Source organism: Vibrio bathopelagicus (genome assembly GCF_014879975.1).
GTDB lineage: Bacteria > Pseudomonadota > Gammaproteobacteria > Enterobacterales > Vibrionaceae > Vibrio > Vibrio bathopelagicus.
The window spans coordinates 346,029-403,699 of record NZ_CP062501.1 but is presented as its reverse complement, the minus strand read 5'-3'; the positions used below and the strand labels follow the sequence as shown (position 1 = coordinate 403,699).

38 protein-coding genes and 2 pseudogenes (2 of these 40 cut by a window edge) are annotated in these 57,671 nt (G+C 44.1%); 16 read left to right on the top strand and 24 right to left on the bottom strand.

All coding sequences use genetic code 11. The features are described from left to right. Positions 1–339, bottom strand: partial view of an L-threonate dehydrogenase gene (ltnD, locus tag IHV80_RS18160; RefSeq protein WP_086714827.1) — the 5' portion only. 576 nt of this gene lie to the left of the window's left edge; 339 of the gene's 915 nt are visible here — the first part of the coding sequence; the start codon lies at positions 337–339; its stop codon lies off the left edge, out of view. A 280-nt stretch (positions 340–619) separates the two neighbouring features. On the opposite strand from ltnD, the gene IHV80_RS18155 reads away from it, so the two are divergent. Both IHV80_RS18155 and IHV80_RS18150 read left to right on the top strand, forming a co-directional pair. Beyond that, positions 620–1,378: a DeoR/GlpR family DNA-binding transcription regulator gene (locus IHV80_RS18155; RefSeq protein WP_192891740.1), complete on the top strand. Its 759-nt coding sequence runs from the start codon at positions 620–622 to the stop codon at positions 1,376–1,378. Between the two features lie 180 nt (positions 1,379–1,558). Beyond that, positions 1,559–2,020, top strand: coding sequence for a hypothetical protein (locus tag IHV80_RS18150; protein WP_192891739.1), 462 nt, complete (start codon positions 1,559–1,561; stop codon positions 2,018–2,020). Between the two features lie 61 nt (positions 2,021–2,081). Here IHV80_RS18150 and IHV80_RS18145 read toward each other — a convergent pair whose 3' ends face one another. Next, positions 2,082–4,313 carry a hypothetical protein gene (locus tag IHV80_RS18145; RefSeq protein ID WP_192891738.1) on the bottom strand — a complete coding sequence of 744 codons (2,232 nt, stop codon included), beginning with the start codon at positions 4,311–4,313 and terminating at the stop codon, positions 2,082–2,084. 502 nt (positions 4,314–4,815) lie between these two features. Here IHV80_RS18145 and IHV80_RS18140 point away from each other — a divergent pair. Next, positions 4,816–5,715, top strand: a complete 900-nt coding sequence (locus IHV80_RS18140) for an AraC family transcriptional regulator (RefSeq protein WP_192891737.1) — start codon at positions 4,816–4,818, stop codon at positions 5,713–5,715. An 86-nt stretch (positions 5,716–5,801) separates the two neighbouring features. Here IHV80_RS18140 and IHV80_RS18135 read toward each other — a convergent pair whose 3' ends face one another. The 3 genes from IHV80_RS18135 to IHV80_RS18125 form a co-directional block, all read right to left on the bottom strand. Then, entirely contained in the window at positions 5,802–6,140 is a 339-nt protein-coding gene (locus IHV80_RS18135) for a Fis family transcriptional regulator (RefSeq protein WP_192891736.1), read from the bottom strand. Between the two features lie 198 nt (positions 6,141–6,338). After that, entirely contained in the window at positions 6,339–7,313 is a 975-nt protein-coding gene (locus IHV80_RS18130; RefSeq protein WP_086714821.1) for a Gfo/Idh/MocA family protein, read from the bottom strand. Between the two features lie 3 nt (positions 7,314–7,316). Continuing rightward, complete coding sequence (locus IHV80_RS18125; RefSeq protein WP_192891735.1) at positions 7,317–7,640, bottom strand: putative quinol monooxygenase; 324 nt, start codon at positions 7,638–7,640, stop codon at positions 7,317–7,319. A 107-nt stretch (positions 7,641–7,747) separates the two neighbouring features. Between IHV80_RS18125 and IHV80_RS18120 the strand changes: the two genes are divergently transcribed. Further along, complete coding sequence (locus IHV80_RS18120; RefSeq protein WP_192891734.1) at positions 7,748–8,686, top strand: LysR family transcriptional regulator; 939 nt, start codon at positions 7,748–7,750, stop codon at positions 8,684–8,686. A gap of 63 nt (positions 8,687–8,749) precedes the next feature. Here the strand turns inward: IHV80_RS18120 and IHV80_RS18115 are convergent, their stop codons facing one another. The 4 genes from IHV80_RS18115 to IHV80_RS18100 all read right to left on the bottom strand — a co-directional run bounded on the left by IHV80_RS18115 (position 8,750) and on the right by IHV80_RS18100 (position 12,311). Continuing rightward, positions 8,750–9,958: a winged helix-turn-helix domain-containing protein gene (locus tag IHV80_RS18115; protein ID WP_192891733.1), complete on the bottom strand. Its 1,209-nt coding sequence runs from the start codon at positions 9,956–9,958 to the stop codon at positions 8,750–8,752. A gap of 34 nt (positions 9,959–9,992) precedes the next feature. Beyond that, a complete protein-coding gene (locus IHV80_RS18110; RefSeq protein WP_192891732.1) occupies positions 9,993–10,640 on the bottom strand; it encodes a DsbA family oxidoreductase in 648 nt (215 codons plus the stop codon). A 198-nt stretch (positions 10,641–10,838) separates the two neighbouring features. Beyond that, a complete protein-coding gene (locus IHV80_RS18105) occupies positions 10,839–11,636 on the bottom strand; it encodes a Cof-type HAD-IIB family hydrolase (protein WP_192891731.1) in 798 nt (265 codons plus the stop codon). Between the two features lie 78 nt (positions 11,637–11,714). Next, on the bottom strand, positions 11,715–12,311 hold the full coding sequence (locus tag IHV80_RS18100; RefSeq protein WP_192891730.1) for a TetR/AcrR family transcriptional regulator: 597 nt from the start codon (positions 12,309–12,311) through the stop codon (positions 11,715–11,717). Between the two features lie 139 nt (positions 12,312–12,450). Between IHV80_RS18100 and IHV80_RS18095 the strand changes: the two genes are divergently transcribed. The 3 genes from IHV80_RS18095 to arsB all read left to right on the top strand — a co-directional run bounded on the left by IHV80_RS18095 (position 12,451) and on the right by arsB (position 14,609). After that, entirely contained in the window at positions 12,451–12,975 is a 525-nt protein-coding gene (locus IHV80_RS18095) for an HPP family protein (RefSeq protein WP_192891729.1), read from the top strand. 134 nt (positions 12,976–13,109) lie between these two features. Beyond that, positions 13,110–13,451, top strand: a complete 342-nt coding sequence (locus IHV80_RS18090) for an ArsR/SmtB family transcription factor (RefSeq protein WP_192891728.1) — start codon at positions 13,110–13,112, stop codon at positions 13,449–13,451. A gap of 102 nt (positions 13,452–13,553) precedes the next feature. After that, positions 13,554–14,609, top strand: a complete 1,056-nt coding sequence (arsB, locus tag IHV80_RS18085) for an ACR3 family arsenite efflux transporter (RefSeq protein WP_192891727.1) — start codon at positions 13,554–13,556, stop codon at positions 14,607–14,609. Positions 14,610–14,675: 66 nt separating this feature from the next. Here the strand turns inward: arsB and IHV80_RS18080 are convergent, their stop codons facing one another. Continuing rightward, positions 14,676–15,563 (bottom strand): LysR family transcriptional regulator, encoded by an 888-nt coding sequence (locus tag IHV80_RS18080; RefSeq protein WP_192891726.1) that lies wholly within the window; start codon positions 15,561–15,563, stop codon positions 14,676–14,678. 128 nt (positions 15,564–15,691) lie between these two features. Between IHV80_RS18080 and IHV80_RS18075 the strand changes: the two genes are divergently transcribed. Further along, positions 15,692–16,123 (top strand): PACE efflux transporter, encoded by a 432-nt coding sequence (locus tag IHV80_RS18075; protein WP_192891725.1) that lies wholly within the window; start codon positions 15,692–15,694, stop codon positions 16,121–16,123. A 58-nt stretch (positions 16,124–16,181) separates the two neighbouring features. Here the strand turns inward: IHV80_RS18075 and rtxA are convergent, their stop codons facing one another. Genes rtxA through rtxH form a run of 3 tightly spaced genes read right to left on the bottom strand, consistent with a single transcriptional unit; the run spans position 16,182 to position 32,320 of the window. Further along, on the bottom strand, positions 16,182–31,466 hold the full coding sequence (rtxA, locus tag IHV80_RS18070; RefSeq protein ID WP_192891724.1) for an MARTX multifunctional-autoprocessing repeats-in-toxin holotoxin RtxA: 15,285 nt from the start codon (positions 31,464–31,466) through the stop codon (positions 16,182–16,184). A gap of 21 nt (positions 31,467–31,487) precedes the next feature. Continuing rightward, entirely contained in the window at positions 31,488–31,949 is a 462-nt protein-coding gene (rtxC, locus tag IHV80_RS18065) for an RTX toxin-activating lysine-acyltransferase RtxC (protein WP_192891723.1), read from the bottom strand. A 26-nt stretch (positions 31,950–31,975) separates the two neighbouring features. After that, on the bottom strand, positions 31,976–32,320 hold the full coding sequence (rtxH, locus tag IHV80_RS18060; RefSeq protein ID WP_192891722.1) for a protein RtxH: 345 nt from the start codon (positions 32,318–32,320) through the stop codon (positions 31,976–31,978). Between the two features lie 352 nt (positions 32,321–32,672). Between rtxH and IHV80_RS18055 the strand changes: the two are divergent. From IHV80_RS18055 to glpD, 7 genes and pseudogenes are all read left to right on the top strand, one after another. Next, positions 32,673–34,776 (top strand): annotated as a pseudogene (locus IHV80_RS18055) (peptidase domain-containing ABC transporter). Continuing rightward, on the top strand, positions 34,773–36,134 hold the full coding sequence (locus IHV80_RS18050; protein ID WP_192891721.1) for an HlyD family type I secretion periplasmic adaptor subunit: 1,362 nt from the start codon (positions 34,773–34,775) through the stop codon (positions 36,132–36,134). The pseudogene IHV80_RS18055 and the gene IHV80_RS18050 overlap by 4 nt, the downstream one beginning before the upstream one ends. Before the next feature lie 104 nt (positions 36,135–36,238). After that, positions 36,239–38,329, top strand: a pseudogene (locus tag IHV80_RS18045) (type I secretion system permease/ATPase); the annotation flags it as partial. A 590-nt stretch (positions 38,330–38,919) separates the two neighbouring features. Next, positions 38,920–39,774: an MIP/aquaporin family protein gene (locus IHV80_RS18040; RefSeq protein WP_192891719.1), complete on the top strand. Its 855-nt coding sequence runs from the start codon at positions 38,920–38,922 to the stop codon at positions 39,772–39,774. Positions 39,775–39,833: 59 nt separating this feature from the next. Next, entirely contained in the window at positions 39,834–41,354 is a 1,521-nt protein-coding gene (glpK, locus tag IHV80_RS18035; protein WP_017108454.1) for a glycerol kinase GlpK, read from the top strand. 275 nt (positions 41,355–41,629) lie between these two features. Next, a complete protein-coding gene (locus tag IHV80_RS18030; RefSeq protein ID WP_192891718.1) occupies positions 41,630–42,421 on the top strand; it encodes a DeoR/GlpR family transcriptional regulator in 792 nt (263 codons plus the stop codon). A gap of 331 nt (positions 42,422–42,752) precedes the next feature. Beyond that, complete coding sequence (gene glpD / locus IHV80_RS18025) at positions 42,753–44,312, top strand: glycerol-3-phosphate dehydrogenase (protein WP_192891717.1); 1,560 nt, start codon at positions 42,753–42,755, stop codon at positions 44,310–44,312. Positions 44,313–44,517: 205 nt separating this feature from the next. Here the strand turns inward: glpD and IHV80_RS18020 are convergent, their stop codons facing one another. From IHV80_RS18020 to IHV80_RS17970, 11 genes are all read right to left on the bottom strand, one after another. After that, positions 44,518–44,754, bottom strand: a complete 237-nt coding sequence (locus IHV80_RS18020) for a YdcH family protein (protein ID WP_192891716.1) — start codon at positions 44,752–44,754, stop codon at positions 44,518–44,520. 596 nt (positions 44,755–45,350) lie between these two features. Beyond that, a complete protein-coding gene (locus tag IHV80_RS18015) occupies positions 45,351–46,769 on the bottom strand; it encodes an alginate export family protein (protein WP_086714801.1) in 1,419 nt (472 codons plus the stop codon). 124 nt (positions 46,770–46,893) lie between these two features. Then, the gene (locus IHV80_RS18010; protein WP_192891715.1) at positions 46,894–48,477 is read right to left on the bottom strand and encodes a PTS transporter subunit EIIC; all 1,584 of its coding nucleotides are present in this window, start codon (positions 48,475–48,477) and stop codon (positions 46,894–46,896) included. Between the two features lie 9 nt (positions 48,478–48,486). Beyond that, positions 48,487–49,917 (bottom strand): Sapep family Mn(2+)-dependent dipeptidase, encoded by a 1,431-nt coding sequence (locus IHV80_RS18005; RefSeq protein ID WP_192891714.1) that lies wholly within the window; start codon positions 49,915–49,917, stop codon positions 48,487–48,489. A 58-nt stretch (positions 49,918–49,975) separates the two neighbouring features. Beyond that, positions 49,976–50,680, bottom strand: coding sequence for a ribose-5-phosphate isomerase RpiA (rpiA, locus tag IHV80_RS18000; protein ID WP_086714798.1), 705 nt, complete (start codon positions 50,678–50,680; stop codon positions 49,976–49,978). 1 nt (position 50,681) lies between these two features. Continuing rightward, positions 50,682–52,676, bottom strand: a complete 1,995-nt coding sequence (tkt, locus tag IHV80_RS17995) for a transketolase (protein ID WP_192892165.1) — start codon at positions 52,674–52,676, stop codon at positions 50,682–50,684. A 10-nt stretch (positions 52,677–52,686) separates the two neighbouring features. Next, the gene (gene tal, locus IHV80_RS17990; RefSeq protein WP_192891713.1) at positions 52,687–53,640 is read right to left on the bottom strand and encodes a transaldolase; all 954 of its coding nucleotides are present in this window, start codon (positions 53,638–53,640) and stop codon (positions 52,687–52,689) included. Continuing rightward, positions 53,633–54,379: an HAD family hydrolase gene (locus tag IHV80_RS17985; RefSeq protein WP_192891712.1), complete on the bottom strand. Its 747-nt coding sequence runs from the start codon at positions 54,377–54,379 to the stop codon at positions 53,633–53,635. The genes tal and IHV80_RS17985 overlap by 8 nt, the downstream gene beginning before the upstream one ends. 48 nt (positions 54,380–54,427) lie before the next feature. Next, the gene (locus tag IHV80_RS17980) at positions 54,428–55,585 is read right to left on the bottom strand and encodes an iron-containing alcohol dehydrogenase (protein WP_192891711.1); all 1,158 of its coding nucleotides are present in this window, start codon (positions 55,583–55,585) and stop codon (positions 54,428–54,430) included. Between the two features lie 127 nt (positions 55,586–55,712). Further along, positions 55,713–56,444 carry a ribulose-phosphate 3-epimerase gene (locus IHV80_RS17975; RefSeq protein ID WP_192891710.1) on the bottom strand — a complete coding sequence of 244 codons (732 nt, stop codon included), beginning with the start codon at positions 56,442–56,444 and terminating at the stop codon, positions 55,713–55,715. Positions 56,445–56,453: 9 nt separating this feature from the next. Next, positions 56,454–57,296 carry a Cof-type HAD-IIB family hydrolase gene (locus tag IHV80_RS17970; RefSeq protein ID WP_192891709.1) on the bottom strand — a complete coding sequence of 281 codons (843 nt, stop codon included), beginning with the start codon at positions 57,294–57,296 and terminating at the stop codon, positions 56,454–56,456. A gap of 211 nt (positions 57,297–57,507) precedes the next feature. Here IHV80_RS17970 and ulaR point away from each other — a divergent pair, with 211 nt between their 5' ends. Continuing rightward, a protein-coding gene (ulaR, locus tag IHV80_RS17965) for an HTH-type transcriptional regulator UlaR (protein ID WP_192891708.1) crosses the window boundary here: on the top strand, positions 57,508–57,671 show its start. Its footprint extends 613 nt past the window's final position; the window shows 164 of its 777 coding nt (coding positions 1–164); the start codon lies at positions 57,508–57,510; its stop codon lies off the right edge, out of view.

The following is a 57,671-nucleotide window of genomic DNA, read 5'->3' as shown; positions in this document are numbered from 1 at the left end:
AGCTAGCTGAGTTTCGATTTGTTTAGCGTCTTCTGCTGAGATCGTTGCCGAGACCATAACTGGCGTGTTCGGTCTTAGTGCCGCCGCAAGGCCAGTTTTAAACAGTACCGTGTTAACTTGAGCTGCATTCACAACCAATACCAAAACAGAATCCAGTTTGTCCGCAAACTCAACGGCATTCGTCGATACCGCTTTAGCACCATATTCACCCAGAGTTTCAAGCGCTTGCGGATTCAAATCGAAACCATACACATCAAGCCCTGCACGCACGCATGACTTAGCTGCGCCCATACCCATAGAACCTAAACCGATAACACCAACAGATTGAACTTCATTCATAGCAAGATGCCTTTCACGTAATTATTGAATTCTAGATTTGTTAATTCTTGTTTATGTTTGTGATTATATGTGAATCAACCGAGTGCGACTTAGTGATAAGTCACACTTTTAACAAAAGTTAACACCTGCAGGTAATTTAACCCTTTCGAGGCATTAGATAATGGTAATTTCGGCAACAATCACAGTTCCTATTGCCGTGTCACAACAGATATTCACAGATATTCACAAAACAACGAAATATTGATAGGATGATGAAAAATAAGAACATAGAAGAAGAATCATGATTCCAGCAGAACGTCAGAGAACTATTTTGTCACTATTATCACACCAAGAAGTGATCAGTATTTCTGAGCTTGTTGAGCACCTAGAGGTGTCTCATATGACTATTCGTCGAGATATCGTAAAGCTAGAGACATCAGGGAAAGTGATTTCAGTTTCGGGTGGTGTTCAGCTAACTAAAGCACTTCACAGCGAGTTGTCACACGACATAAAGGTAGAGCAACAAGCAAGCGAAAAGGCTCAAATAGGTCAACTAGCTGCTCCGTTGGTTCCTGAGTATTCAACTATCTACTTAGATGCTGGAACAACCTCTTTGGAGATCGCCCACCAACTTGCAGGGCGAGATGATCTGCTTATCATCACCAATGACTTCGCAATTGCCGCGTACCTAATGAACAACACACAATCTGAGATTTACCATACTGGTGGCAAGATTGACCGTGAAAATCAATCGAGTATTGGGGGCAAAGTGGCTGAGTTCTTGGCAGGGATGAATATTGATATTGCGTTTATCTCTTCTTCATCTTGGAATCTAAAAGGGCTCTCAACACCTTGTGAAAATAAGGTATTGGTCAAACAAGCCATTGTTCAAGCAGCCCATACTAACTATCTGATTTCAGACTCAACCAAATATGGGCGCATCGCTACCTTCCACGCCTTAGATTTAGGTGTGCTTGATGGCGTGATCACCGATATTGATCTTTCTGGCAGTGTGATTGATGAGCTTCAAGATAAAGGCATTAAGGTCATTAATTCGTAACTGCTCACCCCATCAAGCTTCAGGCTCACCAACCAAACATTCAGAGCCTGAATACCCCCAGTCAAAAGCATCTATTTATCCACTCGATAAAAATAATTCTTACAATTAAGTGTTTATATTCATTAATAATATTGTCATCAGGCGGCATAATGGTCACAAATCCCTTCAACGAGTCTGGTTATGTTCTACAAACACCTTTTGCCATTGGCTTTACCACTTACTTTTGTGCTTCCTGCACAGGCCGAAACATTTGATGAGCGAATGGAACGTATCGGACAAGAAAATGCGCTAGCGAAAACCATGACTGACACGCAGGTTAAATTGATACAAAAAGTAGTGCAAACCAACCACTGCGCTAAGGTTGCATTAACTCATCACCAACGCATTTTGGGTCAATACCAAGTTGAGACATCCTCTTCCGAGTTGTTCGTCAAGTGGCGTAAACTTGGTAAACAGCTAGACAAAAAATATGAGACCGATTACCCCGGTTATCCAAAGCATGTTTTTCAGGAGTATCCAGCGGCTTCAAGTAAAGTCGATGGTTATTTGTTTGCATTGATCGACAACGGTTTAAATGAACAATCTTGGATCGTCAAAGAATTCAAACAGTGTAAAAGCAACAAGCTGATTTCAAGGACTTAAGCTCGAATTAGCGTGGGTTCGAAATAACGCTAATTCGTATTCACTCTAGCTCAAGTACACTCTAATAAAGTAAGAACAGCCCTTCATAGCCACCAATTTGAATTTCAGTCACATACTCACCGATGTTGCCATTTTCATCGATGGGCTTCATAGGCACATCCAGTGTAATTGTCAGCTCTGGCGTTTCATAAAAGCTCGCGTTCTTACCGTGGAAATCGGTGCGATATAGCACTCGTCCATTGTTAAACTCTCTTGCCAAGACCATATCTTCTGGGCCACCAGCCACGACTGAGCGTTCAGACTGATGCAAGAAATAGGTATACGTGGGCAATACATGTGTTATTCCATCGGGTAAGTCTACATGTACCATTTCATTCATCGATGAGTCACCAACAATGGTGTAATCTGCAGGCACAGGCGTAATTGTTGAAAGCATCAAGGGAATTGCTTCGAAGCCTTCAGGAATAAGATTGCTCGGCTCGCCCAAATCGACCGCCAATAGCGCACTTGGTTGATAGGCAACGTTTTTGGGCACCCCACTCTTCCAGAAATTGTCTTGAGTGGTGTTGTCACTCCCATAGACATAGCCATTGTTCCATTGATTAAAATAGCTGTGTTGCGCGTGATGATTAAGGTAGTAAATAGCCAACGCTGAATATTGGTCCAGTTTCCAGTTATGTTCACTGCTCCCAAAGAACTGAACTCTGCCGAAACGAGTCGTGGCTTGGAAAATCACACTTTGATCGGCATACGCTAATGCGGAGTTATCCCAAAACTTCGAGATACCTGAATAGCCACTAAAACCAGTCGACGGGAACAAATAATGCTCTCTAAAATACAAAGAGCCTGCCTCAACTAGGTGAGATTGACCATTACGACTAAACAAATTGGCCGTTCCAATATTCAAAGCAATTAGAGCATCACTATTGAGTGAAGAGAGGCTTTTTAGGAAGTGAGCAAATTGTGTTTTATAGATCTGATCCGCTTCTGGCGAACCAGCTACCAATCCAAGCTCTTGCACCGTGCCGCCCGAGTGAACATAGAACTGATTTTCACCAAGCAGCTTGTTGGTGTCATCATTGTAAGCACCATTTAACCCCTGCTTTGCCCAGCCTTGCTGATAGTAAGCGTGAACCGCCGATAAGTAGTCAGGATTGGCGACATTAGCTAGCGCCCATGAGGAACTCTGGCTCCACATTCGCCCAAATGGCACCACGCGCGACTCCCAACGAAATCGAGCGGTGGCATTTTTATTGGTGCGATTTTTGTATTCGCTTTGTGACAAGTAATTGTCTTTATTAAGATCGGCTGAAACATCAAAACCACGGATCTTACGCCACTGGCTGATAGTATTCCCGTCCGGCGTTGTGGTTGGAGCATCGGTCAATTTAACGGTTGGAAAACTGTTTTTGAGTTTCACTTCTTTTAAGCGCGGCCTGTCATCTGCGTTATCACCTTGCCAACGGATTCTCATCACATACAGACGCCCGCCGTCGCGTACAAAAGTCGAGCCAAAATACTGGCCGCCGCCATAACTCGCACCACTACCATCATGGGTTGTCGCCCTTATCCAGTCGGATGGTAGGTTCCACAACACAGATTGGTTCTTGGTCATATTGAGGGTTTTGTCTTTCTTTAAATCCAACACAGACCATTGTGATACCTTCCCATGGGCATCAACTTCGGTTGGGTATTCAAGCCAAAACTGACCACCCGAGGCAAACTGAGAGAACTTCAGCGTCAATCTATCGAACTGCTCGGCGTGATACACATACAACGCCCCGCCAAACTCAAAGTTTTCAAAGGCATCGACGTCCCACGGTGGCTGCTGATAGAGCCAGAACCCTGCGTGGTCTTCACTTGCGGTATAACCGACGATCATAGGTTTTCGATTAAGAAGGGTGTTTTCACCGTGGCTTTTATCGACTTCAGCAATCACAGTGTCTTCAGAGAAATGCAGAAAGAAATCTTCATAATTAGCACCGTTTAGCGCTGCGTTATTGCGAAGATCGTTTTCTAACCAGCCAGAGTTCATCTCCAACTTTTGGTTGTACATGTAACCAATCGCAGTAATTCGTTCATTGTCGGATTTGTCTGCATAAGAGCCAAACACGATGTCGTTATTGGTAATTTCCCAATCAATAACGTCACGTTCAGACATTGGAGAGTTGTCTAAATCTACAGCCTGCTGATGTAATCCAGGTAAAACAATCGCAGTGCCTGCAGCAAAATAGTCACTAGCGGTTAGGTATGAAGGAATGAGAGCTAGTAACCATAAAATGTAGGTTTTCATTATTAAATTATCCTAATCGATACAGCCGTTACTCGAAATACGAGACGAAAAGTCAGCCAACTTACGTGTCAATTTAGGAATCAAAATACGCAAAAAGTATCGGTTAGAAATGTGCATTGTTCAAGCGTCAAGGTGCCTTGTTAACTCGCTATCCCAAAGCGACTTGGAATACCCGAATTAAGTCAGCACGTTAGAAAGAAAGCTAAAAACTTATAATCTTAATTTTGCTGACAAGCCAAGTATTCGAGTGTCACAATTCTCTGCTTCACTTTTTCTCATTATGAGAATTAAGTCGAACAAGCAGTGAACGCACGATAACCAAAAAGGCAACTCAGTTTGGGAGAAGTTAACCTTGTTGAACGAAGGGAAACGGAACGTAGGGATTGGATTTGCTGCATCTAATCTCAGTTTCAATGCCACTCTATTGAAACTCAATTGGGATAGGTTAGTCTCGGAGTCTATATAAGAACAATGGTAATAGAGGGGGGGGGTAAATAAAGCAATGTACGTTGACTATCATAAGCGGCTGATTCCCGTTATACGCTATCTAGAGAAACACTTTAACGAGCCACTCAACCTAATCGAAGTCGCGGCGTTAGCCAACTTTTCACCCTACCACTTTCATCGCACTTTTAAGGCCGTTCAAGGCGAAACGCTTGCTGATTTCATTCGCCGATTGAGGCTCGAAGCAGCAGCTAATGATCTCTTCAAATCCAAGCAGCCCATTATTAATATCGCATTGGACTATGGGTTCTCATCGTCTCAAAGTTTTGCAAAGGCATTCAAACAGCACTTTGGTGTAACACCGAGTGCATTCCGTGATTGTGAAGATTACCAAGCGTTCAGCGAGTTAACTCGAAATAGCAAGATTGGACACACGTTGCGCAAGAATGGAAACGATACTGGTACTGGCAATTCATATACTGACTCCGAACGAACAACATGGAGTATGACAATGAAAACGCAACAATTCGAACCATCAAAACTAGCGTATGTACGAGTGACTGGCCCTTACGGACAAGGTTATGAAGAGCCAAGCGGTCGTCTTTATCAATGGGCCGAAATGAAAGGGTTAGCAGGGAACAGCTGCATCTTTATCTATCATGACAATCCGGAAATAACACCTAACGATAAATGCCGTACTGACATCTGCTTGATGGTTTCAGACGACACTGAAGTACCAAGTGGGATCGAATTGAAAGATTTTCCCGGTGGACAATATGCAGTGATGCGCCAAACAATCACCGAGCCAAGTCAATACGCTAAAGCGTGGGACGATCTCATGCGTAAGGTAATAGAATCCGGCCTAGAAACCGAAGACCGACCTTGCTTTGAGCTTTACCACAGCTACGATCCGCAAACTCAACATTCAGACGTTAGCTTCTGTACTGCAATTAAATAATAAGAGTAAATACCGTTACAAAGCCTACCTCGTGTAGGCTTTCGTCTCTTCAGTCCGCTTTCCAACCAGCGCTGCGATAAAGCACCTTAAAGCCTCTGGTTCCACTTCCCTTGATGGTCACGGTCGCAATTTTCTTGTGTATCGAAGCTTAGGTGCTTATCTATGTTCTTGAGTTTAATTCCGACCTGATTGAATGCGCTTTGAATAACTGAAGCCACCTGTTGTTGACCGCCAACCTCTAAGAAATTCGTTCTATCCCGATTGGTATCGAATACACAGACGATTTTCAAACTTTGCGGAAAGGAAGAGAAGTTGACCGAGTGAGTCACCCACAAAAAACCATCGTAGCCTTTCAATGTATCTTCACACACGTCGGTTAGCACGTCTCTGATCTGATTTTCGATCTTCTTATCTGATTTACGCATGAAGTAAGCATCCTATTTAACACCTTAAAAAATAAGGTTTTTCAGTCAATATTGTCTCAACCGATATTGGACACTGTGACTGTTTCAAATGCAAAGTATTTGTTGGGAATTATTGGCTAGAGGGTTTAGAGAAACGCCCCATACTTGATAACGTACGAGGCATTAAACATGAGGCAGATACAGGGTTTGGTTAAGGCACTAGCCCGCCGCTTGTTCCCAGTCAGTCAGTAACTTCATGATTACGCGAGAGTCTTGATGAGTTGCCATTGGTGCTGTGAGTTGTGTGTCACCTTGCTCAACCGCTTGGCGGATATTGCGCACTTGATAATGGAAGCCGTCACCTTGCGCTTCGACTTTCACTTCGCGTTTCGACGTTTCATAAATCTCAACCGTGAATGTGTTTTCTTCGGTCGGTAACCATGGGTTAGTGTCGAGAATGATACAGCCTTTACTGCCTAAAATCGTAAAACCATGCTTTAAGCCGTGGTCTTCTGCAGTATGGATTTGCGCAGTGAATTGGCCATTGAATCGCATCATTGCTGACGACTCGCAGATATTGCCATCTTGACCACGTCGACCAATTGCTGAGATCTGCACATCATCAAACACACTCTCACCAAATTGCTGCTGCGCGACAGAGTGGATCAGCGACATTGGGTAACAACCTAGGTTATACAACGCGCCTTTGCTCGCAGGATTCACGAACTGGTCAATCGCAGCAACATAAGACCCTTGAATTGAGCGCACCTCACCAATTTCTCCGGTTGCCAGCTCTTGATGAAGCTTGGCGATCAGTGGATGGTTTAGATACATCAAACCTTCTGCGAAAAACACACCCGCTTCTTTTACCGATTGCAGAGCTTGTTCGGTTTTTTCCATATCAACCGATAACGATTTTTCACACAGAATCGCTTTGCCTTTTTGAGCGGCTTTAATCACGTATTCATGGTGAACGTGGTTTGGTAGAGCAATGTAGATGATGTCGACTGACTCATCTTCAATCAAAGCTTCATAGCTGTTGAAGGTTCGTGTTGGTTGGTACTGCGCAGCAAACTCATTAAGCGTTTTTTCTGTGCGCCCAGCGACGGCATACAACTCACTTTGAGCATCACCTTTGATCGCATCCGCCATGACACCCGAGATAAAGCTGGTTCCTAGGATTCCCCACTTCATTGCTTATTTCTCCTGCTCTTGTGTTTTGATAGGTCCACATTGAGTTTCAAATACTTGTACTAATTCTGTTATATCACGCTCGATAAACGCTTGCGTATGAGGCATACCAAAGTGCTGATTAATTGCTTCACGGTTTGCGTATTGCTCAAGCAGGATCACGCGATCGCTTTGGTTTTGGTCATAGGTTGCTATTGCTTGTAGGCAACTCGGTTCACTCTGCATGTCTCGACAAAACTGTTCGATGGCTTCAATTGCAACCTCACGATCAATGTTGGTTTTAATCTTAAGTTCAGCAGTAACAAAGATGGTTTCGTTTGTTTGAGGCATTTCACGCTCTTAATTTTAGTTAATTATCGGTTTGCCATTAATATAATTAACCCCTAATAATTGATAAACTCGCCTTTTGTTTATTATTTATCAACCAAGAGTGTTTAATGGATAAGTTAACCAGCATGAAAGTCTTCGTTTACGTAGTGGAGCAAGGCAGCTTTCGTAGCGCCGCCAACCACTTCAATCTTTCGGCGACCATGATCAGTAAACATATCCATCATCTTGAATCGAGCCTCAACTCTCAGCTGATTCATCGCACTACGCGTAAGCAGTCTTTAACCGATTCAGGGCAGCTCTACTATCGAGAATGTAAACGAATTCTGGAAGACATCAGTAATGCTGAAAATCTAATTCAAACCTTAGAAAACCAGCCTCAAGGCACGGTCAAAATAAACTGCCCAGTGACCTATGGGAACAAGGTGCTTGCCCCGATAGTCGCGAAGTTCCTTGCCAATAATCCGACGATTAATGTCGAGCTCGTACTAAACAACGATCTTGTTGATCCCTACTCTTCCGATATTGATTTGATTGTGCGAATTGGTGACCTGTCTGACTCCAGTTTAGTCGCAAGATACTTAGGCGATTACGAGATGTGTTACTGCGCAGCGCCTGAATACCTCAATCAACATGCAGAGATTCGTGTATTAGAAGATCTCGCACAGCACCCATCGCTTGGGTTCAGTTACAGCAGCCGTCGTGATGTGAATGGTCGTGAACCCCAACTACGCAATACCCAAAACAGTGAGCCACAACTCCTAGCCCCTAAGAACCACCAAGCAACGCATAACACGGGGAATAAAGGGCAGGTGCGTTTGATGTCGAACAATGGGGATGTGTTGCGATATGCCGCCCTACAAGGCGTAGGTGTGTTGTTACAGCCAACTATCTTAGTCGCAGAAGAGATTGAACGTGGTGCTCTGTTAGAAATATTACCTGGTATGGCACCTTTGCCCAAGCCGATTCATCTACTCTATAAAACCAAGCAACTGTCTCTGAAAAACAGAACCTTTGTCGAGTTCTTGTTAGCCGAGCTTTCTAAATAACTAGAGTGATCAAAGCAACTAAGGTGGGCTGCGTTACTAATCGCTTTGAAGCAACGATGAAGGTTAAAGCGTTTGCCAATGTCTCATCAAGTAACTGCCAAGGCCAGAAGGCGTTGTATTGTGAACGACCATCTCATCACATTGGTTGAACACCATGAAGTGTTTAAGCTCATCAGATAACGCATGAATCAACGACTCATGGTTTTTTATTCTATCTTCCACAACCAAGTTACGAATATTGAGTAAACGACTCTTTCTGTCGACCTTGCAATCCATTCGCGCCACCAGCTCTCCTTGCCATAGAATCGGCAAACTGAAATAACCAAACTGGCGCTTGGCTTCAGGAACATAGCACTCAAGAAGGTAGACAAAGTTGAACAGTGATTGCATTCGCTTACGTTGAATCAACAGATTATCGAACGGAGAAAGTATCTTTAACTTGGTTCGTGATAGTGGCTGATTCAGTAGTTCAAACGCGTCAGGCAACACGTAGTAATCAGCACCTTGAACATCCACTTTCACTATTCGCTTGTCTTCAAGCATTTGTTGGAGTGTCTTCTGTATCAGTGGTTTGGTGTTCTTGAGTAGATAGCTTATTTCCGATGCGATTCCCACACCGTTCGCTTCCAAATAACGAGTAATCAGATGCCCAATGTACTCCTGCTCCGTCGGTTCAGAGGTATCAATGCCACTCGGCACAACTCGCTCGGTTAGATCGTACACCTTATGAAAGTTCACTCGGCTTGGCACCATTAGGTCGCCTTGCATAAACAAAGTCTCTAGCGCCTGTTTGGCAGGTTTACCGCCCCATCCGCCGGGGTTTGGCCTATCGCCTTCAAAATCTTTCGCCATTAATGGCCCTTCGTTCTCAATACGTTTGAGAACATGTGCCATGAGTGCGTCGTCTTTTTTATACCAATGCTTAAGCTTACCGCTCGCAAACCCATTCTTTCGATGCAAGCTGAAACGGTAATCACGCATGGGTAAATACGCGGCGGCGTGCGACCAATACTCAAACACTTCACGACGCTCTAACAACTTATCAAGGTGATTCAGTTGGTAGTCTTGATTACGATTCCACAACGTATGGTGGTGGGCTCGCTGAATCACGGAAATGGTATCAATTTGCACATAGCCAAGGTTTTCAATCGCAGACAGCGTGTTCGCCAAAGCGCCCCCATTACGTTGCTTTTTAGGTGGCAGCTTCTTAGGCGGCAGCTTTTGCGAAAGCAGTACAATTTTTTGTGCTTGAGCGAGTGAAAGTGATTCCATGAAATTCAGACTCTAATTGATACCAATGATCGGCTTATGATTCAGCAATAAGCTCTTGAAGGATCTGCTTGTACGTTTCGACCGTCTGCGCACCAGTCACTGCACTCTTACGGTTAAATACCACAGTAGGAACCGCAGAGATGCCCATGCGTTGCCACTCAAACTCTTGTGCTTCAATTTGCTTTAAGTTGTCGGTGTTATTTAAGCGTTTCAGTGCCTTTGTTGCGTCTAAGCCAACCGCTTCAAGCTCTTGCGCAATAACATCCAGATCAGACAGATCTTTCTGCTCTGAAAAATGCGCAGTGAAGAAGCGTAGCTTTAACTCAGTCTGTTTTCCGTGCGTTAGAGCGAAATCGAGCAGCACATGCAAATGACGTGAATTCACCATTCTCATGCTGTCATAGAAGTTGAAATCGAACCCAACCGCTTTGCCACGAGCCGCCAGTTGCTCACGTGATCGCTGACTCTCTTCTGCACTAGAACCGTATTTTCTCATGATGTGATCACGCAGGTTTTCACCCTCTTGCGGCATATCTGGATTCAACTCAAACGGCTGCCATTCAAGTTCAATCTGTTGTTCTAAGCCAAGTTCTGAAACGGCTTGCTCTAGATTTTTGTAACCGACTACACACCATGGGCACATTACGTCAGAAATAATATCGAGTTGAAGTTTCTTGCTCATCGTCATTCCAAATATCGTTGATAAGGTGTATCCAATACAAAGTGAATACCCGTCTTTGTCACTAAAACTACTGATTAAGTACAAGTTACACCAATCTGAACAATCGTTCAAACTAGCTAAATACACCTGCAGCCAACAAAAAAGCCAACTCATATTCATGAGTTGGCTTTGATAAAAATCTGATTGAGCTTAACCGCGTTACGCTAGCAGCTTCTCAAGCACTTGGAACACACCTGCATCGACGTTACTTGGCGCGCTAAAACGAGCAATCTCTTTCAGCTTTGGATGGGCGTTTTCCATCGCGTAAGAATGGTAGCTCTCTTTAAGCATTTCCAAGTCATTAAGGTAGTCACCAAAACTCATGGTCTGCTCGTAAGTGAAACCTAATGTGTTTTGTAGATGCTTAATCGCCGAACCTTTTGACGCTTCAGCGTTCATCACATCTAACCAAATTTTTGCGCTTACAACCACTTGGTAGTTCTCACCGAATTTGGCATCAATAGTTGGGTTCACTTTCTCTTGTGAGCCATCGAAGTGACAGATAGCCACCTTGATGAAATCGTCTTCTACCGTCAATAAGTCTTCTACTTGCTCGCGGCGATGGTAGTACTTAGAGATCTCCGCTAAAGCACGCTCGTCTTTAGTTTCGATGTATGCTGATTTCTTACCACATAACACCACATGCGCACCTTCAATAGCGCGGGCTTCTTTGATGATATCTTTGATGGCATCAGTATCAAGCAAGCAGCTGTAGAGCTCTTGGCCTTTGTGCATCACTAATGTGCCGTTTTCAGCAACGAACATCATGCGATCTTTTAGCGGAGAAAATGTCTCCATCAGGCTGTAATACTGACGACCCGATGCCGCAGCAAAAATGATGTCTTGAGCCTCTAGTCGCTCGTAAAGATTGAAAAATTCAGGGTCTAACTTTCCGTGTTCATTAAGCAGAGTGCCGTCCATATCAGCAGCGATAAATTTGATGTTCTGTTGTGGCATTTCAGAGCTTACCTATAAATAAAAATTAAATAGAAAATTATGATTTCTCGTTATCTTGTGTAACGGTTCTGCGTTTGATTATATCGCTAGAGTAGCCAGTGAATGCAATGCTTTTCGATAGGCTTTTTTCTTTGAGTCAGGGCTTAAATCTGGTGTTGAATCTAAGCTCGCGTCTACCTTGCCAAACTCACTTCTCACGATAAGGCCTTCGATGAAGGTCATGACTGATTCACTGCGTAATTCTAATGTCGCAGCGTCAACCTCTTCGCCACTACTCACCACGTCATGAATAGTGTTCTTAAGCCAAACCTTGTGCTGTCGCGAGAGCATCGCAATGTCATCTTCCGACTCTTTAAATTCGGCTAGCGCGTGCATGAACATGCAGCCTTTGAAGTCAGCTTGTTCAAACCACGCAAGGTGCCAATCTAACAGCGCATCGAGTTGGTTTTGTAACCCAGAAGTTGATGATAGCGCCGCTTCTAAGCTCGATTCGAAACGCTGATGACGCCTTTCTAACACGGCTTCAATTAACTTGGTTTTGGATCCAAAATGGCGGTACATGGATGTCTTGGAAACCGCCGCTTCGTCTCGGATCATATCCACCCCAACTGCGGTATAACCAAACTGATTAAACAACGACTCTGCTACATCCAGAATCAAATCTTTTTTACTCATCGTTCATCAACCTCAAATCGCTCTGAAATCGTAGAGCTCAATTTCTCGTTGCAAGAAGTGTACAGATCTGTATCATTCAAATCAAACGGTACAGATCTGTACACTTTCAATAAAAAGAGATAACGAAGAGGAAACGATTATGATCAGCAGACTATCTGGTGGTGGAAACCTTCCTCCGAAAGCAAGCATTAGCCAGCTTGTTAAAGGTTTTATTGGCGGTACGCTGGGCATCTTAATCTTGTGCTTATTAGCAGAAAGCTCTGGGTTTCCATGGCTAATGGCTCCATTTGGTGCGACGTGCGTACTACTGTTTGCGGTACCTACATCGCCGTTAGCTCAACCTAGAAACGTCATTGTGGGTCACTTTATTTCGGCTGCCGTGGGCTTAATCGCGTTGTATGGCTTTGGGGATTCCTACTTGACCATGGCAATCGCTGTCGGCTCATCCATCATGCTAATGCAATACTGTCGCGCGATTCACCCACCTGCTGGTGCTAATCCGATTGTGATAACTTTGGCAGGTATTGCGCATGTGGATTGGACATTCTTATTCACTCCCGTATTAATCGGAAGCATCGCTTTGGTTGGTATTGGTACGCTATTGAATAACAGCGATTCACAACAAAAATGGCCGTTATACTGGTTTGGTTCATCCAAGTCTTAGTCCGTTGAACTTCAATGGTAAGTATGGATTTTGACATCCAATTTAAAAGCAAATTGAAAGATCACATTGACCCTTGCATAAAATGGGCTTACTATTAATCGTCTTTTAACGATTATAAAAAGCGAAACATCAATATGAACGAAATTTGCTCTACAACTGGTGGCTGTGCTCTACCAATCGGACATGGTGATGCCGAAGCTGAAAAGCAAATGGCAGCTCTAGCGAAAGCGCTCGCTCACCCGGCAAGAGTACGTATATTGAGTATCCTTTCAACGTTAGAGAAATCGGGCGGTTGTTTGAACAGTGACTTGGTGAGTGAATTGGGTTTGGCTCAATCAACGGTATCTGAGCACTTACGAATCTTGAAGAACTCAGGCTTCATCACTGCTGAGGCGATACCACCGAAGATGTGCTATCGCATTAACCGAGATAATATTCAGCAATTTGAATCGCTTATCGACACCATTTTAAAATAGATTAACCACGCTTAGTTTGTCGAACACAATGAACTAAGTGTATTTTTTGCCTTTAAACATCGTTTTTCGACGATTAACGATACTAACCAAAGAGATAATATCATGAAACCAAAATTAGGTTTTCTCGATCGCTACTTAACGCTGTGGATCTTCATCGCCATGGGCATTGGTGTACTGCTTGGCACCTTGTTCCCACAAATCGAACAGTGGAACGAATCAATGTCTGTTGGCACAACCAACATTCCACTTGCGATTGGCCTTATCTTAATGATGTATCCACCTTTGGCTAAGGTTAACTACAACCTATTAGGTACTGTGGTCAAAGATAAGAAAGCCATCAAACTGTCTCTGATCATGAACTGGATTGTCGGCCCTATTCTAATGTTCGTGTTGGCACTGACTTTCTTGGGTGATCACCCTGGTTACATGGTGGGTGTAATTCTGATTGGTCTTGCTCGTTGTGTGGCGATGGTTCTGGTTTGGAACGATATCGGCGGCGGTAACAAGGAGTACGGCGCAGCATTGGTTGCATTGAATAGCGCATTCCAAGTCGTGACTTACAGCTTTATGGCGTGGTTATTCATCAGCGTTCTGCCGCCTGTATTTGGTTACGAAGGCATGATGGTTGATATCTCAATGATCGATATTGCACACAGTGTACTTATCTATCTAGGTATTCCATTCCTAGCAGGCTTCCTAAGCCGTAAAATCCTTGTGTCGATGAAAGGCGAACAGTGGTACAACGATGTGTTCATCCCTCGCATCTCGCCAATCACACTGATTGCTCTACTGGCAACGATCGTTCTAATGTTCAGCCTAAAAGGCGAGATGATTGTTGAGCTGCCAATGGATGTTCTATTGATTGCGGTTCCGCTGACTATCTACTTCATCGCAATGTTCTTCATCAGCTTCTTCATTGGTAAGAAGATGGGCATTGAGTACGACAAGAATGCATCAATTGCCTTCACAGCAACGGGTAACAACTTTGAGTTGGCTATTGCCGTAGCAATCTCTGTATTCGGTATCAACTCAGACCAAGCGTTTGCAGGCGTTATTGGGCCGCTGATTGAAGTACCTGTGCTGATTTACCTAGTGAACGTTGCACTTAAGATGAAAGACAAGTACTACAACGGTCAGACGGTTAAATCTAACATCTAGAAAAAAGCGGTATTACTAAAACAGAAAGGCTCACGCGTTAAGCGGTGAGCCTTTTTTTATTAAATCTCAAATTTCGTCCAATAAACCTTTTAGCGCTTGTTCAAGCCAAAGCAAAGCAGGCCCTTTCGAGCGTGTTTTAGACAAAACAAGATCAACGGGCGGCGACCATGTTTTGTGATCGAATGAGACATTAATCTCCACTAAACGTTGCTTATCCAACTCATCTTCGACAAGGTGTTTGGGTAAATATGCCCAACCAATGTCACTGCCGAGCACCACCTCTTTGATGACAATAAAGCTGTTTGACCACCATACCTTGCCGGCAATCAGCGGAAACTGATCCATCACCTTACCTTTGTCTCCCCTCAACATTAACTGACGATGCGGGAGTAAATCAGAAAGTTTCGCAACACCTGTTTTTGCGAGCGTATGACTTGGATGACACACAGCAATAAACGGCAAGTGGCCGATAAAACAAGGCTCAGAGCCGACGTCAAAAGCCAAGTTGGTAAACATTAATCCGATGTCGGCTTTTTCTTCGATAATGAACGGATTGACCTCTGTTGTGGTACACGCAACCAGTTCAACTTCAGTAGCAAGGAATTGTTTACTGAATTCACTAAGGATCTTAGATAGGTTCGGGACCAACAATGAATCATCTAATGCAATTTTGATGAGCCCCTCTTCCCCGCTCCCCATCGCATTAACCGTCACATTCAGATCTTCAACCTGGAGTACGATCGCTTTCACCTGTTTAAATAACTGCTCACCCGCTTTAGTTAGTGAAGGTTTTCGAGTCGAACGATCAAAAAGCTCAACATTAAAATCTATTTCAAGATTATTGATGCCTTGACTTACCGCTGACTGCACCTTGCCCAGTTGACGAGCACTGGCAGAAAATGACCCTAATTCAACGGCATACACAAACATTTTTAGCTGTTCAATATTGTACATTCGGTATCTCCCAAAACTTATCATCACCAAATGTGATACTAACTATCTTTATATTATCACTTAGATAGATATTATCTAGCCAAGTCATTAGCCCATAGAGGCTAGAAAAACATAAAGAGAGTAAAGAGATGTCACATAAAGAACGCATGTTACACATGGTGCTATTTGAAATAGTTGCTTTGGTTTTGATGGCCGTAGCGGCAACTTACATTGTTGGTGGCGGAGCAGTAAAAATGGCAGGCTTAGCGCTGTCTTTGTCGCTGATTGCAATGACATGGAACTACGTCTACAACTACGGTTACGACAAGATTTACGGTGCTGACCGCAGCAAACGAACCAAGAAAACACGTATTCTGCACGGCTTAGGTTTCGAGCTGGGTTTGATGTTAGTGTCGTTCCCACTACTGATGTGGGTACTTAAACTCGATTTCTGGACTGTATTGGTAATGGATATCGGGATTGTTATCTTCTTCGTGCTTTACGCGATTGCGTTCAACTGGGCGTATGACTCAATCCGAGCTCAGTTGGTTGCGAAAGGAAAAGTAAGTGTGCTGAATTAATAAAGCCGTCTTCAAAAGAAGACGGCTCATATTATTTACCTAAAGTAGAGATTATTTACTACGAGATAGCACTGTTCCCTTTAGATACATCGGACCATGCTGTTGTAATCGCAACGCGAGATTTACTATCAAGGTTATCGATAAAGCCATTGTCACCAGCCTGAGGCTCAAAAGCACTCATAGCTTGAACCAATGCATCAACCGCATTATTGGACAACACAGTATGATCTTGGGATGTGCCTTGATCTCCCATCGCCACAACAACTTGCGCACGGTTACCATTGAAGTAATCATTGAAAGTGACAGAACCAATGTGTTCAAACTTGGCTTGGTCAGTATCACTTTCAGGATCGCGCAGTATCGACAATTTAAGATCATAGCCACTGCGTTCTAACCACAATTTCTGCCAGTCAATCCCATTGAAAACAATGTTGTCTTCGCTGCGAATGTCTTCAACAAGGTTGTCAATGACGTCACCACTTACAACAAAGCTATCTACGCCAGTGCCGCCCTTGAAGGTATTTTGGAATCCACCAAGTACCATCACATCACTTCCTTCGCCACCATTGAACTGGCTGAACTTAGAAAGCGCAGCAGCAATTAGGTGATCATCACCTTCGCCACCGTTGAGCACCGCGTTATAACCCATTAACTTAACAACATCATTACCGCCACTAGCATTGATACGGTTGTAATTGCCAAAGACATTGGCGAAGTCATTACCAGCCCCCAACTCAACTTGGTTATTATTACCAATCGTAACTGAGTAGTCTTGGTCGCTGCCTGTATCAACACGGTTATAGTTACCAGATGTGACGACATAATCACGGCCAGTTCCAGTGTCAATTTCGCCACCTTCACCAAAGACAAACGACTCATCATCACCCGCGCCCAAGAACACGTGATTGATTCGTCCAGCAACGACGGCAGTATCATTGCCTTCGCCACCGAACATCATATTTTCACGTCCCATTAGCACGCCCATATCATTGCCTTCACCGCCGGTAAAGATATTAGATGTTCCTGTCGCATAGTAGACATCATCACCTCGACCACCCCAGAAGTTATTGTTATCTCCTAGGTACGCGCCGAGATCTTTACCATCACCACCCCAGTTGAAGTTGTAATTGCCTAAAGAAACGTTGATGTCTCCATCACCTTGCAAGTGACCGCTATTACGAAGGAAATCAAATGTTTTCTCCTTCATATTCAGTAGATCAGCCGTCAGGTTTTCTTTTAAGTTTTCCACCAGAGACTTCATTTCTGTTTGCTTATTTTCACTGAAAATGGTCGCAAACAAATTAGGTAGATTTAGCGAATTAAAACCAAATGCACGATCTTCTTTAGCGGAGCTATCTGCCGTTATTGCATCGCCGTTATCCTGAGTTCCAGTGACATTAGTGCCATTAACAGAAACGGATGAATTATCTTCTTCCTCTTGCGGTGCTTGTTCTTTCAAGCCGTGTGTTTCTGCGAACGTCTTAATGCCGTCAGCACCCATATTGACGCCCGACTCTAGGCTGTCTAGCAACTTAGCTGGGTCAACAAAGGCTTGTAATTGATCGCCACTAAACTCACCAACAACTTCCAGCATTTCTTTTAGGATTGCGACACCATCTACTGATTCGCCAGTACGAGACACAATATGTCCTGCTGCTGTGTAATCCACACCGAAGATATCACCTAACGTCGTCTCTGCACCTACACCGGCAAGTTGGCCTAGAAGCTTATTTTTTAACTGACGAGGAAGATCTTCGGGGCTGTAAGTAAACGTTGTTTTAGCTTGCCCCGTTGTGGAAAATTGTTGAGTCATAAGACCAAACAACGAACCCAAATTGGTATCAAGAATCGATTGGATATTATCACCGAACATAAAGTTCCAGTTACCCGTCGTCACTTGAATATCAGCACCTTGGCCACCAACAGCAAAGTTAAACGCTAGCTTCTCATTCGCTTGACGGAACTTATCTGCACGACTCATTTTACTTGAGTCAGAGTTATCACTTCCGCCTAACCACTGGTTGTATTGCTTGTTTAACGTCGCTTCAGCGTCATTTTTCAAGCCGCGGCTACTGCGTTCATTTTGAGAATCCAAGTCAACCAAGCTTGTGTAATCAACACTGCTACTCTGATCTAAGCCAGACATATCTTTAACGAACTTTTTAGCCCCAGATAATGTCCACTGCTGCTCTTGAGCAGCTAACCAATCTTGACCTTCACCAGAACTCGCTATGCTTTTTAACACACCAGAAATTCGAGAGGCGCCGTCAAACGGATTAACCAGAGGAGGCGTAGGAATTGATTTATCCATCATCACAATAAGATCGTTGCTTTGCCCCAAATTGAAGCTCACATTGCGATTACCGATGAACATCTGTGCGCCTTCTAGAGCTTGATATCCGCCAATATCAAAGCTGTGTTTACTTTCCCCGTCACCAACATGAACCATCACATTGTTGTCACCAAAAGCTAGAGATTTAAATCCACCTTTACCTACTTTAATACCTACGTTCGAAGTGCCCCAGTTAACTGCAGTAAACTCACCATCACCGACATTAACTTGGATATTGCCAGAATAACTGAGCTTGCTCTTACTGCTACCAGATGATGAGGATTCTGTATCATTCTTGCGTTTTTCTGGTGCATTGAACACATCACTGTTTTCAGCAATTGCGCCGCGAGCTAGATCATCAACGTCGCTAGTGCCCACTCGAGAAAGATCGATGTCTCCTTCTGCGATACCATTTCTGATACGCTCATGTTTTTCTGTCACTTTGCCTTGTTCATCCCGACTAAGTGTCACTTTGTTGCTTTTCTCTTTTTGTACCCAATTACCATTTTCGTCACGGGTATGTTTACGACCATTCGAGTCAACAGCAACTTCTGAGCTACGGACAGAAACATCGCTGCGGATATCGTTGTCACCCATAGATTGAATAAGAAGTCTTCCGAAGCCATTTTGTTTGTCATCACTGATTAACGAACAACCGACTACACTAATATGATCAGGGGTAGCCTTCACATTTTCAGCTTCACTAAACGCTTGGTTGAACGCTGCTAGTTTCACGGCTAACTCATCTGCGCTGTAACCGCTTAGATGAGTATTATTGTTTTCAGATTCATCACGACCATGACCAACTAGTTGCCAACGTAATTGTCCAGTTGACTTGTCTTTAGGTAACTTAGACGGATCACCGTAAACCACACGATAATTACCGTCTGAGTCTAGTTGAACAACCACGGTACTATCTGGATGTTTACCTGCTAAATTTTCAGCTGCTTTGGAAACCGAAGAATCATTCTCCATTTGAATAATGATTTGACCGTCAAAGCGCGTTTCACCACCGTCAGATTGAGGGGATACTATGAGGCGCTCCCAACTGTTAACGTCTTTGTTTTTAACCGTGTCATCCGAGCTATTTAAGCTTGCTCGGAAATCAATCTTAGGTTTGTTCGCCACATCATCGTAGACAGTGCGTAAAGTCTTATCATCTTGTTCGATGACAAACTGATCCGAGGCACTCACTTTGAGTGCAGGCAACCCTAAACGATGGGTAATACCTGGAACAAAGCTCTCGATGCCTTTATGTGACTGCAAGTGCGCTTTCCCGTAGATAGCGACAAACTTTTCACCATCAGGAAGAGCTTGCAATGCATCGACGGCAACGTTGTTCGCAGCACCAGCACGGTACATCAAGCCATGCTCTGTACCTTGAACTGTAGGTCGCGCTGTACTATTTGCATCTAGAGCAAGAATACGCATCCCGTTAGCACGGGCGTTTTCAAACAACGTAATATCTAAATGCTTAGTTTTGATCATTGCACTCAGCTCACTAGACATAATGCCTGTGGACAAATAGTTGTCGATCAGTGGTTGGGCAAGGTCGGAACGGAGATGCTCTAAGCCGATGACAGTCACACCTTGCTTTTTGAGCGCGTCCATTTGTTCATTAACAAAGCGCAAACCATTCACATCGCTTCCATGAACTTCCCCAATTAGAAGGCCTTTGCGATCGTTGAGAAGTACTGACAATTGTTCTTCAACACCGCCTTTCGCATCCGCAAGCTTGTCGCTTAACTCATCATAACCAGCACCAGAATAACGGCGATCCCAATTGTCGACGTCGGTCTCATGACTGCTGCGATATATACCCTCAATGTGATCCATACGATCTGTCTCAAGCTGAGATATATAGCCTTGATCAGCGAATTTTTTCAGCAATATCATTTCAGCGGAATCACTGGTCGTTAAGTCAGACTTTTTAGCGGCTTCTTTCAAGAAGTAGAAAGCCATTTGTACCGACTCAACCCCCGTCAAATCCTGAAGCTCCTGATAGCTATAGCCAAGGTGAACGGTTTTTGTTGCCTCATCCAAAACAGCTTTGCTAAGCAAGTCAGCCGACTGTGATTTTTCTAACCATAGTTTAAAGTCAGAATACTGTTCACCAAGCTCGATGTGGTACTTCGCATCAAAGCCCAAGTCACTCGGAGTTTCTCCTGCATAACCTTGTTTTGGCGATAAGTATGGGTCTTCATTAGCCCAGCGCACCATCATGTCCGTTAGGCCAACATGCTCGCCATTTGCTTCTTCCATAGCAACAACATAAATACGAGCGGCCAAATCAGTTCGCGTCTGTGCAATAGCATCAATGCTCTCTTGGGTTACTTTCATCTTGCCACTGAACAGCGCCGTGTTTACTTGCTCTTTCAATGTCGTCAACGCAAGGTTACGTCCAGAGGTTGGATGTTCTGCCAAATAATGATTTATCTGCTTGTTCAGTTCAAAACTCGCCCCCACCTGATCTCGACCAATAGAACTATGCACTAATTCAACTTGATCCAAGATGGCTTGATAAGAAGCACCAATCGGTTTAGCAAAGACTTTACCGCCATCTTTCAACTCTTGCTTCGTCATGATGGTAGACAAATCAGCGACTAATTTTGTCTTGTTTCCTAACGATTCAAGGTCTGTTATTTTTACTTCTGTTGACTTCTTAATTGGTGTTGCGTCAAAGACAGGTAAATCAAGAATTCCCTGCAATGTCGTCTTGTCACCTAATGTAGGCTTGTAAGTAGCTAACGTATTGCCATCCATCACCACCACGCGGTTGAAGATCGCTTCACCTACGTCGTTTTTACCCAGCTTGTAGCTTTGAGCCATGTTCAGATCGGACTTGCCGAAGAAACGCGTTAGGTAAGCACCAAATTTCTCTGCTGACGAGAACTCAACAATGCCAGCATTTGGATCATAGAAGCCGTAAACACGGTCGTCGCCTGAACCTTTTGCCCAAGCCGCCATCGCGTGACCCGGCGCATCAAGCTCCAACAACACAGGTTTACCGTTAGCCGATACATCGGTGATCTTTTCAACCACACCGTTTACGGTAAGCGCTTGCTTCCCTTCCAGCTTTTCCTGCCATACTTTCATCGACGTATCATGCATTGGGTTCTTCGCATGAATCGCCGCCAAGCTGCTGAGCAACTTGCTTGCATTGGCTTTTTCACTGTCTGAGTACAGCGTTGGATTGCTCAGCACCGCTGCCGCAGAGTACATCTTCTCTAGCAGTTGCCTTGCAATACCAGTTTGACCATCGCTTTCTAACTGTTTCGCGACAAGAACAAGTTTAGAAAGTGGATCACAGCGTCCACCAAAACCGTCGTTCGATAGGTTCAACAGCATTAACTGCGGTGCGAGTTGCTCGGTGGCTTTCGCATCCACCACTCCAGCAGAGGCAATCTCACGGAACAGTCGGTTATACTTCTCAGACTTGTTCTGGAAAGTCACTTTCAGCGCACGACTTTCGATTTCCCAAGCAAGCGCACCTTTTTGCTCTGCACTCCAGTTGCCCTTAACAAACAGATCGACCAGTTTCTTGATGCTCATATCTGAATGGAAGCCGTCAACGATGTCTTTCGCATGGTCGTTTTTGTAACCATTTAGGAAATCTTTGGTGGTACGAATATCTTTCGATTTTCCTGGTACGCTAGTATCCGGTTTCAGCGCGTCGCCATAGCGTTTAAAGTCTTTCTCTAGTCCTTTAAGCACTTCGCCCGCTTCTACCGCCGCTTGCTCAGCATTGAACAGACCCGAGACAATTTGATCAGCGTACTGCCCCATCAAGCGGTTGCTCGCTTCGTGGCCATAGAAGGTTTGTTCACCCGTGACGTTGTAGCCAGCAATCGCGAGTTTGGCACGCAGCTTCTCGCCTTCTTCACCTAGACCTTCGTTGTCTGTTAGCAGCAGAACTGGCGTATCTTTTGGCAAGCCTTTAAGGTTCTTCTCTACTGAGAATTGACCGTTCACGGCTTTCGCAATAGCCCCTACAATGCCCGCAGGGTTCGCCACTTCATGAGCTGTAATAGCTTTAGTCATACTTGGCATAGGACGGTCAAGCAATAAGCCCGAAACCGCTTGGCCATTTTGAGCAGCGAAACGCGCGAGATCAGCCGCAATCGGACCACCCATTGAGTAGCCGTGAATTATGATGTTGCTTGGGTCAATACCCTTGTCATTCACTAGGTAATTGAACATGGTGCGAGCGTCTTGATACAAGCCTTTTTCGCTTGGTCCGCCGTCGCTTTCACCATAGCCTCGCAGGTTGACTGCGAGCATGTCGATGCCTTGTTTCTGGTAATGACTGCGAATCGCACTCGCTTGTTCTTCAGCAGAAGAACCAGAACCGTGTAGGAACAGCACTACTTTACCGTTCCCTACACTCTCTTCGCCTTCAGATGCTTTAGCCCCCTTATGGAAGTATCCTGACAAACGACCAGCTTCACCTTTCAGAGTCACTTTTTGAGACTCGCCTTTTTCGACAGCAAACCCTAGCAATGTTTGGGTGATATCACCAACCTTACGACGAGCATCTTTAGTTCCGAACAACTCATTGTTTAGGAATCGAGTTAACGGGCTAACAGACTCTTTGTCGCGCGGTGGCGTACCATCATTTTCAATCGCTACGTTTTCTTTGTGCTTCTCATTGCCTGATAAGACATCACTAACTTCCGGTTTACTGATTGGCGTTGCATCAAACACAGGCAAATCAAGGATTCCCTGCATAGTCGTCTTATCACCAATTGTCGGCTTATAACTCGCTAACGTGTCGCCATCCATCACCACCACGCGGTTGAAGATCGCTTCACCTACGTCGTTTTTACCCAGCTTGTAGCTTTGAGCCATGTTCAGATCGGACTTGCCGAAGAAGCGCGTTAGGTAAGCACCAAATTTCTCTGCTGACGAGAACTCAACAATGCCAGCATTTGGATCATAGAAGCCGTAAACACGGTCGTCACCTGAGCCTTTTGCCCAAGCCGCCATCGCATGCCCCGGCGCATCAAGCTCCAACAACACAGGTTTACCGTTAGCCGATACATCGGTGACCTTTTCAACCACACCGTTTACGGTAAGCGCTTGCTTCCCTTCCAGCTTTTCCTGCCATACTTTCATCGACGTATCATGCATTGGATTCTTCGCATGGATAGCTGCCAAGCTGCTGAGCAACTTGCTTGCATTGGCTTTTTCACTGTCTGAGTAAAGCGTTGGATTACTCAGCACCGCCGCCGCAGAGTACATCTTTTCCAGCAGTTGTCTTGCAACGCCGGCTTGACCATCGTTTTCTAGCTGCTTTGCGACCAGAACAAGTTTAGAAAGTGGATCACAGCGTCCACCAAAACCGTCGTTCGATAGGTTCATCAGCATTAACTGTGGTGCAAGTTGCTCGGTGGCCTTCGCATCCACCACTCCAGCAGAGGCAATCTCACGGAACAGTCGGTTATACTTCTCAGACTTGTTCTGGAAAGTCACTTTCAGCGCACGACTTTCGATTTCCCAAGCAAGCGCACCTTTTTGCTCTGCACTCCAGCTGCCCTTAACAAACAGATCCACTAGTTGCTTGATGCTCATGTCTGAGTGGAAGCCGTCAACGATATCCTTGGCATGGTCGTTTTTGTAACCATTTAGGAAATCTTTGGTAGTACGAATGTCTTTCGATTTTCCTGGTACGCTAGTATCCGGTTTCAGCGCGTCACCATAACGTTTAAAGTCTTCCTGTAGTCCTTTAAGCACTTCGCCCGTATCTACCTTCGCTTGTGTCGACGTGCTCGTCTCACTGCTTTCGATATAAGGCGCGGTGATTTTTTCCCATTTATCAGCATGCTGCGTCATTAACCATTCGGCTTTGTGATTCGCAGAAGCACTGGATTTAGGCTTTTTAACTGGGGGTTGGCCTTTGCTTGCGCGATACTCCTGATACCAAGTATCGAAATCATCACTACCACTAACCAAGGCGTTCACTTCAGCAATAATGGCTTTACGGCTTGCAGAATCAAAATGATCGAGAGCCTTCACATCAACTTTTGCCGTGGATTCTGTTTTAGGCACAAATTCACTTAACACGTTCGGCACGCTGCGGAACTCAAACAAGATAGCGGGCTCTGGCTGCTGCACATTTCCTGTCGTAGCGTTGTTGATGCCATGTCCTGCCACTTCGCCGCCATACTGGAAGTATTCAAATACACTCTTAGCAAGGCTTTCTGAATATGAACCTTTCAGCTTGCCTATGATTTGTTGTCTCACGTATCGTGAATCATCTGCACTAAGAAGTTCCAGCATTTTGACAGGCTTAGTTCTTGGCAAAATCTCCCAAGCATTTTTTACTTTCGGATCGGTTAACCCTTGAGCGTTTGGAGAGAAACCCTCCGATGCAGGATCCCAATCATTGATGTAGATACCGTACTCTTTGGCCAGATCTGCAGTTTTTGAATAGACCGATGTGAGATAGGCATACACGTTTTGCGCAGCCGTCGGATCATCTAGTTTGTGCTCATTAGAGTTGACTAAAAATTCATCTCTAAGTCCCGACTGGTACCAAGGTGCCGATTCTAGAAGTCTGACTTCCAATGAAGAACTTGAACCAAATTCTTTCGCACTAATGCCCATCGTGGCTTGTTGTCCACTAGGGGTCATCCCTATTGTCTGCCCTTGAGCTTCAATTGCAGTGCCGTTACCAGCCGCGATGAGGTGCTTCGAATTCGAGATAACCAGCGTAAAGTGTCCATCATCACTCACCAATTGAGGTAAGCTTTGGTGGTTTGACTGGTTGATATGGCCTGTAAACTCTTTCGCTAACCAGAGCATTGCTTCTTTACGACTTTCAATCGCCGTCGTATCACTGGTTTCACTAGGATACGTAACCAATTCAATTGTATGCGTCTGCCAGTTGTTCACTCCATTGATATCCGTAATACGAGCTGGGTTGCTATAACCGCCTTGATTCATATCTTTGGTTAACATGAACAATGGGTTACCTTGTGAATCATGCACATACCCAAACGTCTGTGCTGAATTCTTAGGTAAAACAACAACTAGACCAGATAGTTCGTTTTCTATACCAATTGATGTCGAGGCAAAATGGCTTTGAAACCCAGGAACACTTTTTGAACTATGTTGACCCGTTGCTTGATTTCCTTGTCCACCACTTAACCCTTCTAAGTCCACCCCTGAAATACGGATCTCTTTTCGAGCCACATCCTGAGAGTGCGTGGTTGGCAGCACAATACTATCGGCTTTGCTCTCAGTGAACAGAGAAGTAATTGAGCTTCCGGTATTTTTAGAACGAATGCCCGCATTGATTTGTAGTCGATTTACAGCTTGTACCGCACCGTCTAACGCTTCTTGTTCTTGATCGGTTAATCCTTCACTGAATCGACCGTCGGCACTCTGTGGATTTACCGTATCGACATTGCTACTGGTTGTCTCTTCACTTTGAGTAAAGTGACTTTCATTAGATAAGCCGCTGCCAGAGGCACCTTGACGATCAGGGCGGTCATTTTCATTTTGCTTAGAACCTTTCGCGTCCGCTTGTGCTTGATTTGCTTTATTTTCAGCATTTCTTGCATCACTATTACCACGTTCTTCAGCGTTTCTAGCTGAATTATTGGCATTCGATTCAGCTTGTTTAGCTTCATTGGTTTTCGTGGTCGCTTCTGCTTTACGTGCATCAGCATCGGCTTTAGCGTCCGCAATATCTTGCTCTGCAATAGAGCGATTCTCTTCGCCTTTCGCAACGCCTACTTCTGATTTGGCCACCGAATCGTTGACGTTCTTTTGGTTGTCTTCATGAGCCTGTTTCGCATCCGCGAGCTGCTCACCAGACACATCTTTGGCATTGTCTAATTGGGTTTGTACATCCTTTAGAAGACCACCAGCGAAACGATCGCGCCAATGATCACCAGACACCCCCGTGTATTCAGCTTTATTGCCAAGTACATCAAGACCTTGAGCCATTGCCGTTAGGTCTCTAGTTACCGCTTCAGACTCTTCGTTCACAGCGTCGCGCTGCGCTTGACCATTACTCTCTAATGCTTCTTGATCGGTGGATTCTAATTGAGCCTGAGAACCTGAAACAACTTCAAGTTGTTTCTGCTTTTCTTGCTCTAAACGCTGGCGATCGGCTTCCGCTCGTTCTTTGTCAGACATTGCATTTTTTGCAGCTTGATTTTGTTCCGCATTATCGGCAACAGCATTAGCTTGATGTGACGTTTCAGATTTCGCCACCACATTATCTAAAACATAGCCCAACCCATCATTATGGCCTGTGCCTTTGAATTCTATTCGGTTGCTGCCAGAATTTGCAGTCAACTTAAGTGTTTTTTGTTGCCAAGCTGCTTCATCGCCAGAGGTTGAGAATACAACATCACCGTTCCAGAGAACCTCTATGCCTTCGTTGCTTGAAATGCCTGCACGCTTTGCAAAATCAAAGCTAACCGCAATGACTTCACCTTCCGCTAAATCAGTTAAATCTTGAGAGAGACTTGTATTAGTATAAGTATCTAGCTCTGTTACACGTGAGCCGTGGCCTTCGCCACTTACGCCATAAGCACTACTTGAATATGATGCTTCTACACCATGGCTAGACTGCCAACCATCGCCACCTTGTTCAAAATCGCCGTTAACGATCAGGTTAGGTGCTTGCGCTTGATCTGAAGATTCTTCGATGTTGAGTTCATTTTCCATGTTGCTGAGATCAGGTGTTTCAACGTTGGTCACGCTTCCACTTAACCCGTCTCCTAGATCGGAACCTACTTCTTCGATTTCATCCAGAGCGAAACCATCAAGTTTCGTGATTTCAGGCGTTGAAATCGCACCTCGCCCTTTCTGAATTCCTGATGACGAAGCTTCATCTCCTTGAACTAGGTAATTAATAGCTTGGCTGCCACCCACTCCAAGAAGAGTTTGTTTAATATTATCAAACAGTGCGGAAAGCTTATTGCTGCTAGTGTTACTTGACGCGACAGCTAGGCTATAAAAATCACCGTTACCCACTTTGATAGCAACGTTATTTCTGGCATAAGAAGCGTTAATCCCTAAGCCGTCACCTACGTGAATATTCACGTTTGCTTTGCCTTTCATCACCGCAACATTTAGACCGTCACCCACTTTGGTGTTGACGTTATATTTGCCCCATGCAACGTTAACTGAAATACCGTCACCAATTTTGGTGTTGATATTCGCATCACCATAGGCCGCCGTTACACTCAGGCCATTACCCACGGTTGTCGTAATATTGGCTTTACCTTTTGCCGCCGTGACCTGCATACCATCACCGACTTTAGTGACGATATTGCCTTTACTCCAAAGCGCGTTGAAGCTATCTCCGTCACCCACTTGAGTAACGATGTTCGCTTCACCTTTCGCTAAAACAACATTACGGCCATCACCCACTTTCGTAATGATATTCGCTTTGCCCCAAGCTCCCGTGTAATCATCGCCATTACCGACGTGAGTAATGACATTCGCCTTACCTTGAACCACAGAAACTTCTTGGCCATCACCTACTTTGGTAATGATGTTCGCTTCACCTTTGGCGAAGTTGTATCGATCACCGTTACCGACGTGAGTGAAGATATTTGCTTGCCCCCATGCCACGTTAACGCCTAATCCATCACCCACTTTTGTGATGATGTTAGCTTTACCTTTCGCCAAACCAACAGTCGTACCATCACCCACATGGGTCATGATATTGCCCACTTTTGATATCAGTAAACCAACGGTGGTTCCTTCGCCAACTTTGGTTAAGATATTACCTTTACCCGCTAACACAGCTGCGGTTGTTGCATCACCAACATGGGTCACTACATTTGCTTTCGCAGCTGCGACAACACCCATGAAGTCATCACCGACTTTAGTTATGATATTCGCTTCACCAAGGGCTAGTACGCCAGTAAGACCATCTCCTACGTGAGTCATAATGTTTGCTTTACCAAACATCGCGGCTAAGGTTGTTCCATTACCCACTTTCGTCATCACGTTTAGTTCGCCAGCAAATAAACCTAAGCTTGTGCCATCACCAACGTGAGTATAGATATTCGCTTTACCGATCATTAATGCAGCAGTTAGGTCATTACCCACTTTAGTCATGATATTGGCTTGGCCAAGCATTGCAGCAAACGTGCTGCCATTACCCACCTGAGTGAATATATTTGCGTTACCTACCATCGCGGCTATCGAAGTACCATTGCCCACTTTGGTAGCGATATTACCTTTCGCCACCATTAATGCGACTGTTGTACCGTCACCAATATGCGTAAAGACATTGGCTTCCGCGACCATAAGCGCTAATGCATCACCATTACCAACCTTGGTAAATACATTGCCTAGGCCACCCATTAGCGCCCACGCGTTCCCTTCACCAACGTGAGTAAAGATATTGCCTACGCCGATCATAGCTGCTATTGAAGTGCCGTCGCCTACTTTGGTGAAGATATTACCCGCAGCACCCATTACGCCAATTGTTTGGCCATCGCCGACATGAGTCAGTACGTTACCAATACCTAACATAATGCCAGTGGTATCACCATCGCCTACCTTGGTCAGAATATTCGCCCCACCAACCATAACGCCAGTTGTCGAGCCATCACCAACATGTGTAAGTACGTTAGCGCCTCCTCCCATAACGGCAAGCGCGTTGCCATTACCTTTTTTGGTTAGGATGTTTGCACCACCAAGTGCGACTGCTGTCGTATTTGAGGCTGTCTCATCACCGCTAATATGAGTAATGATATTGGCACCACCAAGCATACCCGCCGTGAGGTCACCGTCACCCACTTTAGTCATGACATTCGCGCCACCGACAAGTACAGAAGCGATGTCACCCTTACCAACCTGTGTCATGACATTAAAGCCACCGACCGCTAACCACAACCCATTGCCAGAACCAATTTGGGTGTGCGTGTTGTAGCCGCCTAGCATAGTCAAACGACTATTACCGTTACCTTTGTGAACTGAAATATTGCCATAAGCAAGTAAGTGAGCTAAATATTCGCCATCACCAACACGAACCAATACATTGACCGCACCGCCTGCATAGACATCCATTTTGCCTTGCTTGCTCTGATGGACTAATACGTTAGCCAAGCCAGCACCACGGAAAGTGAGATCGCCTTCATCGCCACTTTTAACAATAACGTTAGCCGCGCCACCACCAATAAATTCAGTATCACCAAACTTAGAGCTGTGAAGGATAACGTTGGCAATCCCTCCACCATTAAAATGAACATCACCGCGGGTAACATTGGACTTGATGACGTTCCCACCACCAACACCATTAAAGCGCACATCTCCTGAGCTTTCACCGGTATCTGTAGCAGGTTTGATCAATGCTTGTTCATTGTACTCGTCAATATCTGCGACCGTTTCGCTAGTACTTCTCACCGCATTTACACTGTACTGTAGATCACTCAGCGAATATCCACCTCGACCCATTGAGTGATAACCATTTGCTGACGAAATATCCTCATTGGCCAAATTTCCGGTGTAATTACCTTCTTTGTACCAAGAACGGGCCTGGTACTTTAACTCGCCAGTTTCTGAATCATTTGCTAATTCAACCACCACAATTTTTGTATAAGGGCCAAGTACTTTCGCATATACATACGTGTTTGATTTACGATTTGACTTAACACCTTTAACATCAACTGTTGTGCCATTTGTAGAAATGGCATGGCCACCCATTTTTGCATCGGCCAAAACAACATCTTCAGCATCGATTAAGGCACCGTTTGCGTATGTAACCCATTCATATTCAGTCAGGTCTTTCTCAACAGCATGAACGGTTACTGGCTGTTGATGTTCCACCGTAAGATCAGATAGTGTATACGCGCCATTAATGTTGACAGCATTGAACCCTCCCTGAGAAGAGATATCTAGATCTGATAAGTTTTCAAGGTGATTACCCGCTTTATACCAAGCGGTAGAGTAGTACTCTAACAAGCCAGTTTGAGGATCGTTACGAAGCTGAACTTTGTTGATTTTTGTATAAGTATCGTCTGCGAATGCAAACAGGTAAGTATTAGGTTCACGAGATGACCTGATGCCAGTTACTTGATGATTTTGACCAACCCAAGAGCCACTCATGACAGCCTTAGTAAGCACGATTTCATCGGCATTGGCATTGGCTAACCCTTCGCCTTCGAAATCGTTACCAGACCCTTTACGGGTAATCTTATTGTAAGCCCCGCCTCCAGAGAAATGAATATCACCGTGTGCCACATCAGAATAGATACTATTGTATCCACCAACACCTTCAAAGCGAATATTGCCACGTGTTTCCACATAGACATCATCCGATTGTCGCGTACGTTCAATACGGTTTGATGCGCCCGCACCCTGCAATGTTATATCACCGACTTTACCTTTTCGAACGAGATGGTTATCGGCACCAGCACCACGGAAAGTGATATTACCCGTTTCTACTCGTGAGCTAATACTGTTGGCCGCACCAACACCATCAAACGTTACATTACCGCGAGAACCCTGGTATTTATTGAACCAAGTTCGGTCAAGTTTGTTTCCGGCCCCAGCTCCAGTAAAGGATAAATTACCTTGATTGGTTTCATGCCAAAGGCTGTTATAGCCACCAGCACCACCAAACGTCACATTACCACTTAGACCTTTACGGGTTATCCCATTATATGCAGCAACACCGCCATAATTTACGTCACCGCGATTACCTATATGATCAATAGATACTCCGCCAGCAGCGCCAGCGAATGAAACATTCCCATCTCCACTTTTGTTAATGTCCGCATACCCGGCAGCACCTTTTACATTTAGGTTGCCAACAGAGTCTTCTACTCTTAGATATGCCGCACCACCTACTACCGTATCATTTCCACTACCCGTATAAACCGTCGCCCCAATTGAACCGACAGTGATGTGATCATCACCTCCACGAGCATGTATTTCGCCGCCAAAACCGATAGCAACAATGTTGTTGTTACCTTCATCGGCGGAATAGTTCCCTGTAAAGAAGTATTCAACACTTCTCCAAAATGGTTTTCCCATAAAAAAAACTCTAAATTTGGGTTAAATAGAAAACCACTGTACTTTTCTGATACAGCGATCATTTTGAACATCGACCTTGCCGCGGACAGTGCAAACTTTCTGCCCCTTCCACGGAAGGAATACACGGCGTCGAAGGTCATTTACGACCTCTCGACCATGCCCGAATGGCGCTATCATCTCTGGAATATAAATATGCTGGCCGGACCGCCAGTCAGATAAAGAGATTTCTCGAGCCCCTAATAGCAATTCATCTCGGCTCTGCCCAGACAAAAACGCCCAATTACAAAATGCAATTGGGCGACCTTGTTCATCTTCGTAATAGCAAAACTGATTTAGCTCAAACGCTGGCATAATGCGCTGCTGCCATTCAGCAACAACGTATCTACTGTGGAGAGGTGAATGCTGACTTAACAACATCACCCCACCAATTAAATTTTGAATTTGCGCTAAGGTTAGATTTGCTGATTGATGTGTAATAGACATGTGCCCTATCTCATCGAATACAGCGACTATTTTGCTTTAGAAGCTCGCTTCTTTGGCGCAGATTTTTCTTCTGTTTTCACTTCTTCAGCTTGGTCAACATTAAGATCATCTGAAGGTAAAAAACCAGCTGCAACTAGCTTGTCAAATTCTGCCGACATGCGAGGATCTTCGAGCATGTTTTTAACCATTGAAACCATATACATGAAACCAGAAGCTGGCATATGAACGACTTGTTTAAGTTCTAGGTCACCATCATTTTCAGCCATTACACCACTAGCCATGTTTTTTTGATCTTGACCTACGAAATAAAGAGAAAAAACACCTTTATTGTAATTAACACTAGATACTGTTTGAACAAACTTCTCTGTCATAAATTAAACCCGATTAATTATACACAACGGCTTGATTAGCCTTATAAACAACTCTTATTAGAATAGATAAAACAAAAAACTAAATATATTATGTTTTATAAATTAATTTTACACCCCAAAAAATTTCGAATCAACTTACTTTAATATTTGTTTTAGAGCATAAACTCTATTAGTTCACACATCTAAAACCGACCATTATCATAATTTGAAAAATAAACAATGCATTTTATCGCTCACAATATTTCATGTTTTTTTTCGGTTATTAGAAATATAAATTTGAAGACTTACTAAGGTGCTGATACTATGCCGCACTTTTTTAAACACCATAAAAATCAGACACGAAGCTTAAATCATGACACAAAATGAAGTTTTAACCTTGAAGTGTATACACCTGTACTTAAGTATTTTAGGCACTAAAAAGACATCATTGATATAAAAAAACAACTGCAGAACCAAATAACTTCAACGATGAATTAAAGAAGATACAAATAGACAACAAAGTTAATATTGTAATTAAGCGTTCAAAAACAAAAAACATTAACAATATAACAACACCTGTTATTCTATTCGATACTCAAGGGCTATCATTTATTTTAGCGAAGTCTAATAAAGATAAATGTTTAATACAAAAACCTAATAAAGAAACTCCTGAAATAATTTCTTATAGAGAACTCAATTCAATTTGGAACCACAAATGGATTGAGGTCAAACAAGCTCAATCACGGTTTGATATCACTTGGTTTATTCCTGAATTTTTGCAACACAAAAGAATACTCGGGGAAATTTTTTTGTTTTCTTTTGTATTGCAAATACTCGCCTTAATCTCACCGCTATTTTTTCAGGTTGTGATGGATAAAGTACTTGTACATCAAGCTTGGTCAACCCTTGACGTGCTTGTGATAGGGCTTGTGATCACTGGCATTGTAGAGGTTATACTTCGCGGCTTGCGCGAATATCAATATGCGCACACAGCCAATAGAATTGATATTCAATTGGGGCTTAAATTAGTAAAGCACTTGCTTGGCCTTCCTTTGATGTTCTTCAAAACACGCCAAGTAGGCGCTATCGTAACTCGAGTGCGTGAGCTCGACACCGTACGAGAATTTTTGACAGGCTCTATGTTCACTTTAACTGTCGAGTTCTTGTTCATGTTTGTCTTTCTTTACGTAATGAGCTTACTTTCGTCAACCCTCACATGGTTATTTATGGTAACCATTCCTCTTTATGTATTACTCGCTTGGTGGCTCACGCCTCGAATGCAAACGGCGGTAGAAGAGCAATTTACACATGCTGCTGCAAATACCTCATTTCTAACAGAAACAGTGGCTGGCAGTGAAACTCTAAAAAGCTTAGCCGTAGAGCCACGCTTTGTTCGCCGTTGGGACGAACAAACAGAAAAAATGGTTTCTACTGGATACGTAGTCCAACAAATTAACAATCGCTCTAATCATGCAGTTCAACTTATACAGAAGGTAACCAGTGTCGGTATTTTATGGCTAGGAGCAACTGAAGTATTGTCATTGGAGATGACTATTGGCCAACTTATTGCCTTCAACATGATGACGAATCACATAGCTCAACCCTTATCTCGTATGGTCGAACTATGGGGGCAGTTTATTCAAACCCGCGTAGCATTAGAGAAGTTAGGAGACATGCTCAATTTGCCGGTAGAACAACATACAGGTAACGACATGGTGACAATGCAAGGGGCTATTTCTTTCAAAAACGTTCTGTTTCGTTACCAACTTGATACCCCTCCAACTCTCGATAACTTATCTTTGGATATACAAGCAGGAGAAACCTTAGGCGTTGTCGGCACATCTGGTTCTGGGAAAAGCACCTTAGCTCGATTATTACTGCGACTATACACCCCAGAACAAGGGTTAATCACGGTTGATGACACTCCACTGAATCAAATTAGTATTCAGCAACTGCGTCAACAAATCGGCATCGTGCTGCAAGAAAACTATTTATTTAACAAAAGCGTTTGCGAGAATATTGCCCAATCAAAACCGGAAGCAAACTTAGAAGAGGTTATCGAAGCGGCGAAGCTCTCTGGAGCCCACGAGTTTATTATGAAGCTCCCAATTGGCTATGACACGATATTAGCCGAAGGCGGACAATCTCTTTCTGGTGGGCAGAAGCAACGGCTCGCGATTGCACGAACTCTGCTTTCTAATCCCAAAATCATTATTTTAGATGAAGCTACTAGTGCACTTGACGATGAATCACAGGCGTTGATTCAATCCAATATGACGAGCATCGCAAAGGGCCGAACGGTCATTACTATCGCTCACCGATTATCCACCGTACGAGATTGTGATCGAATTATTGTTCTTCACCAAGGGAGTATCGTCGAGCAAGGCAGCCACCAACAATTATTAACGTTGGGTAAACAGTACAAACAGTTGTGGCAACTTCAACAAGAGCTCAAACAAGAGGATTCAAACGCATGAAAAGCGTAATCAAGCAATTCTTGGCTAGATTCAAGTTCAACCAAGCCGCAGAGAACCACTACGAGTTTTTGCCTGCACACCTCGCTTTGTCACAACGCCCTCCTTCACCATTTGCTCGTTTAACGGCAATCACTCTTAGCCTAGGGGTCATGGCGGTATTGCTTTGGGCGTATTGGGGGAAACTGGACGTACAAGCGACAGCAACCGGGCGTTTCGTTGTCTCTGGACGTTCACAAGTAATTCAATCTTATGAACAAAGTAGAGTCCTCTCCATTCACGTTAAGGACGGGCAGAGAGTTGATAAAGGCGCGCCACTTCTTACTCTCGACACCTTAGGCATTAATCAAGACATTACACGTCTCATCACTCAATCCGAATATCAGACAAATGAGTTAGTTCGCTACCGATCTCTGATCAGTGGCCTTCCACTCTCTAAAGACCTTCTATTTTCGACCTTACCATCGGCACAGCAGACATTAATCAATGAAAACCACCTTAGCGAGAAACGCGAGTACGAGTCGACTCTTGCAAGTATCAAGGCAGAAATGCACGTCAACAATGCATCACAGGAAGCCCGTCAAAGCGACATCAGCGCCTTAATTCAGTTAACCGAAAATATTAGCCAAAGACTCGCGGCACGAAAAACGTTGAATCAAATAAAAGTCATTGGACACGTAGAGTATCTAGAGCAAGAAAAAGAGCTACTGGAGGTTCAGCGTCAAGTGTCTCAGCAGCGAGCTGAATTAGAGGTTTTGAAATCCCAATATCACAGCCTTGAAGAGAGGTTAACCGGTTTCAAAGCACAAAAGCAAAGAGAGTGGCTTGAGAAACGAAAGCAAGCAAAGTTGCAGTTGGTTGGGTTAGCTCAGGAGTTATCTAAAGTTCGTGAGCGTGAACAATTAGAAATAATCCGCTCCCCTGTCGATGGCACGGTACAGCAACTCAGTATTTACACGCTAGGCGCGGTACTTCAACCTGCACAAAACTTGATGATTATTGTCCCTGAAAATTCCGTTCAGCAAGCAGAGATACAGATTCTCAACAAAGATGTAGGTTTTGTTTATCCCGGACAGTCAGTGACCGTAAAAGTAGATGCGTTTCCATATACTCGCTACGGCACTATCGAAGCGGAGCTGTTAAGTATTTCTCGTGATTCGACCACGGATGAACGTCTAGGGCTTGTTTTCCCAGCCCAAGTTAAACTCATCAATAACAATATCTTAATTAACGGAGAAAGCGTTGAACTAACGCCAGGTATGTCCGTTGTTGCGGAAATCAAAACGGATAAGCGCCGAGTTATCGACTATATACTGAGCCCAATACGTGAATACCAAGCTGAGTCGCTACGAGAGAGATGAGAATGGATATGACCTTATCAACAACACAAGATGTGTCTATCGCCCAAGATACCTCTTGCACTCAAGATACCTCTAGCAATCAAGATATATCTGCCACAAAAGATAATGGCGGAATAGACGCCGTCGTTTATGCCGGAAATCACTTTCACAAGAAATCGACTAAAACACAGCTAAAACATGCATTGGGTGTCAATCATTCCAATTTGAGCGACATGCAAATAAGGGAAGCGGCGGATTATATCGGCCTGAAAAGTCAAGTAACGAAAGTAAAATCAAGCGAGCTAGATACCCTTCCACTACCCGTTTTAATTGAAATCGACAATAGTTGGAAAGTGCTCACAAAGTCAGCTGATGGTTCCTCTCTTTTACATGACCCAACCACTCAATTAGACCAGCAGAGTGAGCTTAGTCTGAGTAGTCAATTATCGATGTACAAGGTAATACTGGTCGCGGATGAAAGACTAAGTAACAAAGAAGTGAAATTTGGCCTTAGTTGGTTTTCCCCCTCTATTTGGCGTCAAAAAAGCCAGATGCGTGATGTATTTTTCTATGCTATTGCACTTCAGATATTCGCACTAGTAAGCCCGTTGCTATTTCAAAATGTCATCGACAAAGTACTAGTAGGTCGCAGTTTATCAAGTCTTCATGTGCTCGCAATGGCAATGCTCGCATTAGCTATTGCTGAACCAGCATACAGCTACTTACGCAATACCGTATTTGGTCATTTGGCGAGTCAGGTTAATGCAGAGCTATCAGGGCGCCTTTATCGTCACTTAGTTGGCCTTCCACTCACTTATTTTAAGCAGAGACAAACCGGGCAAATCATTGCGCGAGTTCGTGAAATGGCACAAATCCGTCAGTTTTTAACGGGTTCGACGTTAATGTTATTACTCGATTTAATTTTTGTGGCTGTCTTTATCGCCGTCATGTTCCACTATGCTAGTACTCTGACTTGGTTAGTAATCGGTTCATTGATCATCTATTTCTTACTTTGGCTTATCGCTGGCCCCTTAATAAGAAAAAAAGTGGAATCAGAATACGAATCAGACGCCGACGCCACAACCTTTTTAACTGAAGCGATAACAGGCATTGAAACCATTAAAACAACTGCTACTGAACATCGATTCTTACATCAATGGCAACGCATACTCAGCCAGCAACTAAAGCGTAGTTTCGATGCTCAAAAGTCTGGGTTAATCGCAGGGCAAGGCATCGCACTTATCCAAAAGCTTACCGCTGCATTATTGCTATGGTGGGGAGTCAGCGCTGTACTAAATGGTGAGCTAACGCCCGGTGAATTGGTCGCATTCAATATGTTGGCTGGTCATGTTACCCAACCGGTACTTAGACTTGCTCAAATTTGGCAAGACTTTCAACATACTCTCATTGCATTGAAGCGAGTGGGTGACATTCTTGACGAACCAAAAGAAAACAGTAAACAGGGGCTAGCTTCTGTTCCTGAACTCAATGGTGGCATAGAGTTTCACAACATTAGATTCCGTTACCACGAAGACGCTCCAGAGGTACTAGCTAACCTCTCATTAGAAATAAAACCAGGGCAATTTATCGGTATTACAGGCCCATCGGGTTCAGGGAAAAGTACCATAACCCGGCTACTACAACGCTTGTATGTTCCCCAGCATGGTCAAGTGTTGGTCGACGGTATGGACCTAGCTATCGCGGATCCTATATCGTTACGCCGCAATATGAGTGTTGTGTTGCAAGACAGCATTCTTTTCTCAGGGAGTGTTGCAGATAACATTCGCCTAAGTAAGCCACAAGCTTCTGATGAAGAGATGCGTCACGCAGCGCAGCTTGCTGGCGCTATAGAATTTATTGAAGAGCTTCCCCACGGGTTCGACCAACCGGTCGGTGAGAAAGGCTCTTCTCTATCTGGTGGTCAGCGTCAACGTGTCGCATTGGCAAGAGCCTTACTCGTAAACCCTCGAATTTTGCTGCTTGATGAAGCGACTTCTGCTCTAGATTATAACTCTGAAGCTGCCATCATGAGCAACATGGACGAGATCTGTCGAGGTAGAACCGTAATTAGCATCGCACACCGCCTCAACACTCTTCGTCATGCGGATAACATTTTAGTTCTTGATAAAGGCCAAGTGTGTGAAAACGGAACTCACGATGAGCTGGTTGAGAAAGAAGGACTTTATGCCAAACTCTGGAAACAACAGATAGGGTAATAAAATTATCGTATCTATTGCGAGAGAAACTCGAACTTAGGCTGTACCTGAATATCTGTATTTGATTAGTTCAATACCAAACATCATTCAATAACTAGAGTCTCAAACACTGATCGTAGACAATTCTTTATAACTTGTTGTTAATCAACTACAGCAAGTTGAAAGCCATGAACTGACTAACTATTAAAACTGCCAAACTACACCTTAGTTGGCAGTTTATTCATTTATGCATACAGGTTCATTTATTAACGCCCTTCTAACATAGCAAGAACATCACATAGCCCTTCCTAATTAAGTCTAATAATCCACCACTCACGAAGTAGCATCACAAATCCAAACATAAACTCCTCGTACCAGTTGCGCATCCGTTTACATATAGGTAGTTTGAGCGGTTTCGCAACCTATCAATTCGAGCAATGACGTTCATGCGAACATCTTTTCCGAGCAAAAGTGTTCGGATTAACATTTCAAGTGACTTTAATTAACAATTTTATGCTCAAACGCTCATTTTTGATGTTCGTTTATTTTCGAGTTCGCAAATATATGCACAATACACGTGCTAGATAAGCAAAACTAAAAAGGACTCGAACATGACAACAAACAAACACCCTTCTTTATTTGGGCAATGCTTGGCTGAATTTATCGGTACAGGATTACTCATATTCTTTGGCGTTGGCTGTGTGGCCGCTCTGGTATTAACTGGTGCGACATTCGGACAATGGGAAATTAGTATCATCTGGGGCTTCGGTGTTGCGATTGCAATTTACTGTACTGCCGGCGTTTCAGGCGCACACATCAACCCAGCCGTAACAATTGCACTGGCTATGTTCCATGGCTTTGATAAAGCGAAAGTGGTGCCTTACATCATTTCGCAACTGCTTGGCGCTTTCTGCTCTGCAGCATTAGTTTACAGCCTGTACAGCAACCTATTTACTGACTACGAAATTGCACATAACTTCGTTCGTAGCAGCCAAGACGCACTATCAACCGCAGGTATTTTCTCAACATACCCACATGCTTCACTTTCTTTCTTTGGCGCTTTTGCTGTGGAATTTGTGATTACTGCTGTTTTGATGTTCGCTATCTTAGCGTTAGGTGATGAAAACAATGGCGCATCTCGCGGCGCAATGAACCCTCTACTGATCGGTATTCTTATCGCGGTAATTGGTGGTTCTTTAGGTCCACTAACTGGCTTTGCAATGAACCCTGCTCGTGACTTCGGACCAAAACTGTTCGCTTACTTTGCAGGTTGGGATTTCGCACTAAGCGGGGCTCGTGATATTCCTTACTTCATCGTTCCAATTATTGCTCCAATCGCTGGCGCGTGTTTTGGCGGTTGGCTGTACCCACGCGTTATCGGAGCTTACCTACCAGTCGAAGGCCAAGGCTGCACAATTCCAAACCAATGTGAAACAGAAGAAGAAGCTAAACAAGCTCAAGCTTAATCCCTAAGCAACCTTACATTTACTAAAATATAAATAACGAAAGAAAAAGGATTCTTACCATGACCGAGCAAAAATACATTGTTGCCTTAGACCAAGGCACCACAAGTTCTCGCGCTGTAATCCTCGATCACGATGCAAACATCGTTAGTTCTTCTCAACGAGAATTCACTCAGATTTACCCGAAAGCGGGTTGGGTTGAGCATGATCCAATGGAAATCTGGGCGACTCAAAGCTCTACATTGGTTGAAGCGCTTGCTAAAGCAGGCATTCGCAGCGACGAACTCGCGGGTATCGGTATCACTAACCAACGTGAAACCACTATTGTTTGGAACAAAGAAACTGGCAAACCGGTTTATAACGCAATTGTATGGCAATGTCGCCGTACTGCAGACATCTGTGAAGACCTTAAAGCACGTGGCCTAGAAGACTACGTACGTGACAATACTGGCTTAGTCCTTGACCCGTATTTCTCAGGTACCAAAGTAAAATGGATTCTAGACAACGTTGAAGGTGCTCGCGAAGATGCTGAAGCAGGCAAACTACTATTCGGTACGGTTGATACTTGGTTGGTTTGGAAAATGACTCAAGGACGTGTACACGTTACGGATTACACCAACGCGTCACGTACTATGTTGTTCAACATCAATGACCTATGTTGGGATCAGAAGCTACTTGACGAGATGGGTATTCCAGCAGTCATGATGCCTGAAGTGAAGCGCTCTTCTGAGGTATACGGTCAAACGAACCTTGGTGGTAAAGGCGGTACTCGTATCCCAATCGCTGGTATTGCGGGTGACCAACAAGCTGCACTATACGGTCAAATGTGTGTAGAAGCTGGCCAAGCTAAGAATACTTACGGCACAGGTTGCTTCCTTCTGATGAACACAGGCCAAGAGAAAGTAACCTCAAAGAATGGTCTACTAACAACGCTAGCATGTGGTCCTAAAGGCGAACCAGCATACGCACTTGAAGGTGCGGTGTTCATGGGCGGTGCATCAATCCAATGGCTACGTGATGAAATGAAGCTATTAGCTGGCGCAGAAGACTCTGAGTACTTCGCAACGAAAGTGGATTCTTCAAACGGCGTTTACGTGGTTCCTGCATTTACAGGCCTAGGCGCGCCATACTGGGATGCTTATGCTCGAGGTACGATTGTTGGTCTAACTCGTGGCGTTAACTCTAACCACATCATCCGCGCAACACTGGAAGGTATTGCTTACCAAACGCGTGACGTACTAGACGCAATGCAAGCTGACTCAGGCATCAAGCTAGCGAAACTACGTGTTGATGGCGGCGCAGTAGCGAATAACTTCCTAATGCAATTCCAATCAGACGTGCTTGATACTGAAGTTCACCGCCCTGAAGTAACGGAAGTTACGGCTTTGGGTGCCGCTTACCTTGCTGGCCTTGCGGTTGGTTTCTGGGACAGCATTGACGAGCTTCAAGACAAAGCTGTTCTTAACCGCACGTTCATGCCACACCACGACGAAGAGAAGCGTAACCGCCGTTACAAAGGTTGGAAGCGTGCTATCAAGTGTGCACAGGTTTGGTCTGAACTGCACGATGACGACGAAGAGTAATCTAAGCGTGAGTTAACAGAGGAGTTCGAATAATCACTTTCTTGTCGATTGGATTGTTCGAACCTCAGTAAACGAAACTAAAAAGAGCACTATTTTGTGCTCTTTTTTGCGTTTCAGGCTCAAATTTTACGTTACGAGCACCGTTTTTGCGGTTTAGACATGATTCCTTACCATCATTACTTCTCTCTCTTCGTCAATTCGAGCACAATAGCGCGAGTTTATATTTTCGATTTTGACGCGCTAGAGCCTTTGGCGTGCAGGGAGTGGTAAGTTAAGTGAAGCAGATACCAAGACACCAGCAGATTGTAGACCTGGTTAAAACACAAGGATATGTGAGTACCGAAGAGCTCGTTGAAAAGTTTGATGTAAGCCCACAGACCATCAGACGAGACCTCAACGAACTGGCCGATGGTAACAAAATACGTCGCTATCATGGTGGTGCTACGATTCCTTTAAGCTCGGAAAACACCTCGTACAACACGCGTAAAGCGCTTAACTTCAACGAAAAAGACGTGATTGCCGATGAACTGGTTAAACACATCCCAGATGGCGCGACTTTGTTTGTTGATATCGGTACCACACCAGAATCGATTGCCCGCGCGCTCAACAAAAACCACAAACAGTTAAGAGTTGTCACCAACAACATTAACGTCGCGAGCATCCTTCTGCCGAACCCAGAAATAAAGGTTATCTTGGCCGGTGGTGAAGTAAGAAACCGCGACGGTGGTATCGTAGGTGAAGCAACACTCGATTTCGTGAAGCAGTTCCGCCTTGATTTCGGCATATTGGGCATCAGTGGTATCGACTTTGATGGCTCACTGCTCGATTTTGATTATCACGAAGTTCGTGTGAAACAAGCCATCATCGAGAACAGCCGCAGTATCTTCTTAGCCGTTGACCACACTAAGTTTGGCCGTAATGCGATGGTTAAGCTTGGTAATATCTCTCAGGCGCACATGGTGTTTACCAACAAGCAGCCGCCGGAAGAGATTCTCAACATCCTTAAAGATTCAGACATTCCTTTAGAAGTCATAGATACAGCTCAGCCTTCAACCTCAGGCGAATAGCCCCTGCTAATCTAAGCTAGATTAAGTTGAGCTAAATTAAGTAAAGCTCTCTCATTCATTGAGCAACCAAAAGCCAGATCTATTGATAGAATCACTTTATCAATAGCTGGCTTTTTTAATAACTGAACCAAAGCTACTTGATCACTGTTCGTGTCGCTTCTATGCTCGAATTAGATTTATTTGAACCTCTGCTTTCATAAGCAGAGGTTTTTTTATGCACAAATCACATAAAACGCGCATAAACGAAAATAATAAATGACCACAAACGAAAGTTAAGATAGGATTCACTTATGTTCTAAAATGCTCGTTCGCTCAGAAAGAGGTCAAAACCATGAGTGCTCAACAAAATAATTCAAACAATAGTACATCTTCCACTTTAGATTTGATCGTGATCGGCGGCGGTATCAACGGTGCAGGCATCGCAGCAGATGCAGCAGGTCGTGGTCTAAACGTTGGCTTATACGAAGCAAATGATTTCGCATCGGCGACGTCTTCTGCAAGTTCAAAATTGATTCATGGTGGCTTACGTTACCTTGAACACTACGAGTTCCGTTTAGTTTCGGAAGCGCTTGCTGAACGCGAAGTATTGTTAAGAAAAGCACCTCATGTTGCTCAACCAATGCGTTTCCGTTTACCGCATCGACCATTTTTACGCCCAGCTTGGATGATTCGCTGCGGTCTATTCCTTTACGATAACTTAGGTAAACGCACCACGCTTCCTGGCAGTAAAACAGTGAACTTGGCTAAATCAGGTTTACTGAAGCCAGAAATGAAGACAGGCTTCGAATACTCAGATTGCTGGGTTGATGATGCGCGCATGGTATTGCTCAACGTGTTGGCAGCAAAAGAAAACAACGCAGAAGTACGTAACTACTGCCGTGTTGAAAAAGCGCACCGTGAAGGTGGTGTTTGGCATGTAACGATCCTTGATGTGATGACAAATCAGCGTTTTGAACGCAAAGCAAAAGCACTCGTTAACGCAGCAGGCCCTTGGGTTAAGCAGTTCTTTGATGATGGCTTAGAGCAAGCTTCACCTCGTAACATTCGTTTGATCAAAGGCTCACACATTGTTGTGCCACGCATTCATGACGAACCACAAGCGTACATTCTGCAAAACAAAGACAATCGCATTGTGTTCATGATCCCTTACCTAGATAAGTTCTCGATCATCGGTACTACCGACCTTGAATACAAAGGCGACCCACGTGAAGTTGCCATTGATGATGTCGAAGTGGATTACTTGATTGATATCGTTAACCAGCACTTTGTTAAACAGCTCGGTCGTGAAGACGTGGTTTGGACATACAGTGGTGTAAGACCGCTATGTGACGATGAATCAGACTCTCCACAAGCGATCACTCGTGACTACACGCTGGAATTAGACGCAGAACTGGATCAAGCACCACTGCTTTCGATCTTCGGTGGCAAGTTGACCACTTATCGTAAACTCGGCGAAGCAGCACTTAAGAAGTTAGAGCCTCACCTAACCAACATGGGTGCGCCTTGGACAGCCAACAACACGCTTCCAGGTGGTAACTTCAGCTGTAGCAGAGAGCAACTTGCGAAGATGATCCATACTAAATACCCTTGGGCACCTGAAGCGTTGTTGCTTCGCTACGTGACTCAATTCGGTACTTACACGTGGAAGCTATTGGAAGGTGCGAACAGCGAAGCTGACCTTGGCATTCAATTCTCAAAAGAAGCACATGGCGTTTATCAAGTTGAAATCGATTACTTGATCAATGAAGAGATGGCGATGACTGACGAAGACATCTTGTGGCGCAGAACCAAACTAGGCCTGTACATGAGCGAATCAGAGCAGCAAGCAGTGACGGATTACTTGAAACAGAAACTACAAAGCAAGGTAGTGAGCTTTTCTCAAGTAGGCTAACCCCACCAGCCTAAACATGGTTCAAGAACATGATGAACAACGAAGCTTAGCGTCCCCCGCGCTAAGCTTTTTTATATCCAAATAAGCCCAAACTTATGGGTTCAGAAGAAAATGGGTAAGCCAAAACGAAAAAAACTCCCGAAGGAGTTTTTAGTATCTAAATCTGCAATTCGCCATTTAGCTAATCAGCCAAATTGCCAACTGACTAAGCCGTTAAGCGAGCGTGCAGTGCGTCTTTAAGTACAGAACGATCATGTTTCAGTTGGTGCATCGAGCCATCATCAATGGGTGAATCTTTCAGCTCTAGTTTACGAATCTCTTTATCAAGGTTGTCGTATGTCTTCATATCTTCTGCAAAGCCATCATCAGTTTTAGCAAGCTCAGCAATTTTGTTTTTCATTTCAGGAAATTCGTGAACAAGAGAGTGATTTTCACCTAGCATAGAAACCTCTTAAGTTGAGTAAAGTGATTGGGGTAGTCTTAAACACATTCACTATTAACCTTAGCAAGTGCTCCAAATAACAAATGAGATCCAGTACACAGCCTAGAATATAGACAATTCAGATTCACAAATTTACAACATGTACCCTCAAAACAGGTTTACTAATCTTACATGAAATAAAGCCCTGTGAAATCACAAAGCTTTATAGGGTTGATTCTTATTAGACATAGCAGTCGTTGAAAAGGTGTTTCCAAAAAAAGAGACTAGCTGCTGCATCCACTCGTATCAACTCGATTCATTTCATCGTGTTCAGATGTCCCTGTACCTGTTGATTGGCATCCTGCTACAAACAATAGCGTTACAGATAAGATAAGCCATTTCATAACCATTTCTCCTTCCATGATAAGTAGAGCTTAGTGTTTCTAAGCAAGTTCACCTAGTGATAGCTCAAAATTTTCGCTAAAGGGTAAAAGCATCACCTCATCATTTAACGACCGAGTTTTTGCAGGAAAAATTTCACATTGCTGAATAAAAATTAGCCCAACCGATAGGCTGGGCTAAAATACATCACTATTTTTGTAGTAGTGACTACCGGATTAAAAGTTGTAAATTAACGCAATTTCAACTCGTGAGATATCATCACTCGAGCTGCCTACGACATCACGGGTATAGTCGCTGTCTAGGGCGTAGTACATATTAACCTCAGACTTTAAGTTACCTGTAATGTAGTTATGGAATTGCAAATAAAATTGGCTATAAGCGTATTTTTCATCCGATTCTGCACCAAACAAGACATCTTGATTTAACGTATAAATCGCATCATCGGTGTTTGCTCGCCATGTCGACATGAAACCTGCAATGATTGACTGCTTCGGCTGATATTCAATGACAGTGTACGAACCAACCTGCATCGCATTACCATATGCCCCATCATGTGCGAAACCTAATGGGTCACCGGTCCATAGCGGGTTAAAGGTATTAACCTTATCGCTGTCTTTATCCGAACCTGAAGCATAATGTAGGTTCAAACCTAAACGGTAGTTCCAATCGGCTTTCCAGTTGTAGTTCAAATCTGCATAAGCCATATACGCAGAAATGTCTTTACCTGCATGGTCACCAAATTGGTACACACCATCGAGCATGTAACCAAAGCCTTCACTCACAAAGTCATGAGCATGAATGCCCAGAACTTGAATATCAACATCACCATCAGGAGCATTAACAAAGCTTTCGTTTGTTAGCTGATTACTCATTACATAAGCTTGCATCGTACCGAAATCGGTTTGCCAATTAGCGAACAGGCCTGTTGATTTCTTACCGTTAGTTTTGTCATCCCAGTTGCCACTAAAGCTACCATCACTATATAGCGGGAAGACTTCTTCACCGTAATACACATCAAAATTAATACCAGAAACGCTGTACTTCGCACTTGCCGCATTCCAACTAGACTGTACCGGCGTAGGCTCACGGTTCATCATTTGCCATTCATTCAAGTAAATTTCTTGACGCCCAAGTCGTGTACTTAAATATTGCTGGCCATCGTCAAGGAGCTTGAATTCTGCGAACAATTGATGGAAATCCGTACCTGCATCATCCACCGGGCCAGGATTATCTAGGTTAGTGTAGTTGGTACGAATCTCACCGAATAGGCGCATCCAATCTTGATACGTCACATCTGTCGCGAACTGCATACGAGTCCGAAGCTCATTCTTTTTGCGATTTTCGCCGTCGTACATATGGTTCCAACGGTTATCGAGAGCCGCTTTTACATTACCGCTAAAAGAAACTTTCCAGTCACCGCTTTCATCGATGTCCAAACGTTTTAATTTCTCAGAGAAGCTTTTTTGGCTCTCTTTCAAATCGTCGACATAGCTCCAATCTTCATTGGCTCTGTCTCCCCAGAACACCATAGGGCTTCGTTCTGGCCAATCCGCTACTGTATTTTCACTTGCATGTAGAACGCCGGAAACGCATAGGGCAAGTAAGGTAACTGCATGTTTTGTCATTGTTTTCATTTTTATAATATCCATATTTCAGGTACACGAATCCCTTCCTGTGACGCGAGGTCACAGGAGGAATCATGAGTTATTGGGATTCTATTAAGCTTGTAACTGTAGGGTTACATAAGGAAATACGTTGCTAGGAATCGACACCTAAGGCTTCTTTAATACCAGAGGCTATCGTTATGACATTAGCACCGTATATCACCTGAATGCCTTTATTCATCCTTACTACTCCGATAGCGTTAAGTTCTTGTTTCCAAACTTTATCGCTTGCCGCTAAGGATTCATCATGCAATGAGACACGCAGTCGAGTGGCACAGTTAGCTACGTTTTCAATATTGTCGGCACCGCCTAGCGCTTCAATAATTCCAGCAGGTAGGTCTTTTGAGGTTTGCGCTTTTTTCTTTTTAAAGTCTTCTTTGGAGTACAGCGCTATGTCGTCATCATCTTCCTCACGACCCGGAGTTTTCGAGTCAAACTTCAAAATAAAGAACTTGAAGGTGTAGAAGTAAATAACGAAATACAGAGGGACTATCCATATCAGAGCCCAAGCATGCACTTTCTCAGGTTGAAGCAAGTTAGGCACCATGAACAGTAGCTGATTACCATGAATGGATACACCCATCATTTCAGTGATCACATAAGCCAATCCATTTAGAGGCACGTGAACAGCAAAGAATAGGAAAGGCTGAACAAATAAGAAGGTGTACTCCAGAGGCTCAGTGATACCGATCACTGCCGCTGTGAACACGGCTGGTACCATGATAGCTGCAACCTTCTTGCGATTTTGTGTTTTCGCCGTCACATACATCGCATAAGCTGCGCCAGTTAAACCGCCAATTTGAATTGGAATTCGTCCGCTAGTGAAGTTATGGGTAATGTAGCCCGTTGCCTCTGGTGAGCTCATTTGGCCGTTCATAATATTACGAACGCCTTCATAAACCACACCATCAATCTCCATAACACCACCGACTCGAGTGTACTCGATAGGGAATGCGATCAAGTGGTGCAAACCAAACGGTAATAGGCCTTTGTCAAACACACCGAAAAGGAACGAACCAAAGATACCAGAGCTGGTAATAAGCGTTGTTAGCGACTGCAAAGCACCTGCAATTGGTGGCCAAGCATAGTAAACGAAAAGGGCAATTGGCATGATAGCGAAGTAAGCAAAAATCACTACCGCGCGAGGGCCAGAGAAAAAGCTAAGTAACGTAGGCATTTCAAATTTGTAAAAACGGTTGTGGATCCAAGCCGTAATACAGCCCACAAGAATACCGCTGAAGATACCCATGTTGTAAGCGAAAATACCTAAAGATTCTCCCCATAGAGAGTTGAAGTTTTGTGCAGCGACTTTGTCGTAGCCAGCATCATTCATCAAAGATGCAACACTGGTAGTTTCAGCAGTCCAACCGTGAAATGCAGCAATCGAACCGATAGCGACATTGAAACACATGAACATGGTAAAACCGGTAAAGGCTGCCCATCCTTTCTCAGATTTAGCGAGGGCAAAAGCCAAACCAATCGCAAAGAATGGAGGTAGGTTGCGCATCACCATCAAACCTAGATCTAACATCAGTTTGAAAAATGCCCAAATAACAGAGTCAGTTGCAGACATTTGGTTTACAACGCCCGCACCTATACCAATAAATATACCTGCGATGACCAGTACGATGATAGATACCATCATACCTCCAGCAAGTGCTTGAACCTTATCTCTCATAATTTACTCCTAAAGTGATATGAGAACTTTCACGTATATTGTTATTGCTCTTTTTAATGACTTGAGGCTGAGCCTTTCGTTGGGCTCATGAACACAAGTCACATCACCAGGAAAAGTAGGTCCGAATGCAACACCATTGTTTAACGCACGCGCATACGAAGCCGCGCCTTTGCTAAAGCATTGAGCGTCCGTTCTTGTAACTTCGGAATAAGCTTTTCCCATCGCTTGGATAAGATCACTTTCGGGTGAGAGGTAAGATAGAGGTAAGTACTGCTGTTCAATCATTCTCACTCCATATTGTTGGGACAAGTATTGGAGTTGGGTACGAGTTTGATCGATAGTCAGGCCTTTAGGAAACCGAAAATCAAAATCCAAGTTGTAACTATGTTGATCGAGGTTAATAGATGAAACACAACAAGTTGTTGCACCCATTTCAGCATCTTGATACGCGAGTCCTAATTTGGAAGCATCGCTTGCTTGTGCAAAGCATCCATCCAATAGTTCAATCAAGCTTTGAGAATGAGCATCTAAACCTTCAACATCTCGCATTTGGATAACAAACTGTTCCATACAGTTGTCAACTTTATGCGGGTTGCGGGACTTCTCCCACGGCGTTGATAGTTCAACGCAATACAGCTCCTTCTGTGAGTTATCAATACCCGCTTTATTTTCCACGAGCGTTACTTTGGCAAAAGTGGCAAACCTCGCCGCAACTTCAGCCGCTTTTTCGCCAGTTAGGTACACAGTTAATTGATAGCAGGTGGATGTTCTGTCACGTTCACTTTCAATACTGACTATCTGGCAACTTCCTACGTCATTGAGAGTTGGGAGTTCTCGTTGAAATGACGCATATAGGATTCCTTTTTCTCCATTGACGATTGGGAAGTCGCCATCAGGAGAAAAGCCATATTCTGGCTGAGGATTGTGCTTAAAATAATGTTCTACACATTCCCAAGTTGTCTCTTCTGCACCACCGATAATGACTCGAATCGTTTTATCGAGCTTCATATCCAGTGCTTTAAACATCTTGAGGATGTACAGACTTGCCATCAAAGGGCCTTTGTTGTCTGTAACGCCTCGACCGTATAATTCATCACCTTGTTTATGCATTTCAAATGGCGGTGTGTTCCATTCATTCAAATCACCGGCTTCAACAACATCAACATGGTGCAAAATAGCTATTTCTTGCTCGCCTTGACCAAAGCAAATGTCCAGCGCATAACCCTGGTGATCTCTTACTTCAAAACCTTCACGCTGTGCGAATTCAATTAAGTAGTCGAACGCCTGTCTAATTGAACGACCAAATGGTGCGCTCTCTTCACTTGTGGTCAAGTCTCGCACAGACGGAATAGCAATTAACCCCGACAAATCATCCAAGAACGCTTGGTGATGTAGGTCAAGATAGCCCAGAGATCGGGGTAAAAAATTGCTTTCCGTCATGTTTAGTCCCTAATTACCTGTTACTGAGTAAGTTATAAATAGACTTGTTAACGAGGTCTCATTTTCTCGATAACCAGTGCGTTCCTTCGCTATTTGAGAACGCCATGAAATCTGCTGAACGCTGCGCAAAGATGCCGTTTTCAACCACCCCAGCAATTGCATTCAACTCTCTTTCTCGGCTTTTAGGCTCGGTAAGATCTAGGCCAGAAACATCGAGTATTATGTTGCCGTTGTCGGTCAAGCAGCCTTCTCTTAGTACAGGCTCTCCGCCTAAACTTCGCAAAGCGTTGAAAACCGCTTTCTGTGCTGCTGGTAACACCTCCACTGGTAACGGAAATTGCCCAAGTTGAGTGACTAAACGACCGCTATCGGCAATAGTGATAAAACTCATGGCTAATGTCGCTAGCACCTTTTCACGCGCTAGCGCCGCTCCTCCACCTTTCACTGTGATGCCGTCGGTCATCCCCTCATCAATGCCATCAATATAGAAATCGACACGGTCGCACTCTGCAATTGCCAACTCTTTCAAGCCGACCTCTGCAATCGCCTTACTCGAACGTTCAGAGCTCGATACACAGTGAGAAAACTCCGCTCCACTGTGCTTCAATAACTGAATAAAGACTTCGACGGTTGCACCTGTACCAATTCCAATGACACTTGACGGCGTTAGCGTATCAATCACATGCTCTAAGGCTACTTTCGCAGCCTTAGTACGCAGGCAATCTTGGCTAAGGTTTTCAATAAAACGCGTTGCCATTGCCATACTATCTCTCCAGAACCGCTTTAGATTTCTCTACGATGTTTTCAACCGTAAACCCAAACATTTCAAATAGCTCTTCTGCAGGCGCTGACTCGCCAAAGCTCGTCATACCCACGATGTCACCTTGTAGCCCTACATATTTGAACCAGTAGTCACGAATACCAGCTTCTATCGCAACACGTGCAGTGACATAGCTAGGCAGCACTTGCTCTTGATATTCAGTTGATTGAGCATCAAACACATCGGTTGCTGGCATCGAAACCACTCGACAGCGTACGCCTGCTAATTGCACTTTTGCCTCCATCGCTAGCGCCACCTCAGATCCAGTCGCAATCAAAATCAACTCCGGTTCACCTTCACAATCAGAAAGGATATATCCGCCTTTTGCTACATTGGCTAACATCGATTCATCACGTTCAAATTGCACAAGGTTTTGGCGAGAGAAAATCAACGATGTTGGACCATCAAAGCGTTCGATTGCTGACTTCCAAGCCACAGCCGTTTCTACTTGGTCACAAGGGCGCCAAGTACTCATGTTTGGCGTCAGGCGCAATGATGCGATCTGCTCCACTGGCTGATGCGTTGGGCCGTCTTCCCCTAAACCAATTGAGTCATGGGTATAAACGAAAATACTGCGTTGCTTCATCAGTGCTGCCATACGCAGCGCGTTTCGAGCGTATTCCATGAACATCAAGAAAGTGCCGCCATAAGGAATGAAACCGCCATGAAGTGCGACACCATTCATCATTGCTGACATCGCAAACTCACGTACGCCGTAACTTAAGTAATTACCGGAAGCATCTTGAGCCGAGATCGACTTTGAACCCGACCAATTCGTCAGATTTGACGGTGTTAAATCGGCAGAACCGCCCAAGAACTCTGGAAGTAACGGACCAAACGCTTCAATGGTATTTTGCGATGCTTTTCTGGTTGCAATCGTTTGCGGGTTAGCTTGTAAGGTTTGAATCCAGTCTTGTGTATACTTCTCCCAGCCTTCTGGTAATAAGTTTTGGCTACGACGTGCAAACTCAGCAGCTAGCTCAGGATAAGCTTGTTGGTAAGCATCAAAACGAGCTTGCCAATTAAGTTCATCGGCCTTGCCTTGCTCTTTTCTATCCCACTCATTGTAAATATCTTGCGGCATTTCAAACTCTGGGTGTTCCCACCCCAAGTTTGAGCGAACAAGTGCCACTTCTTCTGCACCTAGGGGAGCACCGTGGCAGTCATGGCTTGCCGATTTATTTGGAGAACCAAAGCCAATGATTGTTTTGCAACAAATCAAACTAGGTTTATCTGTTACCGACTTCGCTTCAGCAATCGCTTTATGGATACTTTCAGAATCGTGACCATCAACATCGGCAATCACATGCCAGCCATAAGCCTCAAAGCGTTTTGGCGTATCATCAGAGAACCAACCATCAACATCGCCATCAATTGAAATGCCGTTGTCATCCCAGAATGCGACTAACTTTCCAAGCCCTAGTGTTCCCGCTAGTGAACAAGCTTCATGCGAAATTCCTTCCATCATGCAGCCATCGCCCATAAACACATAAGTATGGTGATCTACGATGTCATGACCATCTCGGTTAAATTGTTCACCCAAGACTTTCTCTGCCAACGCCATGCCCACGCCGTTAGTGATGCCTTGCCCTAGTGGGCCTGTTGTTGTCTCAATGCCCGGCGCGTAACCATATTCAGGGTGACCTGCAGTTTTACTGTGTAATTGGCGGAAAGATTTAATATCGTCCATCGACAACTCGTACCCAGATAGATGCAGTAAGCTGTAGATCAACATCGAACCATGACCATTCGACAGAATGAATCTGTCTCGGTCTGCCCAATTCGGATTGGTTGGGTTGTGTTTTAGAAAGTCTCGCCATAGCACCTCAGCGATATCAGCCATTCCCATTGGAGCCCCAGGGTGACCTGATCCCGCTTTCTGCACAGCATCCATGCTTAATACACGAATCGCATCAGCAAGTTTTGAACGTGAAATCATCATACTTCTCCTACAAACGCGCTTCGATCATGGTTTCCAATTTGCCTTGGTCGACGGCAAAATTGCGAATACCTTCCGACAACTTTTCCGTGGCCATCGGGTCTTGATTCATTTCCCATCGGAATTCAGCTTCTGTCATCGATGCTGGTGCAGTTTTAATCGCGTCACGCGCTGAAAACAGCTGGCATTGCACATCGCCTTCTTGAGCGGCTAGTTGGTCTAAAATTGCTGGACCAATCGTCAGGCGGTCACACCCAGCTAACGCTAAAACTTCTTCTGCGTTACGGAAGCTGGCACCCATGACGACTGTCTCGTAACCGTGGTCTTTGTAGTAGTTGTAGATATCTGATACTGAAACAACACCTGGGTCTTCATGAGGTAAGTACTCTTTTTTCTCTGTATTGGTTTTGTACCAATCAAGAATTCGCCCTACAAAAGGAGAAATTAAGAAAGCACCAGCTTCTGCACACGCTTTTGCTTGAGCGAAGTTAAACAACAAGGTCAAATTACAGTTGATGCCTTCTTTCTCTAACACTTCAGCAGCTTTAATGCCTTCCCAAGTAGAAGCCAGTTTGATTAAAATGCGCTCGTTACTAATACCGGCCTCGTTATACATCGCAATCAATTTGCGTGCCTTTGCTAGGCTTTCTTCTTTGTCAAATGACATACGAGCATCCACTTCTGTAGAGATGCGTCCCGGTACCGTTTTTAAAATCTCTAGGCCAATATTGACGGCCAACTTGTCTCCAGCATCAATTAATTGCTGAGACTTATCATCGCTTTTAGATTTTGCCCACGTCACGGCATCAGCAATCAAGTGATCGTATTGAGGCATCTCAGCTGCTTTTAGCACCAAAGAAGGGTTAGTGGTGGCATCTTGAGGTTGAAAAGCCGCAATCGCATCAATGTCACCGGTATCCGCAACAACGGTAGTGTACTTTTTCAATTGTTCTAATTTATTCATCTTCATTTCTCATAAGTTGATTAAGCAATTGCGGTAAGGTTTGGTCATTCATCGAACTCAGCACCACGTTGGCTAGCGAGACATCGAGGTGACGAGTGAGCAAGTTAGTTACCGCTACTGTTGGTATTCCTGCCGATCGAGCCGCCTGAATACCCGGAGGAGAGTCTTCAAATGCGATGGCTTGATGGGCAGAGACACCTAATTGATTTAGGGCGGCCAAATACACATCGGGTTGAGGCTTACGTTTTGCTGGTGCAATGTCTTCTGCACCGACAAAACAATCAAAGAAGTGAGTGAGATTTAATCGAGATAAAATTGGCTGGTAATGCTCAAATTCAGAGCTTGTTGCAAGTGCAATTTTCCAATTTTTTGACTTTGCAAACTCAAGGTATTGACGAACGCCTTCACGCTCAGAAATGGTTTCAATCAAGCGGTACGCTTTCTCCTCAACAAGTTGGCGAATGTCATCATTCGACAACGCCTGATGAGATGCTTGATTAAATAATTGATAAAGAGAGGTTGCTGGTGCTGAGCTCCCAACTAGACCAGCAACCTGAAGAGGTGATACTTCAACATCATAGGTTTTTAACAAAGCTTCCCAGGCTTTAAACATACAAGTCTCGGTATCCACGAGAAGTCCATCGAAATCAAAAATCAACGCTTGAACATCACTGGCAATGAATTCCTCTCTTTCCAATTTCAGTGCTGTGTTATTCGAAGTGATGATGCTTTTTTCCATGGTCTCGTCTCCATTTTCTTTATTAATTTATTTTTAAACCCTGTGGCACTAGACCAAACTGGCGTGTAACACTTTTTTCATTTCATCACCGCTAGTCAGCGGTAAATCAAAGCAGAAAGCAGGCTCTAGCTTAAGAACATCTTCTTGAGTTACCCCGACTTGAGTTAAATTCGACTCAAGGCCAATTCGCTCAAGAAACTTCACAAGAAGTACAGCCAATGATTGAGCTTTTTCTTCAGTGCTTCCCTCGGCACCAAAGAGCTCAGCCACTTGCGCAAATCGCTCCGGCTGTTTTCGCCACTGAAGTTGCACATACGCCGGGTAAACAACAGCGAGTGTTAAACCATGTGGTAAGTTCGTTTTACTACTGCCCAAAATCTCCCCAAGAGGATGCGGCGCTCCAGCCCCACCATTTGCTAGTGAAATTCCGCCTAACGTGTCGGCTTTCGCCAACTCACAACGGCCAGCTAAATCTGCTCCGTTGTCTACAACATTTGGCAAGTTTTCAACCACCAGCTTCATGGCTTGTAACGCCATTGCATCCACAAAAGGAGATGGACGCGTGCCAGTAAATGATTCAAACGCATGAGAAAAAGCATCAAAACCCGTCATTGCAGTCATACGAGGCGGCAGTGTTAACATTAACTCTGGATCAATCAGCGCTTCGCAAGGAAAGAACTCCGGATGAAACAAAGTCAGTTTTGCGTGCTGTTCCATGTCTGTAATCACCGCAGCTTGCGTTACCTGTGACCCTGTACCAGACGTTGTCGGTACTGCGATCAAAGGAACAACTTGAGCGGGTAAATCTTGGATATCTCCAAACGGTGAGTCATAGGTTGCGAACCAATGCGCCCAGTCCAAAGACTCTGCTTTGATAGCAGCAGAAATGATTTTTGCTGTATCAATCGAAGAGCCACCACCAATCGCTAACACCACATCACAATTTGCCGAAACCGCGACTTGACGGCCAAGCTCCACAACAGTGGTTGGTGGGTTTGGTACCACGCCATCAAAATGTGTCACTTCAATTCCTTGCTCTGCTAGCAGGGCAAAAATACGGTCATAAGCAGGTTTCACGGCATCAAAAATTGGCTCACTGACCACGAGGCATCGTTTGCCATATTGAGCAACAAGCTGCCCAACCTTTTGAATTTCTCCTGCACCAAATGTCAATTTTGTCGGCTGATAATATTGAAACTGTGTCATGAATTAATCCTTGGTAGTGGTGCCAAGCTCGAGCATATATAGGGGGTAAGCTCGGCACCGTTATTAGATTGAGCGCGACAGCAAAATGAATCACTTATATGGATCACTGTTACGCCAAGTGAAAAAGTTAAGCTGTTTCAGCTTCTTCTTGATTCACTTCTGCTTTGTCTTCGAGTTGGTCAATCGCAGCGCGGAAATCACGAACACCAGCAGTAATGCCATCTTTGTGACCAAAGATATTGGTAGAGGCAACCATTACGTCGATGTCTTCATTAAGCAGCTCTTCGATATTGTGGTTACGGATACCACCATCAACACATAGCTCACAGTTAGGGTTACGTTCGTTGATGAGTTCACGAGCTTCACGGATCATTGCAATCGCTGATTTGCGCCATAACCACTCATCATCGCCATCAGTAATTCCGTGAATAACAATGTGTAGGCGATCTAAGTAGTAGATAGATTCTTTAACAAATGACACTGGTGTTAATGCACCAACCGTTAAGCCAAATTTCATTCCGTGGTTTTGGCAGTATTTAATGATGTAACACAGAGGAGCACCGATAAAATGCTCTGCCGGTAGAATCAACATGTTTGCACCTGCAGCTGCGATTTTATCGATAAATAATTTGTCGCAGTCTTTGAAGTAAGCATGCACTTCAATTGGCTTTTCAGTGTAAGGACGAATACCTTCAACGATTTGATGTCCACCCATCAATTGCAGGTTTTTCAGGTCATGCATATCTGCCGCATCACAGTGAATGTAGTCTGCACCAGCGTCAGAGACTTCTTTCACTACGTCAGCAATGTGTCCGTAATCTACGTGAGCTAGGCCTGCTGCAATTTTCACTTTTTTCATGGTATTTCCTTAATAATTAAAAGAATGTTGGTATGTTTTCTGGCCTTCTTGCACCGTGAGGCGAAGATACTGGCCAATTCCACAACCGTTGTTATTGGTGACAATAAGGTTTGCTAAACCCTTTAATGAAGGGCTAGCGTTATCCATAGCAACAGGCTCCCCGACGAGTCGGAACATAGAGGCATCGTTGTCCCCATCTCCAAAAGCTATGGTATTTTGAGCGGATATATTTTGTTGTTTCAGCCACTGAGTTAGCGCATGGCCTTTTGTGGCTAACGTTGACGTAATATCGAGTTTTGTTGGTGCAGATAAATCAGCTTGGCAATGAGCTTGCAAAGCATCCCTTAATTGGTTCAAAGCGACTTTGTCCGAGCTTGAAACAAGCACTTTGTATACTTCGCCAGCCTGTTCAAGCAGTTCACTGATAGCAGGGACGACTTGAATGGATATATCTGCATTAATGACTTGCGCTTTTTTGACCAAGTCTTCTGTGTGCTGTGACGCTTTTTGAGTAAACACGCCACGGCTTGAATAAAGAGTGAAAGCAAAGTGTCCTTCATTCAGCAAGCTCACTAAATCAATAAGAAACTCACGCCCCAAAATTTGTGGGTTCATTATGTTCTGCGTGATTGGGTCAAAAAGGTATGCACCGTTACAGCAGATGATAGGTAAAGACAAACCAAGCTTTTCGACATAAGGCATCATTAACTGATGCGGTCGACCACTCGCTAGACTGACGCAATAACCGCTGTTCACAGCAAGCGAGATCGCTTCTTTATTGTTTGAACAAATTTGCTCATCATCTCTTAACAATGTTCCATCTAAATCAATAATGACTGCTTGATACTTCATCTTGGTCTCCAATGACTCCTCATGACGCAAAATGACTATAAATGGTCAAATACGGTCACGTAAAGTCATTTTTGATTTATTATGACCAAAACCCAGTGGTAGATCACAATAAACACGTCAACAAAAATCAAAATACGTCACGATAAGATTTTATTTGCTCAAAAGTTCATAATACGTCAAAATAAATCAAAACTAATTAAAGGCATGAAGAATGAATGAAGCTCAACGTCATAGAAGCTTGCTTGACCATTTAAACAGTCACACTTTTATTACGACAAATGACTACGTAAAAATGTTAGATATCTCTTTATCAACGGCTCGTAGAGACATAACTAAGCTTGCAGAAGAAGGTAAGCTAAAGAAGATTCGTAATGG

Bases quoted from the DNA above. Each gene is read 5' to 3' on its own strand.
- tal (WP_192891713.1), bottom strand. From the start codon at position 53,640: ATGAATAAATTAGAACAATTGAAAAAGTACACTACCGTTGTTGCGGAT.
- IHV80_RS18090 (WP_192891728.1), top strand. From the start codon at position 13,110: ATGAACGAAATTTGCTCTACAACTGGTGGCTGTGCTCTACCAATCGGA.
- IHV80_RS18050 (WP_192891721.1), top strand. From the start codon at position 34,773: ATGAAAAGCGTAATCAAGCAATTCTTGGCTAGATTCAAGTTCAACCAA.
- IHV80_RS17970 (WP_192891709.1), bottom strand. From the start codon at position 57,296: ATGAAGTATCAAGCAGTCATTATTGATTTAGATGGAACATTGTTAAGA.
- IHV80_RS18110 (WP_192891732.1), bottom strand. From the start codon at position 10,640: ATGAGCAAGAAACTTCAACTCGATATTATTTCTGACGTAATGTGCCCA.
- IHV80_RS18100 (WP_192891730.1), bottom strand. From the start codon at position 12,311: ATGAGTAAAAAAGATTTGATTCTGGATGTAGCAGAGTCGTTGTTTAAT.
- tkt (WP_192892165.1), bottom strand. From the start codon at position 52,676: ATGATTTCACGTTCAAAACTTGCTGATGCGATTCGTGTATTAAGCATG.
- IHV80_RS18010 (WP_192891715.1), bottom strand. From the start codon at position 48,477: ATGAGAGATAAGGTTCAAGCACTTGCTGGAGGTATGATGGTATCTATC.
- IHV80_RS18135 (WP_192891736.1), bottom strand. From the start codon at position 6,140: ATGCGTAAATCAGATAAGAAGATCGAAAATCAGATCAGAGACGTGCTA.
- IHV80_RS18155 (WP_192891740.1), top strand. From the start codon at position 620: ATGATTCCAGCAGAACGTCAGAGAACTATTTTGTCACTATTATCACAC.
- IHV80_RS17975 (WP_192891710.1), bottom strand. From the start codon at position 56,444: ATGAAAAAAGTGAAAATTGCAGCAGGCCTAGCTCACGTAGATTACGGA.
- IHV80_RS18140 (WP_192891737.1), top strand. From the start codon at position 4,816: ATGTACGTTGACTATCATAAGCGGCTGATTCCCGTTATACGCTATCTA.
- rtxA (WP_192891724.1), bottom strand. From the start codon at position 31,466: ATGGGAAAACCATTTTGGAGAAGTGTTGAATACTTCTTTACAGGGAAC.
- glpD (WP_192891717.1), top strand. From the start codon at position 42,753: ATGAGTGCTCAACAAAATAATTCAAACAATAGTACATCTTCCACTTTA.
- rpiA (WP_086714798.1), bottom strand. From the start codon at position 50,680: ATGGCAATGGCAACGCGTTTTATTGAAAACCTTAGCCAAGATTGCCTG.
- IHV80_RS18080 (WP_192891726.1), bottom strand. From the start codon at position 15,563: ATGTACAATATTGAACAGCTAAAAATGTTTGTGTATGCCGTTGAATTA.
- IHV80_RS18120 (WP_192891734.1), top strand. From the start codon at position 7,748: ATGGATAAGTTAACCAGCATGAAAGTCTTCGTTTACGTAGTGGAGCAA.
- IHV80_RS18040 (WP_192891719.1), top strand. From the start codon at position 38,920: ATGACAACAAACAAACACCCTTCTTTATTTGGGCAATGCTTGGCTGAA.
- IHV80_RS18125 (WP_192891735.1), bottom strand. From the start codon at position 7,640: ATGCCTCAAACAAACGAAACCATCTTTGTTACTGCTGAACTTAAGATT.
- glpK (WP_017108454.1), top strand. From the start codon at position 39,834: ATGACCGAGCAAAAATACATTGTTGCCTTAGACCAAGGCACCACAAGT.
- IHV80_RS18115 (WP_192891733.1), bottom strand. From the start codon at position 9,958: ATGGAATCACTTTCACTCGCTCAAGCACAAAAAATTGTACTGCTTTCG.
- IHV80_RS18150 (WP_192891739.1), top strand. From the start codon at position 1,559: ATGTTCTACAAACACCTTTTGCCATTGGCTTTACCACTTACTTTTGTG.
- IHV80_RS18145 (WP_192891738.1), bottom strand. From the start codon at position 4,313: ATGAAAACCTACATTTTATGGTTACTAGCTCTCATTCCTTCATACCTA.
- rtxH (WP_192891722.1), bottom strand. From the start codon at position 32,320: ATGACAGAGAAGTTTGTTCAAACAGTATCTAGTGTTAATTACAATAAA.
- IHV80_RS18095 (WP_192891729.1), top strand. From the start codon at position 12,451: ATGATCAGCAGACTATCTGGTGGTGGAAACCTTCCTCCGAAAGCAAGC.
- IHV80_RS18105 (WP_192891731.1), bottom strand. From the start codon at position 11,636: ATGCCACAACAGAACATCAAATTTATCGCTGCTGATATGGACGGCACT.
- IHV80_RS17980 (WP_192891711.1), bottom strand. From the start codon at position 55,585: ATGACACAGTTTCAATATTATCAGCCGACAAAATTGACATTTGGTGCA.
- IHV80_RS18005 (WP_192891714.1), bottom strand. From the start codon at position 49,917: ATGACGGAAAGCAATTTTTTACCCCGATCTCTGGGCTATCTTGACCTA.
- arsB (WP_192891727.1), top strand. From the start codon at position 13,554: ATGAAACCAAAATTAGGTTTTCTCGATCGCTACTTAACGCTGTGGATC.
- IHV80_RS17985 (WP_192891712.1), bottom strand. From the start codon at position 54,379: ATGGAAAAAAGCATCATCACTTCGAATAACACAGCACTGAAATTGGAA.
- IHV80_RS18130 (WP_086714821.1), bottom strand. From the start codon at position 7,313: ATGAAGTGGGGAATCCTAGGAACCAGCTTTATCTCGGGTGTCATGGCG.
- IHV80_RS18015 (WP_086714801.1), bottom strand. From the start codon at position 46,769: ATGAAAACAATGACAAAACATGCAGTTACCTTACTTGCCCTATGCGTT.
- IHV80_RS18020 (WP_192891716.1), bottom strand. From the start codon at position 44,754: ATGCTAGGTGAAAATCACTCTCTTGTTCACGAATTTCCTGAAATGAAA.
- rtxC (WP_192891723.1), bottom strand. From the start codon at position 31,949: ATGTCTATTACACATCAATCAGCAAATCTAACCTTAGCGCAAATTCAA.
- IHV80_RS18075 (WP_192891725.1), top strand. From the start codon at position 15,692: ATGTCACATAAAGAACGCATGTTACACATGGTGCTATTTGAAATAGTT.